This window comes from Nocardia sp. FDAARGOS_372, from assembly GCF_002554515.1.
In the GTDB taxonomy this organism is placed as follows: Bacteria; Actinomycetota; Actinomycetes; order Mycobacteriales; family Mycobacteriaceae; genus Nocardia; species Nocardia farcinica.
In genome coordinates, this window is record NZ_PDDW01000001.1 from 6,294,975 (window position 1) to 6,352,242 (window position 57,268).

Annotated in this window: 49 protein-coding genes, 2 tRNA genes and 1 pseudogene (2 of these 52 only partly in view); 29 read left to right on the top strand and 23 right to left on the bottom strand. The window is 71.9% G+C overall.

The window, feature by feature from the left end; all coding sequences use genetic code 11:
• Window positions 1-34 carry the 5' end (the start) of an NAD(P)/FAD-dependent oxidoreductase gene (locus CRM89_RS29140; RefSeq protein ID WP_098086813.1) on the bottom strand. The gene continues 1,187 nt to the left of window position 1, outside the view, so 34 of the gene's 1,221 nt are visible here — the first part of the coding sequence; its start codon is at window positions 32-34; its stop codon lies beyond the left edge, outside the window.
• Window positions 35-212: 178 nt separating this feature from the next.
• Between CRM89_RS29140 and CRM89_RS29145 the strand changes: the two genes are divergently transcribed.
• Window positions 213-854, top strand: coding sequence for a DsbA family protein (locus CRM89_RS29145; protein WP_098086814.1), 642 nt, complete (start codon window positions 213-215; stop codon window positions 852-854).
• Between the two features lie 38 nt (window positions 855-892).
• On the opposite strand, the gene CRM89_RS29150 is transcribed toward CRM89_RS29145, so the two are convergent.
• Window positions 893-1,939 (bottom strand): M48 family metallopeptidase, encoded by a 1,047-nt coding sequence (locus tag CRM89_RS29150; RefSeq protein WP_098086815.1) that lies wholly within the window; start codon window positions 1,937-1,939, stop codon window positions 893-895.
• 108 nt (window positions 1,940-2,047) lie between these two features.
• Between CRM89_RS29150 and CRM89_RS29155 the strand changes: the two genes are divergently transcribed.
• Window positions 2,048-2,521: a ribose-5-phosphate isomerase gene (locus CRM89_RS29155; RefSeq protein ID WP_011207857.1), complete on the top strand. Its 474-nt coding sequence runs from the start codon at window positions 2,048-2,050 to the stop codon at window positions 2,519-2,521.
• A 16-nt stretch (window positions 2,522-2,537) separates the two neighbouring features.
• Window positions 2,538-3,335, top strand: coding sequence for an Fpg/Nei family DNA glycosylase (locus CRM89_RS29160; protein WP_086850812.1), 798 nt, complete (start codon window positions 2,538-2,540; stop codon window positions 3,333-3,335).
• 76 nt (window positions 3,336-3,411) lie between these two features.
• On the opposite strand, the gene CRM89_RS29165 is transcribed toward CRM89_RS29160, so the two are convergent.
• Window positions 3,412-4,368, bottom strand: a complete 957-nt coding sequence (locus tag CRM89_RS29165) for a GGDEF domain-containing protein (protein ID WP_011207859.1) — start codon at window positions 4,366-4,368, stop codon at window positions 3,412-3,414.
• 504 nt (window positions 4,369-4,872) lie between these two features.
• Between CRM89_RS29165 and CRM89_RS29170 the strand changes: the two genes are divergently transcribed.
• Window positions 4,873-4,946: transfer RNA gene (locus tag CRM89_RS29170), tRNA-Gly, on the top strand.
• A gap of 44 nt (window positions 4,947-4,990) precedes the next feature.
• A tRNA-Pro gene (locus CRM89_RS29175) sits at window positions 4,991-5,067 on the top strand.
• A 335-nt stretch (window positions 5,068-5,402) separates the two neighbouring features.
• On the opposite strand, the gene CRM89_RS29180 is transcribed toward CRM89_RS29175, so the two are convergent.
• Complete coding sequence (locus CRM89_RS29180; RefSeq protein ID WP_216641990.1) at window positions 5,403-7,871, bottom strand: phosphoketolase; 2,469 nt, start codon at window positions 7,869-7,871, stop codon at window positions 5,403-5,405.
• A 234-nt stretch (window positions 7,872-8,105) separates the two neighbouring features.
• Here CRM89_RS29180 and CRM89_RS29185 point away from each other — a divergent pair, with 234 nt between their 5' ends.
• The 6 genes from CRM89_RS29185 (at window position 8,106) to CRM89_RS29210 (ending at window position 13,905) form a co-directional block, all read left to right on the top strand.
• A complete protein-coding gene (locus tag CRM89_RS29185; protein ID WP_098086816.1) occupies window positions 8,106-8,702 on the top strand; it encodes an FKBP-type peptidyl-prolyl cis-trans isomerase in 597 nt (198 codons plus the stop codon).
• A gap of 145 nt (window positions 8,703-8,847) precedes the next feature.
• Window positions 8,848-10,239 carry a trigger factor gene (tig, locus tag CRM89_RS29190; RefSeq protein ID WP_060593481.1) on the top strand — a complete coding sequence of 464 codons (1,392 nt, stop codon included), beginning with the start codon at window positions 8,848-8,850 and terminating at the stop codon, window positions 10,237-10,239.
• A 185-nt stretch (window positions 10,240-10,424) separates the two neighbouring features.
• Window positions 10,425-11,012, top strand: coding sequence for an ATP-dependent Clp protease proteolytic subunit (locus tag CRM89_RS29195; protein WP_011207863.1), 588 nt, complete (start codon window positions 10,425-10,427; stop codon window positions 11,010-11,012).
• 58 nt (window positions 11,013-11,070) lie between these two features.
• A complete protein-coding gene (locus CRM89_RS29200) occupies window positions 11,071-11,736 on the top strand; it encodes an ATP-dependent Clp protease proteolytic subunit (RefSeq protein WP_011207864.1) in 666 nt (221 codons plus the stop codon).
• Window positions 11,737-12,059: 323 nt separating this feature from the next.
• Entirely contained in the window at window positions 12,060-13,340 is a 1,281-nt protein-coding gene (gene clpX, locus CRM89_RS29205; RefSeq protein ID WP_011207865.1) for an ATP-dependent Clp protease ATP-binding subunit ClpX, read from the top strand.
• A gap of 193 nt (window positions 13,341-13,533) precedes the next feature.
• Window positions 13,534-13,905: an STAS domain-containing protein gene (locus tag CRM89_RS29210; RefSeq protein WP_228786648.1), complete on the top strand. Its 372-nt coding sequence runs from the start codon at window positions 13,534-13,536 to the stop codon at window positions 13,903-13,905.
• A gap of 72 nt (window positions 13,906-13,977) precedes the next feature.
• Here the strand turns inward: CRM89_RS29210 and CRM89_RS29215 are convergent, their stop codons facing one another.
• Window positions 13,978-14,358, bottom strand: a complete 381-nt coding sequence (locus CRM89_RS29215; RefSeq protein WP_060592834.1) for a nuclear transport factor 2 family protein — start codon at window positions 14,356-14,358, stop codon at window positions 13,978-13,980.
• Window positions 14,359-14,807: 449 nt separating this feature from the next.
• Here CRM89_RS29215 and mihF point away from each other — a divergent pair, with 449 nt between their 5' ends.
• Complete coding sequence (gene mihF, locus CRM89_RS29220) at window positions 14,808-15,122, top strand: integration host factor, actinobacterial type (RefSeq protein ID WP_011207868.1); 315 nt, start codon at window positions 14,808-14,810, stop codon at window positions 15,120-15,122.
• A 51-nt stretch (window positions 15,123-15,173) separates the two neighbouring features.
• On the opposite strand, the gene fdhD is transcribed toward mihF, so the two are convergent.
• The 3 genes from fdhD to CRM89_RS29235 form a co-directional block, all read right to left on the bottom strand.
• Window positions 15,174-16,013, bottom strand: a complete 840-nt coding sequence (fdhD, locus tag CRM89_RS29225) for a formate dehydrogenase accessory sulfurtransferase FdhD (RefSeq protein WP_060592832.1) — start codon at window positions 16,011-16,013, stop codon at window positions 15,174-15,176.
• Window positions 16,010-18,319, bottom strand: a complete 2,310-nt coding sequence (locus CRM89_RS29230) for an FdhF/YdeP family oxidoreductase (RefSeq protein WP_098086817.1) — start codon at window positions 18,317-18,319, stop codon at window positions 16,010-16,012. The genes fdhD and CRM89_RS29230 overlap by 4 nt, the downstream gene beginning before the upstream one ends.
• Before the next feature lie 79 nt (window positions 18,320-18,398).
• Complete coding sequence (locus tag CRM89_RS29235) at window positions 18,399-21,128, bottom strand: FHA domain-containing protein (RefSeq protein WP_098086818.1); 2,730 nt, start codon at window positions 21,126-21,128, stop codon at window positions 18,399-18,401.
• 418 nt (window positions 21,129-21,546) lie between these two features.
• Here CRM89_RS29235 and CRM89_RS29240 point away from each other — a divergent pair, with 418 nt between their 5' ends.
• Window positions 21,547-22,074, top strand: coding sequence for a GNAT family N-acetyltransferase (locus tag CRM89_RS29240; RefSeq protein ID WP_229434920.1), 528 nt, complete (start codon window positions 21,547-21,549; stop codon window positions 22,072-22,074).
• Between the two features lie 27 nt (window positions 22,075-22,101).
• Here the strand turns inward: CRM89_RS29240 and CRM89_RS29245 are convergent.
• Both CRM89_RS29245 and CRM89_RS29250 read right to left on the bottom strand, forming a co-directional pair.
• Window positions 22,102-23,645, bottom strand: a pseudogene (locus CRM89_RS29245) (glycerol-3-phosphate dehydrogenase/oxidase).
• Window positions 23,646-23,724: 79 nt separating this feature from the next.
• Window positions 23,725-24,384 carry a TetR/AcrR family transcriptional regulator gene (locus CRM89_RS29250; RefSeq protein WP_228821979.1) on the bottom strand — a complete coding sequence of 220 codons (660 nt, stop codon included), beginning with the start codon at window positions 24,382-24,384 and terminating at the stop codon, window positions 23,725-23,727.
• 95 nt (window positions 24,385-24,479) lie between these two features.
• Here CRM89_RS29250 and CRM89_RS29255 point away from each other — a divergent pair, with 95 nt between their 5' ends.
• A complete protein-coding gene (locus tag CRM89_RS29255) occupies window positions 24,480-26,054 on the top strand; it encodes an FAD-binding oxidoreductase (protein ID WP_098087173.1) in 1,575 nt (524 codons plus the stop codon).
• Window positions 26,054-27,010: a diacylglycerol kinase family protein gene (locus tag CRM89_RS29260; protein WP_060592826.1), complete on the top strand. Its 957-nt coding sequence runs from the start codon at window positions 26,054-26,056 to the stop codon at window positions 27,008-27,010. The genes CRM89_RS29255 and CRM89_RS29260 overlap by 1 nt, the downstream gene beginning before the upstream one ends.
• A 28-nt stretch (window positions 27,011-27,038) precedes the next feature.
• Here the strand turns inward: CRM89_RS29260 and CRM89_RS29265 are convergent, their stop codons facing one another.
• Window positions 27,039-27,761 carry an AAA family ATPase gene (locus tag CRM89_RS29265; protein WP_229434922.1) on the bottom strand — a complete coding sequence of 241 codons (723 nt, stop codon included), beginning with the start codon at window positions 27,759-27,761 and terminating at the stop codon, window positions 27,039-27,041.
• Between the two features lie 510 nt (window positions 27,762-28,271).
• On the opposite strand from CRM89_RS29265, the gene CRM89_RS29270 reads away from it, so the two are divergent.
• The 9 genes from CRM89_RS29270 (at window position 28,272) to proB (ending at window position 40,890) form a co-directional block, all read left to right on the top strand.
• Window positions 28,272-30,953 (top strand): valine--tRNA ligase, encoded by a 2,682-nt coding sequence (locus CRM89_RS29270; RefSeq protein ID WP_060592825.1) that lies wholly within the window; start codon window positions 28,272-28,274, stop codon window positions 30,951-30,953.
• Between the two features lie 107 nt (window positions 30,954-31,060).
• Window positions 31,061-32,431, top strand: coding sequence for a folylpolyglutamate synthase/dihydrofolate synthase family protein (locus CRM89_RS29275; RefSeq protein WP_060593478.1), 1,371 nt, complete (start codon window positions 31,061-31,063; stop codon window positions 32,429-32,431).
• Window positions 32,432-32,450: 19 nt separating this feature from the next.
• Window positions 32,451-32,861, top strand: a complete 411-nt coding sequence (locus CRM89_RS29280) for a DUF4233 domain-containing protein (RefSeq protein ID WP_011207880.1) — start codon at window positions 32,451-32,453, stop codon at window positions 32,859-32,861.
• Window positions 32,862-32,871: 10 nt separating this feature from the next.
• Window positions 32,872-33,291, top strand: a complete 420-nt coding sequence (gene ndk / locus CRM89_RS29285; RefSeq protein WP_060592824.1) for a nucleoside-diphosphate kinase — start codon at window positions 32,872-32,874, stop codon at window positions 33,289-33,291.
• Window positions 33,292-33,797: 506 nt separating this feature from the next.
• Window positions 33,798-37,235: a translation initiation factor IF-2 N-terminal domain-containing protein gene (locus tag CRM89_RS29290; RefSeq protein ID WP_098086820.1), complete on the top strand. Its 3,438-nt coding sequence runs from the start codon at window positions 33,798-33,800 to the stop codon at window positions 37,233-37,235.
• 281 nt (window positions 37,236-37,516) lie between these two features.
• Entirely contained in the window at window positions 37,517-37,828 is a 312-nt protein-coding gene (gene rplU, locus CRM89_RS29295) for a 50S ribosomal protein L21 (protein ID WP_011207883.1), read from the top strand.
• Window positions 37,829-37,850: 22 nt separating this feature from the next.
• A complete protein-coding gene (gene rpmA / locus CRM89_RS29300) occupies window positions 37,851-38,117 on the top strand; it encodes a 50S ribosomal protein L27 (protein ID WP_060592822.1) in 267 nt (88 codons plus the stop codon).
• 138 nt (window positions 38,118-38,255) lie between these two features.
• Window positions 38,256-39,713: a GTPase ObgE gene (gene obgE / locus CRM89_RS29305; protein ID WP_011207885.1), complete on the top strand. Its 1,458-nt coding sequence runs from the start codon at window positions 38,256-38,258 to the stop codon at window positions 39,711-39,713.
• A 76-nt stretch (window positions 39,714-39,789) separates the two neighbouring features.
• Window positions 39,790-40,890 carry a glutamate 5-kinase gene (gene proB / locus CRM89_RS29310; RefSeq protein ID WP_011207886.1) on the top strand — a complete coding sequence of 367 codons (1,101 nt, stop codon included), beginning with the start codon at window positions 39,790-39,792 and terminating at the stop codon, window positions 40,888-40,890.
• Between the two features lie 17 nt (window positions 40,891-40,907).
• Here proB and CRM89_RS29315 read toward each other — a convergent pair whose 3' ends face one another.
• The 9 genes from CRM89_RS29315 to ligD form a co-directional block, all read right to left on the bottom strand.
• Window positions 40,908-42,002, bottom strand: a complete 1,095-nt coding sequence (locus tag CRM89_RS29315) for a serine hydrolase (RefSeq protein ID WP_172964600.1) — start codon at window positions 42,000-42,002, stop codon at window positions 40,908-40,910.
• 55 nt (window positions 42,003-42,057) lie between these two features.
• On the bottom strand, window positions 42,058-42,804 hold the full coding sequence (locus tag CRM89_RS29320) for a TioE family transcriptional regulator (RefSeq protein WP_098086822.1): 747 nt from the start codon (window positions 42,802-42,804) through the stop codon (window positions 42,058-42,060).
• Window positions 42,805-42,876: 72 nt separating this feature from the next.
• Window positions 42,877-44,250: a hypothetical protein gene (locus CRM89_RS29325; RefSeq protein ID WP_098086823.1), complete on the bottom strand. Its 1,374-nt coding sequence runs from the start codon at window positions 44,248-44,250 to the stop codon at window positions 42,877-42,879.
• The gene (locus CRM89_RS29330) at window positions 44,247-44,621 is read right to left on the bottom strand and encodes a hypothetical protein (protein ID WP_011207890.1); all 375 of its coding nucleotides are present in this window, start codon (window positions 44,619-44,621) and stop codon (window positions 44,247-44,249) included. The genes CRM89_RS29325 and CRM89_RS29330 overlap by 4 nt, the downstream gene beginning before the upstream one ends.
• Window positions 44,622-44,728: 107 nt before the next feature.
• Window positions 44,729-45,439 carry an ESX secretion-associated protein EspG gene (locus CRM89_RS29335; protein WP_086850334.1) on the bottom strand — a complete coding sequence of 237 codons (711 nt, stop codon included), beginning with the start codon at window positions 45,437-45,439 and terminating at the stop codon, window positions 44,729-44,731.
• A gap of 60 nt (window positions 45,440-45,499) precedes the next feature.
• A complete protein-coding gene (locus CRM89_RS29340) occupies window positions 45,500-46,669 on the bottom strand; it encodes an acyl-CoA dehydrogenase family protein (protein WP_060592818.1) in 1,170 nt (389 codons plus the stop codon).
• A gap of 77 nt (window positions 46,670-46,746) precedes the next feature.
• Window positions 46,747-47,448, bottom strand: coding sequence for a TetR/AcrR family transcriptional regulator (locus CRM89_RS29345; protein WP_098086824.1), 702 nt, complete (start codon window positions 47,446-47,448; stop codon window positions 46,747-46,749).
• A gap of 60 nt (window positions 47,449-47,508) precedes the next feature.
• Complete coding sequence (locus CRM89_RS29350; protein ID WP_060593475.1) at window positions 47,509-48,405, bottom strand: D-isomer specific 2-hydroxyacid dehydrogenase family protein; 897 nt, start codon at window positions 48,403-48,405, stop codon at window positions 47,509-47,511.
• Between the two features lie 98 nt (window positions 48,406-48,503).
• Window positions 48,504-49,478 (bottom strand): non-homologous end-joining DNA ligase, encoded by a 975-nt coding sequence (ligD, locus tag CRM89_RS29355; protein WP_098086825.1) that lies wholly within the window; start codon window positions 49,476-49,478, stop codon window positions 48,504-48,506.
• Window positions 49,479-49,561: 83 nt separating this feature from the next.
• Here ligD and CRM89_RS29360 point away from each other — a divergent pair, with 83 nt between their 5' ends.
• Window positions 49,562-49,813: a hypothetical protein gene (locus tag CRM89_RS29360; RefSeq protein WP_106427495.1), complete on the top strand. Its 252-nt coding sequence runs from the start codon at window positions 49,562-49,564 to the stop codon at window positions 49,811-49,813.
• Window positions 49,810-50,118: a hypothetical protein gene (locus CRM89_RS29365; RefSeq protein ID WP_011207897.1), complete on the top strand. Its 309-nt coding sequence runs from the start codon at window positions 49,810-49,812 to the stop codon at window positions 50,116-50,118. Before CRM89_RS29360 ends, CRM89_RS29365 begins: the two co-directional genes overlap by 4 nt.
• Before the next feature lie 7 nt (window positions 50,119-50,125).
• Here the strand turns inward: CRM89_RS29365 and CRM89_RS29370 are convergent, their stop codons facing one another.
• The 3 genes from CRM89_RS29370 to CRM89_RS29380 all read right to left on the bottom strand — a co-directional run bounded on the left by CRM89_RS29370 (window position 50,126) and on the right by CRM89_RS29380 (window position 54,612).
• Window positions 50,126-52,249, bottom strand: coding sequence for an ATP-dependent DNA helicase RecQ (locus tag CRM89_RS29370; RefSeq protein ID WP_098086826.1), 2,124 nt, complete (start codon window positions 52,247-52,249; stop codon window positions 50,126-50,128).
• Window positions 52,250-52,357: 108 nt separating this feature from the next.
• Window positions 52,358-53,575 (bottom strand): RtcB family protein, encoded by a 1,218-nt coding sequence (locus CRM89_RS29375; protein ID WP_060592815.1) that lies wholly within the window; start codon window positions 53,573-53,575, stop codon window positions 52,358-52,360.
• Between the two features lie 173 nt (window positions 53,576-53,748).
• Entirely contained in the window at window positions 53,749-54,612 is an 864-nt protein-coding gene (locus CRM89_RS29380; RefSeq protein WP_098087174.1) for a ribokinase, read from the bottom strand.
• 55 nt (window positions 54,613-54,667) lie between these two features.
• Between CRM89_RS29380 and CRM89_RS29385 the strand changes: the two genes are divergently transcribed.
• The 3 genes in view from CRM89_RS29385 to CRM89_RS29395 are tightly spaced (at most 35 nt apart) and all read left to right on the top strand, a layout consistent with a single transcriptional unit that may run on beyond the window.
• Window positions 54,668-55,933, top strand: coding sequence for a glutamate-5-semialdehyde dehydrogenase (locus tag CRM89_RS29385; protein WP_011207901.1), 1,266 nt, complete (start codon window positions 54,668-54,670; stop codon window positions 55,931-55,933).
• 35 nt (window positions 55,934-55,968) lie between these two features.
• Window positions 55,969-56,871 (top strand): MoxR family ATPase, encoded by a 903-nt coding sequence (locus CRM89_RS29390; RefSeq protein WP_011207902.1) that lies wholly within the window; start codon window positions 55,969-55,971, stop codon window positions 56,869-56,871.
• Between the two features lies 1 nt (window position 56,872).
• Window positions 56,873-57,268, top strand: partial view of a VWA domain-containing protein gene (locus CRM89_RS29395; RefSeq protein ID WP_060592813.1) — the beginning only. It continues 1,020 nt past the right edge of the window; only the first 396 of its 1,416 coding nucleotides appear in the window; the start codon lies at window positions 56,873-56,875; the stop codon falls past the right edge of the window.

Here is a 57,268-nt window from a genome sequence, read left to right on the forward strand (position 1 = left end):
CACCCACGATCACGAAACGCCGATCCGAGGTCATCGCGAACTCCTTCGCCGCCGGCTGGGACTCGTGCTCATGAGCGTACTGTCACCAGGGCTTTCGGCGGCTCGGTTCGCCCGAGCAGCAGCCGGGAACGAAACGCGGCCCGCGATGGTTGGCACCGGATGACGCGGGCGCGCTCCGCCGCGTCCACCCACTGATCGAGAGGAATCGACTCGTGACCGAGACGGGCAAGAAAGACGTCGCCGATTTCTGGTTCGACCCGCTGTGCCCCTGGTGCTGGATCACCTCCCGCTGGATTCTCGAGGTCGAGAAGGTCCGCGACATCGAGGCGCGCTTCCACGTGATGAGCCTGGCCGTGCTCAACGAAGGCCGTGACCTGCCCGAGCAGTACGCCGAGCTGATGCGCAGCGGCTGGGGCCCGGTGCGGGTCGCCATCGCCGCCGCCCAGCAGCACGGAGACAAGGTGCTCGCCCCGCTCTACACCGCGATGGGCACCCGCATCCACGACCGGCGCGCCGACTACGAGCGCGGCAGCACCGAGGAGACGCTGCGCGCCGTGATCGCCGACGCGCTCGCCGAGACCGGCCTGCCCGCCGAGCTGGCCGCCGCCGCGGACAGCACCGACTACGACGAGGCCCTGCGCGCCTCCCACCACGCCGGCATGGACAAGGTCGGCCCCGACGTGGGCACCCCCACCATCCACGTCAACGGCGTGGCCTTCTTCGGCCCCGTGCTCTCCCGCATCCCGCGCGGCGAGGACGCGGGCAAGGTGTGGGACGGCGTGGTCGCGCTGGCCTCCTACCCGCACTTCTTCGAACTCAAGCGCACCAGGACCGAGGACCCCGCCTTCGACTGACGCGCCCGCGGGTGCCGCCCGCCCGGCGGCATCCGTTGTCAGCCAACCGGTTTCGGCGGCAGACCGGGTACCTCGCCGTAGGGCACCGGGACCGGTGGCTGGTGCCCGGGCCGCGGGCTCGGCCGCCAGAACAGTTTGCCGTGCCTGCTGCGGTCGCGCAGCGCCCACATCCGCCAGGTCAGCACCGGATGCGAGGACAGCGCGTTGACCAGCCACACGAAACCGCCCTTCTCGGTCGCGGCCCGGTCGGCCATCTCGTCGAAGCCGACCACGGTGTTGAGGTACTTGCCCGCCGCCAGTGTGCCCATCGCCGCGGGCGCGCCGGTGTGCCGGTGGCAGTAGCCGTGGTTGTCGGCGGTGTACTCCTGCGCCCGGATCAGCGCGTTGCCCAGGATCGGCAGGAACGGCACCAGGAACATGCCCAGCTGGCGCCAGTAGGAGGTGTGGCCCGCGGCGATGTGGCCGACCTCGTGCCCGATGATGAACGCGAGCGCGTCGGGTTCGCGTGCCGCACCGCCGATTTCGAACAGATCGCTGTAGACCACCACGAACCGGCGGAACCCGTGACCGGAGGCGAACGCGTTGATCTGGCCGTTGCCGAGCACCACGTACGCGTCGGGCACCGTCGTCATGCCGAACCGCGCCGCCGCCTCGGCCACCATCCGGTAGCCCTCCGGGAACTGGGTCGGCGACATCTTCACCCCGTTCACCCGCTGCGTCGCGTAGTTGATGCCGCGCCCGGCCCAGACCAGGGCGGGCGCGAAGACCAGCAGCAGCAGGTAATCGTTCAAGGTGGCGCCGGACAGGACCGCGTCGACGAACAACGCCAGCGCGATCAGGTACACCAGCGCCGTGACCACCACCACGACCACCAGCAGCGGGATCTCCCAGCTGTGCAGGGCGGGCCTGCCCCAGGGCGAGAGCCCGCGCGGCTGCTGCGCGGGCGGGACGGGCGGGCCGCCGTAGGTGTTCGGGTACGGCGAATACCCGGTGGGTGCGGACGGCACGCCCCATGCGCCGGTGGGGGCGAAGGGCTCGGCGGGCGGTCCGGCGTGCGGCTGCGGCGTCGGTTCGTGCGGGTGCATACGTCGAACTCTATTCACGACGGGCGGGCGGATCCGGGCGCCGACGTCCGCGCCCGGCCCCGATCCCCACCCGAAACCGGCCGCCGACGACCTGACACAATCCCTGCCATGCGCGTATACCTGGGTGCCGACCATGCCGGTTTCGAACTGAAGAATCACGTCAAGGCTCATCTGGAGCAGGCGGGCCACGAGGTCGTGGACTGCGGCGCGCTCGAGTACGACGCCCTCGACGACTACCCGGCCTTCTGCATCGAGGCCGCGCGCCGCACGGTCGCCGATCCGGGCAGCCTCGGCCTGGTGTTCGGCGGCAGCGGCAACGGTGAGCAGATCGCCGCCAACAAGGTGCCCGGCGCCCGCTGCGCGCTGGCCTGGAGCGTGGAGACCGCCAAGCTGGCCCGCGAACACAACAACGCGCAGCTGATCGGCATCGGCGGGCGCATGCACTCCACCGAGGAGGCGCTGGCCATCGTCGACGCCTTCCTGGCCACCCCGTGGTCGAACGAGGAGCGCCACCAGCGCCGCATCGACATCCTCGCCGAGTACGAGAAGACCGGCGTGGCCCCCGCGGTGCCCGCCTACTGAGCACCGCCGCGACGACATGCCGGAAGGGCACACCCTGCACCGGCTCGCCGAGCGGCATCAACGGGTCTTCGCCGGCGGGCCGGTGCGGGTGTCCAGCCCGCAGGGCCGCTTCGCCGAGGGCGCCGCGCTGGTCGACGGGCGCGTCCTCGCGCGCTGTGAGGCGCACGGCAAACACCTGCTCCACCATTACGAGCACGGGCCGGTCGTCCACGTGCACCTCGGCCTGTACGGCAAGTTCTACGACGCGCCCGTGCCGATGGGGCCGCCGGTCGGCGAGGTGCGGATGCGGATGGTCGGCGCCACCGAGGGCACCGATCTGCGCGGTCCGGCCGCCTGCGAGGTGCTGACCCCGCCCGAGGTCGACGCCCTGCTCGCGCGGCTCGGCCCCGACCCGCTGCGTGCCGACGCCGATCCGGATCGGGCCTGGCAGCGGATCCGTCGCTCGCGCAGGCCGATCGGGGCGCTGCTGATGGACCAGCGGGTACTCGCCGGGGTGGGCAATGTCTACCGCGCGGAAGTGCTCTTCCGGCACGGCATTTCGCCCTACCGCCCGGGCGTCGACCTCGACGCCGGGGAGTGGAAGGCGATCTGGGCCGACCTCGTGGACCTCATGCCGATCGGTGTCGAGACCGGCCGGATGCATGTGGTGCGTCCGGAACACGATCACGGCGAGCCCTCGTACGCACCGGACCGTCCGCGCACCTACGTCTACCGTCGCCCGGGCGCGGGCTGCCGGGTGTGCGGCTCACCGATTGCCCACGCGGTGCTCGACGGGCGGAATCTGTTCTGGTGCCCCACCTGTCAGCCGCGCTGACCGGCGCGCGGGACGGGGGCGCCGTGGGCCGGCGAGCCGCGTGCCACGCCCTCCGACACGCCGGTCGTCCGGCCCCTCAACCGGCGACGGCCGCGCCGATCCCCGGTTCGTCGGTGCCCGAGAAGACGAAGCGCCGCCCGCCCGCCGTCTTCGCCGAGTACATCGCGCGATCGGCGCGCCGCAGCAGATCGGTGAAATCACACGGCACCCCCGGCGGATCGAAGGCGGTGCCGACACTGGCCGAGACCGGCACGGGCCCCGCGGAGGACCACACCGGATCCCGCAGCGCCGCCACGATCCGGTGCGCGATCTCGGCCAGCGAGTCGCCGTCGCGGTTGACCGCGAGCACGAATTCGTCGCCGCCGTAGCGGCAGATCACCGTGTCGGGCGGGCAGACCTCGCGCAGCCGGTTGGCCAGCTCCACCAGCACCTCGTCGCCCACGGCGTGCCCGTAGCAGTCGTTGATCTGCTTGAACCGGTCCAGGTCGATCAACAGCAGGCCGACACAGCTGGTGGGATCGGCCGCCATCTGACGCACCCGGTCCTGGAGCAGCGTGCGGTTGGCGAGATCGGTGAGCGCGTCGTGGGTGGCCTCGTGCCGCAGCCGATGTTGCAGTGCGGCGATCTCCTGTACCCGCCGCGACACCTTCGCCGACAGGTTCTGCTCCTGCTGGGCCAGCGCCCGCTCCTGCAGCGCCTGCGCATAACTGTCGATCGCCTGGCTGGCCACGAAGGGCCAGCGGGTGGCGACCAGCGAGCCCGGCCGCCCCGAGGGGAAGCCGAGCAGCCAGCGGCTGGCCTGGGCCAGCATCCTGGTCCGCTCGAACGGCGGTTCGGCCAGCCGGGCGCCGAGCAGGCGCGCGGCGGGGACGGGGAACGGTTCGCTCCTGGCCAGGTGCAGCAGGTGTTCGACGATCTCGATGAGGACGGGCTCGAGCTGTTGCGGCGTGGTGTGCGAGCCCGGCTCGGAGCAGACCGCCCGCGCCCAGGCACGACACATCGCGGCCACCGGCGGTTCCATGTCGGTCGCCATCGCGCTCACCGGCTGCTGGTTACGTCGGTACCCAGGTGCCCTGTGCGCGCACAGGTGCCGGTCTCACCCCGTTCAGTACTGCTACGCGGTTGTGTCCACCAAGCCTGGCGCACGTTCACCGCCCCCTTTCCAGATACCCCCGTCCGGCAAAAGGATCCTAGCAAGCCGCCCGCCCCTGAAAAACGCCGTTCTACAACGAGTTTTCCTTGATGTGGGATGACGTTCGGTATGACATCGTCACAGCGGCGCGGACGTTACATCCGATGACGCATTCGCTGGAGAGTCGCCGCGGACACGCCGTGAATGTGCTGATTCACCGCGTCGGGTCGACGATTCGCGTGCGCGCCGGCCCGGTGCCGCGCGCGGGCGCGGCAGCGGCGCGCGGATTGACACCTGTTCCAGCGGTCGCGCGCCGGGGCAGGGGCGATTGGCGCAAGCCGATCGGCATTCGGTACAGTCGGTGCGCACACGACATCGTGGCGATCCCATCGGTGTCGTATGCTCGCGGGCGTAGTTCAATGGTAGAACCTCAGCCTTCCAAGCTGATGGTGCGGGTTCGATTCCCGTCGCCCGCTCCACGAACGTTTCATCCTCGTCGGCGGCCGCGGCCACCGCGAGGCCACGGGGTGTAGCGCAGCTTGGTAGCGCATCCGCTTTGGGAGCGGAGGGTCGCAGGTTCAAATCCTGTCACCCCGACCATCTTTCGATTCCGCCTGGATCGGGCGGCAGGCTCGCGTATTCTCGCCGGACGCGGCGTTCTTTCCCGGCGTTCTTCCTCGGGGTTCTTCCGGCGGCATTCGTCCTCGTGAGGGGGCCGGAAATGTGGCGAGGCGGTGAGGGCCGCTGGCGCGGTCTCACCGCCTCGTACAGCGAAGCGGCCGGCTTGGGCGTTACCGGTACCGCCTCAGGGATCCGAGGCTCGCTCGGACACGTCGAGCGTAATGGCCGAGGGGGCGGTGAGGACACCGCTGTTGTGCATCGGTTCGATAACGCAGTTTTGCGTTCGCCATTCTGCGCCTGGGTCAGCGGTGCGGTCAGCGGCTCGGCTCGGGCCAGGTCCAGTCGGCGACCACGGGGATGTCGGCGCCGTGCTCGCGAGTCCAGGCCCGGGCCCGCCAGCGCGCGTCGACCATCTCCTGCCGCAGCCCGGCCGCCGTCTCGCGCAGCCCGGGCACCCGGTCGATGACGTCCATGACCAGGTGGTAGCGGTCCAGATCGTTGAGCATCACCATGTCGAAAGGCGTTGTGGTGGTGCCCTCCTCCTTGTACCCGCGCACATGCAGGCCGTCGTGGTTGGTGCGGCGGTAGGTGAGCCGGTGGATCAGCCACGGATAGCCGTGGAAGGCGAAGATGATCGGGCTCGCGGTGGTGAACAGCGTGTCGAACTCCCGGTCCGGCAGCCCGTGCGGATGCTCCTCGGCGGGCAGCAACCGCATCAGATCCACCACGTTGATCACCCGAACCCGCAACCGCGGCAGGCGATCCCGCAGGATGGCGGCCGCCGCCAGCGTCTCCAGCGTCGGCACGTCGCCCGCGCAGGCCAGCACCACATCCGGGGTGGTGCCCGGATCGTCGTTGTGGCAGGCCCATTCCCAGATGCCGAGACCGCGCGCGCAGTGCACGGCCGCCTGCTCCACCGACAACCAGTCCTCCTGCGGCTGCTTGCCCGCCACCACCACGTTCACGTAGTGGCGCGAGCGCAGGCAGTGGTCGTAGGTGGAGAGCAGGGTGTTGGCGTCCGGCGGCAGATAGACGCGCACGATCTCGGGCTTCTTGTTGAGCACCACGTCCAGGAAGCCCGGGTCCTGGTGGGTGAAGCCGTTGTGGTCCTGGCGCCACACGTGCGAGGAGAGCAGGTAGTTCAAGCTCGCCAGCGGCCGCCGCCACGGCACCGCGGCGCTGGCGTCGAGCCACTTCGCATGCTGGTTGAACATGGCGTCGACGATGTGGATGAACGCCTCATAGCAGGTGAACACCCCGTGCCTGCCGGTGAGCAGGTAGCCCTCCAGCAGGCCCTGGCAGATGTGCTCGGAGAGCACCTCGATCACCCGGCCGGACCGGTCCAGCGCCACGTCGTACTCGCCGACCTCGGCCTGCCAATCGCGCCCGGTCACCTCGAGGATGTCCTGCAGGCGGTTGCTGGCCAGTTCGTCGGGGGCGAAGGTCAGGAAGTTGTGCGGGTTGAGCCGGGTCACCTCGCGCAGCCAGCCGCCGAGCACCCGGGTGGCCTCGTGCGTGCTGCCGCCGGGCGTCTTCACCTCGACACCGAACTCGCGCCAGTCGGGCAGCCGCAGGTCGCGCACCAGCGCCCCGCCGTTGGCGACCGGGTTCGCGCTCATCCGGCGGTCGCCCTCGGGCGCCAGGGCGAGCAGTTCGGGCACCGGCCTGCCCCGATCGTCGAACAGTTCCTCGGGACGGTAGGAGCGCAGCCACTGCTCGAGGACGGCGCGGTGGCCGTCGTCGGTGCGGGCCGCGGGCAGGGGCACCTGGTGGGCGCGGAAGGTCCCCTCGACCCGGTCGCCGTCGACCACCGGGGGACAGGTCCAGCCCTTCGGCGTGCGCAGCACGATCATCGGCCAGGCCGGGCGGCTGCCGTCGGCCCCGCCGCGGGCGGCCCGCTGGATCTGCGCGATCCGGTTCATGCAGGTGTCCATCGCCGCGGCCAGCCGCTGATGCACCACGCCCGGATCGTCGCCGGCCACCACGATCGGCTCGTGGCCGTAGCCTTCGAGCAGGTTGATCAGCTCCGGTTCCGGGATGCGGGCGAACAGCGTCGGGTTGGCGATCTTGTACTCGTTGAGCGCCAGGATCGGCAGCACCGCGCCGTCGCGACCGGGGTTGAGGAACTTGTTGCCGTGCCAGCTCGTCGCCAGCGGGCCGGTTTCGGCCTCGCCGTCGCCGATCACGCAGAACACCGTCAGGTCGGGATTGTCCAGCGCCGCACCATAGGCGTGCAGCAGCGAATACCCGAGTTCGCCGCCCTCGTGGAAGGAGCCCGGCGTCTCCGGGGCGCAGTGGCTCGGCACGCCGCCGGGGAAGGAGAACTGGGCGAACAGCGCGGCCATCCCCTCGCCGTCGCGCGGGATGTGGCTGTACAGCTCGGAGTAGGTGCCCTCCAACCACGCGCAGGCGTTCGGGCCCGGCCCGCCGTGACCGGGCCCGGCCACGAAGACCGCGTCCAGCCCGCGCTGCCGGATCACCCGATTGGCGTGCGTCCACACCAGATTCAGTCCGGGCACCGTGCCGAAGTGCCCGAGCAGCCGCGGTTTGATGTGCTCGGGCCGCAGCGGCTCGGTGAGCAACGGGTTGGCCATCAGGTAGATCTGGCCGACCGACAGGTAGTTGGCCGCGCGCCACCAGGCGTCCAGCGCGGCCAGTTCCGCGCGGTCCAGCGGCCCGGCGGCCTCGGTGAGCTCGTAGGGCACCGGCGCGACGGTCCGTCCGCCGTGCGCGCCGACGTTGTCGGCCGAGGTGTCGCCCCCGGCGCTGGCCATCTGGGTCATTCGCGGACTCTCCTCACGTGGGAAACCACCACCGCCCCGCGATCCCGGCCGAGACCGCGATCACGGTCGTGCACGTCTCGGTTGGCTGGCCTGATCGCGCCGTCGGCGTCGGCGGCGCGCACCGGCCAGCGTACCCATCGGACCGGTGCCGGGCAGTGCTCGCGACGTGGCGCGGGGCCACTCGCGGACATCTCGGGCGGGCACCGCGGGCGGCGGTGGTCTAGGGTCCGCCGCATGCAGACTCTCGCCAGGATCATCGGGATCGGCGCCGTCACCGTGGCCGCCTGCGCCCTCACCGCGTGCGGCTCCGACGACGACAGCGCCGCCGCGACCTCCGCCACCACCGCGCCCGCCGCGAGCACGCAGACCGCGACCCAGCCGAACGCGGCCCAGCCGAACGCGGCCCAGCCGAAGCACGGGCGCGAATGCACCGCCGCCGACATCGGCGTCACTGGCGGCTTCGGCGACAACCCCACCATCACCATCCCCGGCGACTGCGATCCGCCCACCCGGCTGATCGTCGAGGACCTGGTCGAGGGCAGCGGGCCCGGCGCGGCCGCGGGCCAGGAGCTGACCATGAACTACTCCCTGGTCACCTGGTCGGACAAGCAGAAGCTGGACAGCTCCTTCGATCGCGGCAAGCCCTTCCAGCTCACCCTGGGGGCGGGCCAGGTCATCCCCGGTTGGGACCAGGGCCTGGTCGGCGTGCAGGAGGGTGCGCGCAGGCTGCTGATCATCCCGCCGGATCTGGGCTACGGCGCGGGCGGCAACGGCGTCGCGCCGAACGAGACGCTGGTCTTCGTCACCGACGCGGTGCGCGTCGGGCAGTGACCCGCGCGCGCCGGAGCGCACCGGGTGGCGGGCGATTGCAGCCCGCCGCCCCCGGTCAACTACCCTGGTCGGGATGCGTCACGCGCACCCCGGCCGGGAGTCGCGCCTGGAACCCCGAACGAACAACGAACCAAGGAGCATGTCCGTGAAGAGCACCGTCGAGCAGCTGAGCCCGACCCGGGTCCGGATCAACGTCGAGGTGCCCTTCGAGGAACTGAAGCCGGACTTCGATCGCGCCTACAAGGCCCTGGCCAAGCAGGTTCGTATCCCGGGCTTCCGCCCGGGCAAGGCCCCCGCCAAGCTCCTCGAAGCCCGCCTCGGCCGCGGCGCGATCCTCGAGCAGGTCGTCAACGACGTGCTGCCCGCGCGCTACAGCGAGGCCGTGACCACCTCGGAAGTCAAGGTCATCGGCCAGCCCGACATCGAGATCACCAAGATCGAGGACGGCCAGGAGTTCGCCTTCAGCGCCGAGGTCGACGTGCGGCCCGAGATCGCGCTGCCCGACTACGCCGACCTCGAGGTCACCGTCGACGCCTTCACCATCGGTGACGAGGACATCGAGGAGCAGCTGAACTCGCTGCGCCAGCGCTTCGGCACCCTCACCGGCGTGGAGCGCCCGGTGCAGGAAGGCGATTTCGTCTCCATCGACCTGTCCGCGACCGTCGACGGCCAGGAGGTGCCCGAGGCGTCCACCACCGGCCTGTCCCACGAGGTCGGCTCGGGGCAGCTGATCGAGGGCCTGGACGAGGCGCTGATCGGCCTGTCCGCCGGTGAGTCCAAGGAGTTCACCTCGACGCTGGTCGCCGGTGAGCACGCGGGCAAGGAAGCCGTCATCACCGTCACCGTGCAGTCGGTCAAGGAGCGCGAGCTGCCCGAGGCCGACGACGAATTCGCCCAGCTGGCTTCGGAATTCGACACCCTCGAGGAGCTGAAGGCCGACCTGCGCAGCCGCGTGGAGCGGGTGAAGAAGGTGCAGCAGGCCGGCGAGATCCGCGACAAGGTGCTCGAGGCGCTGCTGGAGAAGACCGAGGTGCCGCTGCCGGAGAAGGTCGTGCAGGCCGAGATCGACGCCGTGCTGCACGACGCGGTGCACGGCTTCGACCACGACGAGGCCAAGCTGGCCGAGGCGCTCGAGGCGCAGGGCTCGAGCCGCGAGGAGTTCGACAAGGACACCAAGGAGGCGGCCGAGAAGTCGGTGAAGACCCAGCTGCTGCTGGATGCCATCGCCGAGGCCGAGGGCACCCAGGTGGGCCAGGAGGAGCTGACCGAGCGCATCCTGTTCCAGGCCCAGCGCTACGGCATGGCTCCCGAGCAGTTCATCCAGCAGGTGCAGCAGGCAGGCCAGCTGGGTGCCGTCTTCGCCGACGTGCGCCGCGGCAAGGCGCTGGCCGGGGTGGTCGGCAAGGTGAAGGTCACCGACTCCGAGGGCAACACCGTCGACACCGCCGAGATGTTCGGCGAGCCCGCCGCCGAGCCGGAGCAGGCCGACGCCGCGCAGGCCGGCGACGCCGAGAAGGCCGCGGCCGATTCGGAATGACCGAAGGTGGCGCGCGATGACGCGCCACGTTCCGCTGTGAGCGAAGAGGGGCGGTACCGGGAGTTCGGTGCCGCCCCGCTTCGTTAATGTGTGTGACGACGAACCAGTGATGGCTGTGCCGGACGGCTGCACGAGCCGGTGAGAAGAGAAGGCAGGTATCCGTGACAAAGAACCAGGCAGGGGTCATGACATCCGCGACTGCTGGTCTCAACCTCAGTGATTCGGTGTACGAGCGCCTGCTGCGTGAGCGCATCATCTTCCTCGGCACCCAGGTCGACGACGACATCGCCAACAAGCTGTGCGCGCAGATTCTGCTGCTCTCGGCCGAGGACCCGACCCGCGACATCTCGCTCTACATCAACTCCCCGGGCGGCTCGGTGACCGCGGGCATGGCCATCTACGACACCATGCAGTTCGCCGAGTGCGACATCCGCACGGTCGGCATGGGTCTGGCGGCGTCGATGGGCCAGTTCCTGCTCACCGCGGGCACCAAGGGCAAGCGCTACGCCCTGCCGCACGCGCGCATCATGATGCACCAGCCCTCGGCGGGCATCGGCGGCTCCGCGGCCGACATCGCGATCATGGCCGAGCAGTTCGCCCACACCAAGCGGGAACTCAACGAGCTGCAGGCGCTGCACACCGGCAAGTCGGTCGAGCAGGTCACCGCCGACGCCGACCGCGACCGCTGGTTCACCGCGCAGGAGGCGCTGGAGTACGGCTTCATCGATCACGTGATCAGCCACGCGAACCAGGCCAACGGCATAGGCGGATAGGCGGCGGCCGGACCGCCCCTCACAGCCGTCGATTGAACACACAGACTTTGGAGACGAAATGGCTCTGATCGACCCCCGCGCCGGGCTGTCCGGCATCGCGCCGTCCTCGCCGCAGGCGCGCTACATCCTGCCTTCGTTCATCGAGCACTCCAGCTTCGGTGTCAAGGAGTCCAACCCGTACAACAAGCTGTTCGAGGAGCGCATCATCTTCCTCGGCGTGCAGGTGGACGACGCCTCGGCCAACGACATCATGGCCCAGCTGCTGGTGCTCGAGTCGCTGGATCCCGACCGCGACATCACCATGTACATCAACTCGCCCGGCGGCTCGTTCACCTCGCTGATGGCGATCTACGACACCATGCAGTACGTGCGCGCCGACGTCGCCACCGTCTGCCTCGGCCAGGCCGCCTCGGCCGCGGCGGTGCTGCTCGCGGCGGGCACCCCGGGCAAGCGCGCCTGCCTGCCCAACGCCCGCGTGCTGATCCACCAGCCCTCCCTCGAGGGCGGCATCCAGGGTCAGGTCTCCGACCTCGAGATCCAGGCCGCCGAGATCGAGCGCATGCGCAGGCTGATGGAGACCACGCTGGCCCGCCACACCGGCAAGGATCCCGACACCATCCGCAAGGACACCGACCGGGACAAGATCCTCACCGCCGAGGACGCCAAGGAATACGGCATCATCGATACGGTGTTCGACTACCGCAAGCTCAGCGCACAGAAGTGAGCCGGGCTCGCCGTCGCCGCGCATCCGGCCGGGCGACACGCCGTGTGGCGTGCCGCCCGGCCGGTGCCGGAAACGGCCTGCGAACGGTGGAATATCGCCGCCGCCGTGAGAACTCGCACAACCCCGGCGAGAAACATGCTCGAGTTGTCGACCTCCGTCGCGCACACCGGGTACGGTCGACCTAGGGACCTTTGCTCTGGGTCGACGGCATGCTCGCCCCCGCCGGAACAGCTTCGTGGTGTTGTGATACACCCGAGCCGGGCGGATGGCCGGGCGGCCCGGACGGACGGTTGCACGCGGACAAGGAAGTAGGGACCCACGAGATGGCGCGCATCGGAGACGGCGGCGATCTGCTGAAGTGCTCGTTCTGCGGAAAGAGCCAGAAGCAGGTCAAGAAGCTCATTGCGGGACCAGGCGTGTACATCTGCGACGAGTGCATCGATCTGTGCAACGAGATCATCGAGGAGGAGCTCGCCGAATCGAGCGAGGTCAAGCTCGACGAGCTGCCCAAGCCCGCCGAGATCCGTGAGTTCCTGGAGAACTACGTGATCGGCCAGGACGCCGCCAAGCGCACGCTGGCGGTCGCGGTCTACAACCACTACAAGCGCATCCAGGCCGGCGACAAAGGTCGCGACAGCCGGGGCGAGACGGTGGAGCTGACCAAGTCCAACATCCTCATGCTCGGGCCCACCGGCTGCGGCAAGACCTACCTCGCGCAGACGCTGGCGAAGATGCTGAACGTGCCGTTCGCCATCGCCGACGCGACCGCGCTCACCGAGGCGGGCTACGTGGGCGAGGACGTGGAGAACATCCTGCTCAAGCTGATCCAGGCCGCCGACTACGACGTCAAGCGCGCCGAGACCGGCATCATCTACATCGACGAGGTCGACAAGATCGCCCGCAAGAGCGAGAACCCGTCGATCACCCGCGACGTCTCCGGCGAGGGCGTGCAGCAGGCGCTGCTGAAGATCCTGGAGGGCACCCAGGCCAGCGTGCCGCCGCAGGGCGGGCGCAAGCATCCGCACCAGGAGTTCATCCAGATCGACACCACGAACGTGCTGTTCATCGTGGCGGGCGCGTTCGCCGGTCTGGAGAAGATCATCTCCGATCGCACCGGCCACCGGGGTATCGGCTTCGGTGCCGAGGTGCGGTCCAAGGCCGAGATCGACACCACCGATCACTTCGCCGACGTGATGCCCGAGGATCTGATCAAGTTCGGCCTGATCCCCGAGTTCATCGGCCGCCTGCCGGTCGTCGCCTCGGTGACCAACCTGGACAAGGAATCGCTGGTCAAGATCCTGTCCGAACCGAAGAACGCGCTGGTCAAGCAGTACATCCGGCTCTTCGAGATGGACGGCGTGGAACTGGAGTTCACCCAGGACGCGCTCGAGGCGATCGCCGATCAGGCCATCCTGCGCGGCACCGGTGCCCGCGGCCTGCGCGCCATCATGGAAGAGGTCCTGCTGCCGGTGATGTACGACATCCCCAGCCGCGACGACGTCGCCCGGGTGGTCGTGACGGCCGACACCGTCAACGACAACGTGCTGCCCACCATCGTGCCCCGCAAGCCGCAGCGCCCCGAGCGGCGCGACAAGTCGGCCTGAGCCCGGCGCGTGCGCTACCGTTCGGTCCCGGTGAATATCGCTGGGACCGAACGAATTTCGAGGTGTAACTCGTCGCTCGATCGGGTACTCCGTGCGCGGGCCGGCCGGGGTCGGCCCGGCTGCGGGCGCGGTGCCCGAAGCGTTCAGCCGCGCCGGTTCGTCCCGGCGCCACGGCCACGGGATCCTCATGTCGATGGCAGCTACTCCCCGCGTGCGGGTGTCGGTGACCACGCCGAGTGATGCGGTGACGCTGTGTGCGGTGGCGGGGGAGGTCGACCACTTCTCCGCCGACGAGTTCCGCGCCCAGCTGCTGACCGCGCTACGCCCCGGCGTGCCCGGTCTGGTGATCGACCTGTCGCGGGTGGCGTTCTTCGGTGTCGCGGGCCTGCACGCCCTGTTCGAGGCGCGGGCGCTGGCCGAGGACGCCGACATCCGCGTGCGCGTGGTGACGGGGCCGCCGTGCGTGACCCGGCTACTGGACATCTCGCGGCGGCTGGCCCACGCGCCCGAACCGGGCTTCGAGGTGGTCCACAGCCTGGCCGACGCCCTGCTCGAGACCCGCTGACCGGCTCCGGGACGGGCCGGCTCCGAGACGCGCGACGCCGCGCGACCCGAGGGGCGCGCGGCGTCCGGGGTGTCAGGCGGGCTCGGCCCGCATGTCCTGTTCGGGGTTCCAGTACGCGCGCATGCGGACGATCCTGCCGTCCTCGTCGAACTCCATCACGTCGATCGGGGTGACCGTGAAGCGCTGGTCACCGTGGACGGTGACGACGTCGAACATGAACGCGGCGTGATTGCCCGCGATGCGGACGGTGTCGGTTCGCAGCTCCGTCGAGCGGTCGAGGGACTCGAACACCGAGTAGAACTCCCGGATCGCCTCGTGCCCGCGCCGGAGCGGCGTTCCGATCGGGTCCTCCACCGTGGCGTCCTCGGTGTAGAGGTCGACGATGCCCTGGGTGGGGCCCGAGCCGACGAGTTCGACGTAGCGCTCGATGGTGTCGCGAATCTTCTGTGTCATGGCAACCTCTGCAGAATTGAAACGTGTTTCAGTTCGGAGGCTAGCAGGGTGCCGGTGTGTGGTTGGGCAGTACGGCGCGGCGGATGTGTTCGGGAAGCGTCGTCGATTCCCTCGGTTCGCCGTTGAACCTGATCCTGCGGGGTACTGCTGACTGATCTGTCGTCCCGAACGCATGTTCTGTTACCACCCGGTCGGGGGTCTTTTCGGGCCGGAAAGGTTGCTGTTCGGTTGCGATTTCCGATGTCCGGTTTGCGGCCTGTGCCGGGATCGATGGGTCGGCGGTGTGTGAATGCCGCGGCCCCCGAAGCATTTCGGCTGTTCGGGCCGGTCGGTCCGGTGAAACTCGGGGGCCGCTCCGCCCGGTGTGTCGGCGGCCGTCTGTCGGTGCGGTGATGTTTACTCGGTGCGGTCAACCAGATGTTCGAGTGACGAGTGAAAGCGGAGGAGAAATGGCACTGCCCACGATGACCGCCGAACAACGCACCGAGGCGTTGGCCAAAGCGGCCGCGGTTCGCAAGGCGCGCTCGGAACTGATCGGGAAGGTCAAGGCCGGCAAGGTCTCCGTCGCGGACCTGCTCGCGAAGGCGGATTCCGACGATCTGGTCAAGAAGACGAAGGTGGCCGCCGTCATCAAGGCGTTGCCCGGCGTCGGACCGGTCAAGGCGGCCAAGCTGATGGACCAGGCGGAGATCCCCGAAGACCGTCGCATCGGGGGCCTGGGCGCCCGGCAGCGGGCCGCGCTGCTCGAGGCGTTGAAGGTCTGAGTCGCCCGCGCCGCCCGGCCCGGCGGGGAATGCGGGCCGGGCGCGCCCGGATCAGGCGGTCCGGGTACCGGCGGAGACGCTGCGCAGCCGGTGCGCGCCGCTGTAGACGTTCATCGTCTCGCCGCGCAGGAAGCCCACCAATGTCAGTCCGGCCTCCTCGGCCAGATCGACCGCCAGCGAGCTCGGCGCCGAGACCGCGCCCAGGATCGGGATCCCGGCCATCACCGCCTTCTGCACCAGCTCGAACGAGGCGCGGCCGCTGACGATCAACACCAGCTCGTGCGCCGGGACCCGGTTCTCCCGCAGCGCCCAGCCGATCACCTTGTCCACCGCGTTGTGCCTGCCGATGTCCTCGCGCACCGCCAACGGGGTGCCGTCGACGGTGAACAGCCCCGCCGCATGCAGCCCGCCGGTCGCCTGGAACACCGACTGCCTGGCCCGCAAGGTCGCCGGCAGGTCAGCCAGTACGTCCGCGGCGAGGGTCACGCCGTGCGCGGGCAGCGGGAACCGGGTGACCGCCCGTACCTCGTCCAGCGCGGTCTTGCCGCACAGCCCGCACGCCCCGGTGGTCAGCACGTGCCGGGTGCGCACCGGCACCGGGCGGCGCAGTTCGACGTCGAGCACATTGTAGGTGTTGCGGCCCTGCTCGTCGGTGCCCGCGCAGTAGCGGGCCGAGACCACGTCCTCGGCGGCGCCGATCATGTTCTCGCTCAGCAGGAATCCGTGGACCAGGTCGATGTCGTTGCCCGGGGTGCGCATGGTGACGGTGAGCGATTGCCCGCCGATGCGGATCTCCAGCGGTTCCTCCACCGCCAGGGTGTCCTGGCGGCGGATCTCGCCGGCGGGGGTCAGCCGCACCACCCGGCGGCGGGCGGTCACGCGCCCACTCACGCCGGTGCCTCCGCGTGCACGTGCGGTTCGAGCCGGATCGTGACGGCCTTGGAGACCGGGGTGTTGGAACGCTCGGCGACGTGGTCGAGCGGGACCAGCGGATTGGTCTCGGGGTAGTAGGCCGCCGCGTTGCCGCGGGGGGTGGAGTAGGCGACCAGGCGGAAGCCGCGCACGCGGCGCTCGACGCCGTCGGTCCATTCCGAGACCAGGTCGACCAGGTCGCCGTCGGTGAACCCGAATTCGGCGATGTCGGCGGGGTGCACCAGCACCACCTTGCGGCCGTTGTGGATACCGCGGTAGCGGTCGTCGAGACCGTAGATGGTGGTGTTGTACTGGTCGTGGCTGCGCAGGGTCTGCAGCACGAGCCTGCCCTCGGGCACCGGCACCCAGGTGAGGTCGTTGACGGCGAAGTTGGCTTTGCCGGTGCCGGTGCGGAACTCGCGCTGGTCGCGCGGTGGGTGGGGCAGCACGAAGCCGTTGCGCTGCCGGACCCGGACGTTGTAGTCGGCGCAGCCGGGCACGACCCGGGCGATCGCGTCGCGGATGGTGTCGTAGTCGTCACGGAACCGGGCCCACGGCACCGGGTGCTCGGGCCCGAACAGCGCCAGCGCCAGCTCGCACACGATCGCGACCTCGCTGCGCAGGTGCTCGCTCACCGGCCGCAACCGGCCGGTGGACAGGTGCACCATCGACATCGAGTCCTCCACCGACACCTGCTGGCGCACCCCGCCGCGGATGTCCTCGTCGGTGCGGCCCAGGGTCGGCAGGATCAACGCGGTGCGACCGTGCACGACATGGCTGCGGTTGAGCTTCGTCGACACCTGCACGGTGAGCGAGCAGCTGCGCAATGCCGCCTCGGTGACCTCGGTGTCGGGGGTGGCGGAGACGAAGTTGCCGCCCATGCCGACGAACACCTTGGCCCGGCCCGCGCGCATGGCGCGGATCGCTTCGACGGTGTCGTAGCCGTGCTTGCGCGGGCTGGTGATGGCGAACTCGCGGTCGAGGGCATCGAGGAATGACTCGGGCATCTTCTCCCAGATGCCCATCGTGCGGTCGCCCTGCACGTTGGAGTGCCCGCGCACCGGGCACAGGCCGGCGCCGGGCTTGCCGATCATGCCGCGCATCAGCAGCAGGTTGGTGGCCTCCTCGATGGTGGCGACGGCGTGCTTGTGCTGGGTCAACCCCATCGCCCAGCAGACGATCACGCGCTCGGCCTTGGCGAGCAGCCCGGCCGCGTGATGCAACTGTTCGTGGGTCAGGCCGGTCGCGGTCCGCACGGTGTCCAGATCGACCTGCCTGAGGTGCTTTTCGTAGGCGGCGAAAGCCGCGCAGTCGCGTTCGACGAACTCGCGGTCGACGACGGTGCCGGGCGCGTGGTCCTCGGCCTCGAGCAGCAGCCTGCCCAAGCCCTGGAACAACGCCATGTCGCCGCCGAGGCGGATCTGCAGGAAGTCGTCCGCCAGATCCACCCCCGTGGTCAGCCCGCGCACCGTCTGCGGGTCGCGGAAACCGAGCAGGCCGGTCTCGGGCAGCGGGTTCACCGCGACGATCCGCGCACCGTTGGCCTTCGCGCCGGCCAGCGCGCTGAGCATGCGCGGATGGTTGGTGCCCGGGTTCTGGCCCGCGACGATGATCAGGTCGGCCCGGGCGAAATCGTCGATGGTGACCGAGCCCTTGCCGATGCCGATCGACCCGATCAACGCCGTGCCGGACGACTCGTGGCACATGTTGCTGCAATCGGGCAGGTTGTTCGTGCCGAAACTACGCACCAGCAGCTGGTAGAGGAAAGCGGTCTCGTTGGCGGTGCGGCCGGAGGTGTAGAAGACGGCTTCGTCGGGGGAGTCCAGCGCGCGCAGCTCCGCGGCGATCAGGCGGTATGCCTCGTCCCAGCCGATCGGCTCGTAATGCGTGCCGCCGGGGCGCAGCACCATCGGGTGGGTGAGCCTGCCCTGCTGACCCAGCCAGTACCCGGACTTCCCGGCCAGCTCGGCGACCGGATGCGCGGCGAAGAACTCCGGGGTGACGGTCCGCAGCGTCGCCTCCTCGGCCACCGCCTTGGCGCCGTTCTCGCAGAACTCCGCGGGCCTGCGATGCCCACTCGGCTCCGGCCAGGCACACCCCGGACAGTCGAAGCCGTGCGCCTGGTTCACCCGGGTCAAGGTGCGCGCCGTACGTAGCACACCCATCTCCTCCACCGAGCGCTTGAGCGCCACGGCGACCGCGGTGACACCCGCGGCCTGCTCCTTCGGCGGCGAGACGGTCAGCGCGGACTCGTCGATGTCCTCGGTCGGCCCCTTACGATGCATGCGTTCATTGTCCTCTCCGGACGGGTGGGACTCGCGGTGATCCCACCCGATGCATCGTAAACAGACCGGCCGGTCGCACTCAGTAGCGGCGCGGGAACGCCGCCAGCGGCCGGGTGGCGGGCCGGTGCGTGAGGATCTTCTGGCCGATGCGCAGCCGCCAGCCCGGCGGCAGCTCCACCGGCGAGGAACCGACCCGGGTCCACTGGTCGCTGCCCGGACCGGCGAGGAAGGTGCCCGCCGGGGTGCCGGCATCGCGCACCAGCACCCGTCCGCCGTCGAGGGTGACGTGGGCGTGTACCCGGGAGACGTGCCGGTCCCGCGGCAGCGTGAGCGGCGCCGCCAGCCCGTTGCGCACGGCCTCGTCGCCGGACGGGTTGCGTCCGACCACGTACGCGCGGTCCAGCGGGTAGATGACGTCTTCGAAGATCAGCGCCCCGGGCGGCTCGGCCGCGCTCTGCGGACGCAGCGGAACCACCCGGCCCCACCGGTCGGGCTGCGGGGCGAACGGCGCGGGGCGGGCCGGCTCCTCGACCTCCGACCAGGCCAGCGGCATCACCTTCGTGGCGGGCTTCGGCGCGTCCTCGGGCCGGTCGGTGTCCTCGGACAGGGCGTCGAAGCCCGCGGGCGCGGTGGCGGGCAGGTCGGCGGTGCTGGGGTTGTCCGGTGCCGACGGCTCGGGACCGGGACGATCGCCGGGACCGAGGAAGACGGTGGGGCCCGGTTCGCCCGGTCCGGCCGCACCCGGGCCGCCGGGCACCGGTGGGGTCACACCCGCCGGGGTACCGGTCACGTGCTTCTCGGTCGCGGCAGGCGTCGGTCGGTCCGCCGTGGTCGCCTGCCCGGTCGTGGGTCGCTGGGCGGATCCGGTGTTCCCCGCCGCTCCGGGCAGGGCGGGCTGCGCCTGGGTGCGGGCTGCGGTGGGAGCGGGGTAGCGGGTCCGGGTCGCCTCGGACGAGGTCGGCGTGGGACGGTCCGGGACCGGCGCGGGACGGGGTCCGGCGCCCGCGGTCGAATCGGCGGTGCCGCCCGGGGTGTTCGTCCGTTCCGCCGTGCCGGGCGTACCCGCTGCCGCGGTGGGCCCGGACGACGGCGCCGAGGGGGAATCGGCCTGCGCTACGTCGGCGGGGCGCGTCCCGGAGCCGGGGGCATCCGTGGTCAGGGCGGGGGTGGGGCGGGTCGCGTGGCCCGGTCGGTCTGGATGGGTCGATCCCTGACCGAGGGGGACGGCGTGGGGTGGTCCGTCCGGTGCCGGGGCGGTCGGGGGCGTGGTTCCGGTGGTGATGTCGGGGCGGCTCGTGGCGGCAGGTCGTTCACCGAGGGCGGTGTCACGGGGTGCTGCGGCCGTGTCCGGGGCGGTCCCGAGCGTGCCACCGGTGGGGTTGTCGGACCCGGTTGCGGCGGGCGTGCGGTGATCGTCGGCGGTGTCGGCGGTTCGTCCGCCCGTGCTCGCGCTGCTTGGGCTCGGGCTGGGACTGGTGCTGCCCGCGCTGGTGGCTGTGCCCGTGCCGGTGCTGCCCGCGCTCGTGCTGCTGGTGTTCGTGCTCGTGCCGGCGCCGTTGTCGTCGGAGGTGCCGGGGCTGGTACCGGCAGCATTGCCGCCGTTGCCGTTGCCGTTGCCTGCTTCGGTGCCGTTGCCGTTGCCGTTGCCGTTGCCGTTGCCGGCGTCGGTGTCGTTGCCTGCGTCGTTGCCGTCGTTGCCGCCGTTGCCGCCGTTGCCGTCGTTGCCGTCGTTGCCGTCGTTGCCGTTGCCGGCGGCGGTGCCGTTGTCGGTGTGCGCGGCGGCGCTGGTGTCGGTAGTGGCGCGCGCGCCCGAGTCCCCGCCGGTACCGGAGAGGTTTGTTCCGGCGGTGGACGTAGCCGCGGTGCTCATGCCAGAGGCGGGCGGGGTGGTCGCTTCGGGTTCGGCGGGGGTCGTGGGGCTTGCGCCCCGTGCGGATCCGGCGGTGGCGGGGAGACGCGGTGTTGCGGTGGAGCGTCCGTCGCGGGAATCCGCGGGGGTTCCGTCCGAGGTGGCCGGGGTTTCGGCGGTGGGTGCGGGGCTGACGGGCGCGGGGGAGTTCGGTCCGGGGTCACCCGCCGCGGGAACGGCCGCGGAGCCCACGCGCTCGAAGCCGGAGACACCCGGGCGTAGTGCCGCGGCGCGCCAGTTCGCCGATGCGCCCGGTCGCCGGACCGGCAAGCCGGGCGCCCCGGCGATTCCACTCGCCCGATCACCGGTGGAGACCGCCCCGGCTGCCACGGGGCGGCCGGTGGCGGGCGAATCCGGGCGGGGGAGTGCGGGGGCGGCGCCGGGCGCGGAAGTCGCAGCGCCCGACGCCGGGGTGACCGGGTCGGTCCGGCGAACGCCGACGCGCAGTTCGAAGGCGGCACCGGGGACGATGCCCGCGCGGAGGTCGGTGTGCGGGTGCACGGCGGGCCAGGCGCCGGTGTCCCGCCCGACGAGGATGCGGCGGACGGGTTCGCGCACGATCTCGTCCACCCAGGTGAACGCGCGCGCACCGGAGAGGTCGCGGGCGCCCTCGGCGCCGTGGATCCGGGCGCGGACCGGGCCGCGGAGCAGGATGACGGTGCCGTCCTCGGTGGGGGCGACCACGCCGAACGCCGGGGGCTCGGCGCCGCCGCCGAACACGACACCGGCCAGCCGCCTGGCGATGGCCGCGCCCGGATGCGCGCCATCGGATTCGGCCTCGACGGCATCGAGAATCCGCTCGCCCGAATCGCTTTCGGCGAGGTAGACCAGCGCCGCGCCGAAGCGTGCGATCAGTCCCTCACCCGGTGCGATGCCTACCGTCGACGGGCTCTTACCCACCCGGCAACCTCCTTCTCCGCGCGCCAACGGCGTCCAGGATAGAGACTTTCGCGCACTCCGGCCGCCCGTCGGCCGAGATCGGTCATACCGGACCGGGATCAGCGTGCGAGGACCGGTCTCGCGACGAATTCTCCGACCGCACAAGCTGTTTCCGGCACCGGATGCGCGTATCCGATGGTGCCGGGACCGAACCAGGTTGTGTCACCGACCACTTCGCCTGCGTGAAGGTAAGCGAACATACCTGCGCGTTCCCGGTCGGTGGGTGGGCAACCCCGAGGGGACCGGTGGCTTTCCCCGGCGACGGCGCGTGCGGCGGTCGGGTGTCAGCCCCCTGGACAGGGGTTTCCCCGAGTCGTGGCTGTCGGCCCGCGGCCGGGCTGGTGCGGGTGGCCGCGAGCGCGAGGTTCACACTGAGTGCGTGGTGTCTATCAGAGCGGCCGTCGAGGCCGACCTTTGCGTTCTCCAGGACATCGAACGGGCGGCCGGGAAACCGTTCGCCGACGTGGGCATGACGGAAGTCGCCGAGGACGAACCACCCACTCTCGCGACCCTGCGCGAATATCTGGCGGAGGATCGGGCCTGGGTGTGCGTCGACGCGAGCGACCGCCCGATCGGCTACCTGGTGCTCGACCTCGTCGACGGCAACGCCCACATCGACCAGGTGTCGGTGCACCCCGACCACAGCGGCCACCGGCTCGGCAAGCAGCTGATCGACCATGCCGTCGCATGGGCCCGCGACCACGGGCTGCCCGCCGTCACCCTGACCACCTTCGTCGATGTGCCGTGGAACGGTCCCTACTACGCCCGGCTCGGCTTCCGCGCACTCACCCCGGAGACCGAGACGCCCGGCCTGCGCGCCCTCCGCGCCGCCGAGGCCGCGCACGGCCTGGACCGCTGGCCGCGCCAATGCATGCGCGCCGACGTCGCCACCTGGACCTTCGGCTGAGCGGCCGGAGGTGGTAGCCCCCGTCGCCTACCCCTCGAATGCCGCGGTGGCGGCCGCCAGGGCGGCGGCGCGGTCGGCGGCGACCAGGCCGATGCGGGTGCGGCGGTCCAGCAGGTCGTCGGGGGTGAGGGCGGCCTCGTGGCTGCGGGCGAAGGCGAACTCGGCGGCGGTGACGTCGAGGCCGGGGGCGACCGGCTCGCGCAGCGCGGGGTCGCGCTCGCCGAGGGCGAGGATCTGCGGCGCCTCGCTGCCGTAACGGTCGACGAGCAGCGGCGGCGCGGCGATGCGGTCGCGCGCCGCGCCGGCCACCGCGCCGACCAACGGCAGGGTGTGGGTGCGGCAGGGCCCGGCGGGGAGCCGGTATGCCCGCACCGCGGCGTCGACCACGTCCTGTGCCATCCGCCGATAGGTGGTGAGCTTGCCGCCGACGATGGTGAACACCCCCGACGGCGAGTGCAGGACGGCGTGCTCGCGCGAGATGTCGGCGGTGTTGCCGTCGCCGGTGCGCAGCAGCGGGCGCAGGCCCGCGTAGCGGCCGCGGATGTCGGCGCGGGTGAGGGGTTCGCGCAGGGCGGGGTTGACGGTGTCGAGCAGGAAGTCGACCTCGGCGTCGGTGGGCTGCGGTTCGTCGGGCACCGGTCCGGGCGCGTCCTCGTCGGTGAGTCCGAGGTAGACGCGGTTGTGCGCGGCGGGGAAGGCGAAGACGAAGCGGCCCACGCTGCCGGGCACGGGCACCGTCAGTGAGGCGGACAGGCCGGCGAAGGCCTCGGCCGCGAAGACGAGGTGGGTGCCGCGGCTGGGACGCAGGGAGATGCTCGGGTCGAGTTGATCCGCCCAGACGCCGGTCGCGTTGATCACGGCCTTCGCGGAGACGGTGAGGGTTTCGTCGGTCAGGGTGTCGCGCAGGACGGCCGAGTCACCGGTGATCGCCTCGGCCGCCACCCGGGTGAGGACCAGCGCGCCGTGCGCGGCCGCGGTCCTGGCCAGCGCGACGACCAGGCGCGCGTCGTCGACCAGCTGCCCGTCCCAGGCCTGCAGGCCGCCGCGCAGCCCGGCGCGCCGCACGGTGGGGCCAGCCGCAGGGCCTCGGCGGCGGCCACCCGGCGGGCGCGCGGCAGGGTCGAGGCGGGTGTGCCCGCGCTGCGGCGCAGTGCGTCGCCGGCGAGGAAGCCCGCGCGGATCAGCGCCTGTTGGGCGCGGCCGATCCCGGGCAGCAACGGCACCAGCTGCGGTAGCGGACGCACCAGGTGGGGGGCGACGGTGCCGAGCAGGATGCCGCGCTCGATCGCGCTCTCCCGCGCGATGCCGACCCGGCCGCCGGCCAGATACCGCAGTCCGCCGTGCACGAGTTTGGAACTCCACCGGCTCGTGCCCCACGCCAGGTCGTGCCGCTCCACCAGCACGGTCCGCAGTCCGCGCGAGGCGGCGTCGAGTGCCGCGCCCGCACCGGTCACGCCGCCGCCGACCACCAGCACGTCGACCGTGCCGAGATCGCCGAGCTGGTGCAGCTCCCGCGTCCTGCGCGCGGCGTCGAGCGCCGAATTCCCGTATCGATCTGGGTGGTTGGTCATCGCACTGCCTCTCCGGCGGCGCTACCGCGCACGCCTGCTCGCTGGGGGAGCCGCGACCGCGACCCGCCGGTGCACCCGGTCATGAATCCGCCCCGTCCGGCGCGAGGTAGCCCTCGATCGCGCGCCCGAGTTCGGCGTCGAGCCGATCGGCGGGGAGCAGTCCGGCCACGGTGCCCGCCGACTGCACGGCCGACTGGGCGATGAGCAGCAGCATCGCCGCCAGCTGCACGGGCTCGCCCGGGCGGATCGACCCGTCCGCCTGGCCCGCCCTGATACCCGCCGCGAACAGGTCGATCAGGGCGCGCTGGTTGCGGCCGAGCCTGCCGAAGACGTAGGTGAGCATCAGGTCGGTGTCGGTGCGGAAGATCTTGGCGAACAAGGGATTCTCGCGGATGCGAGCCGCGCCCGTGACCACCGAGCCGACCAGGCGCGCCCGACCGTCGCCGGCGACGGGGGTGGTGGCGTCGAGGATCTCGCGCAGTTCGCGCACCAGCAGTTCGGCGACCAGCGAGCCGGTGTCGGGCCAGCGCCGGTACACGGTCGGCCTGCTGACGCCCGCGCGGCGCGCGACCTCGGTGAGGGTGGTGCGGCGCACGCCGAACTCCGCCACGCAGGCGCGGGCGGCGTCGAAGATCGCCGCGTCGATGGGCGAGAGCTCAGTGGGCGAGAGCACAGTGGGCGAGCGATCGGGGTCGGGGTCGGGCACGGAATTCACCACCGGAAGATTACTGCTTGACATTCTATGTAAGACTGTAACGCATGGCTGAGACGCAGGACACCGGCGCGGACCGCATTCTCCCGGCGAATTCCGGCACGCCCGAGCGGGCGACGAGTATGGTGTGGGATGCCTGGGGCGATCCGGCCGGGCGTCAGCCCCTGTCGGATCAGATCCGTGGCCTGCTGAAGCAGGTGTTCGGAGTGTCGGGTGAGGCGGTGGCGCGCCGCGATGAGGGTGACGTGCCACTGCGCCCGTCGGCGTTGACACCGCACCAGCGGGACGGCTTGGCGGCGGTGGTCGGGGCCGACGGGATCAGCACCGACCACCGCGACCGGCTCCGGCATGCCGGCGGCAAGAGCACCCTCGATCTGCTGCGCCGCCGCGCCGATGAACCCCAGGACGCTCCCGACGCCGTCGTCTTCCCCGCCGACCACGACGCGGTGCTCGCGGTGCTCGCCCACTGCGCCGAGCACGGCATCGCCGTGGTGCCCTTCGGTGGCGGCACCAGCGTGGTGGGCGGCGTCGATCCGGTGCGCGGCCGTTTCCCCGTCGTCGTCGCCCTCGACCTGCGTCGCCTCGACGCGCTGCTCGACGTCGATCCGGTCAGCGGTACCGCGACCTTCGGCGCCGGTGTCACCGGGCCCCGCGCGGAAGAACTGCTTGCCGCGCACGGACTCTCGCTCGGGCACTTCCCGCAGAGTTTCGAGTTCGCCAGCATCGGCGGATTCGCCGCCACCCGCTCCTCCGGCCAGGCCTCCGCGGGCTACGGCCGCTTCGACGACATGGTCCAGCGTCTGCGGATCGCCACCCCGAGCGGGCCGCTCGAGCTCGGCCGCGCGCCCGCCTCGGCCGCCGGACCCGACCTGCGCGAACTGTTCCTCGGCTCCGAGGGCACCCTCGGTGTGATCACCGAGGTGACCGTGCGGGTGCATCCACGGCCGGACAGCGTGGTGTACCGAGCCTGGTCGTTCCCCGACTTCGCCACCGGCGCGGCCGCACTGCGCGCGGTCGTGCAGGCGGGCGCGGCGCCGACGGTGCTGCGCCTGTCCGACGAGGCGGAGACGGGCCTGAATCTGGCCCGATCCCGCGACGTCGGCGGCGAACCCGTGCAGGGCTGCCTGGCGGTGACCACCTTCGAAGGCAGCGCCGCGCACACCGCGGCGCGCAGTGCCGAGGCCGACGCGGTGCTGCGCGCGGCGGGCGGGCGCGACCTGGGCCCCGACCCCGCCGCCCAATGGGAGCACGGCCGCTTCGCCGCACCCTACCTGCGCGACAGCCTGCTCGACGTCGGCGTGCTGTGCGAAACCCTGGAGACCGCGACCACCTGGTCGAACATCGCCGCGCTCAAGACCGCGGTCACCGCCGCGCTCACCGACTCGCTCGCCGGGCAGGGCACCCCGCCGCTGGTCATGTGCCACATCTCGCACACCTACCCGACCGGCGCGTCCCTCTACTTCACCGTCGTCGCCAAGCAACTCGACGACCCCATCGCCCAATGGCAGGCCGCCAAGACCGCCGCGGGCGAGGCGATCGTGGCCACGGGTGGCACCATCACCCATCACCACGCGGTCGGCACCGACCACCGGCCCTGGCTGCCCGACGAGATCGGGGAACTCGGTGTCCGGGTGCTGGCCGCGGTGAAACGGGAACTCGACCCCGCGGGCATCCTCAATCCTGGAAAACTGATCTGATGAGCGCCCGCGAAACCCCCGCCGTCCGTTCGGTGCTCGTGGTCGCCAACCGGCTCTCCGGGCAGGGCCGGGGGCACGACACCGCCGCGGCGGCCGTCGCCCGGCTCGCGGCGCGCGGGGTGGAGGTCACCGAGGTCCGCGCCGACTCCGCGGCCGAATCGGTGCGGCTGGTGCGCGACGCGCTCGCCGATCCGCAGGCCCGCCCGGGCGCGGTGGTCTGCGTCGGTGGCGACGGCCTGGTGTGTGTGCTGCTCGACGCGCTCGCGCACGCGGGCGTGCCGTTGGGTCTGGTGCCCAGCGGCACTGGCAACGATCTCGCCCGCGCGCTCGGCGTGCCCACCGACGACACCGCCGCGGCCGTCGATCTGCTGCTGCGCGGCCGCACGGCCGTGATGGACCTCGGACAGATCACCGCGCCCGGCGCCGCGCCCATGTGGTTCGCGACCGTGGCCGGTACCGGATTCGACGCGCGAGTGACCTTGCGCGCCAACCGGATGCGCTGGCCCCGGGGCCCGCTGCGCTACACCGTGGCGGCCCTGGCGGAGATCACCGGCGGCATCGGCTTGCCCTACCGCATCGAGCTGTCGGGCATCGCGCCCGGCGCGCTGGACAACCCCGCCGCCGACGGCGCCTTCGACACCGACGCGGTCATGGTCGCCGTCGGCAACACCCGGACCTACGGCGGCGGCATGCTCATCTGCCCCGACGCCGAATCCGACGACGGGCTGCTCGACGTCACCGTGGTGGGCGCGGTGTCGCGACTGGAGATGCTGCGCTTCCTGCCCGCGCTGTCGGCAGGCAAGCGGGTCGACCACCCCGCGGTGCGTCAGTACCGGGCCGCCGAGGTCACGCTGAGCTCACCGGGCGCGCCCGCCACCGCCGACGGCGAGCCGGCGGGCACCCTGCCGATCACGGCGCGGGCGGTACCGCGGGCGCTGACGGTGCTGGTGCCCTGAGCCGAACCACCTCCGGCCGCCGACCCGCTCAGGCGGTGGCCTCGCCGGCGGCCACGGACGGTGCGGCGTCCGCGTCGAATCGCACCTCCTGGACGCGGTTGATCGCGGCCCGGTCGACGATCACCACCGACGCGGCGACCGCGGGCGCGGCATCGGCCATCGCCGCGATCAGCTCGTCCCAGCGCCGGCAGTGCAGGGTGAAGAACAGCCCGTTGCTGCGCCTGCCGCGCGCGTACTGGCCGGCCCTGGCCACCGTCGGCGGCACGTCGATCATGACGACGTGCAGGTCACGGCCCGCGGCCGCGGTCCAGCGGGCGATCAACCGCCTGCTCCAGGCGAAGGTGCCGCAATCGTGGATGATCACCGGCCCGTCCGCGGTGCGCAGCGCGCGGCGGATGGCGGTGTAGTGGGCGAGGTGCACGACCGGCCGCCACAGCGGATAGGGCAGCATGCGCAGCCGCGGTGTCAGGCGGTTGCGGGCGTGCAGCGAGTCGAGCACGACCGAGCCGGCCGGGCCGCGCGGCGGTCGCCGGTGATCGGCGGTGGAGCCGAACAGTTTTCGCAGCGCCGTGCTCTTCCCCGCCCCTGGCACGCCGGAGAACACCACGGCGGCCCGGGGTGGGTAGCGCAGCGCGCGGATCGCATGGTCGCGCAGATCGTGCACGGCCGCGGGTGTGAGCACGCCCGATCCGGCGACCGAGGTCATCGGTGCGGGGGAGTGCAGGGGTAGAGCATCGAGCGGGGGGTTCACCTCTTCCAGACTCCAGGCCACCGCCCGGTTCGGCAACAGGGAAAACCCTGATTTCCGCTGTGACTCCACCTGTGCCAACGGGTTTCGCCCGCGTTCGGGCGAGTTCTTCGTCGCGGCAAGGTCTTCCGCGGTGTGAGCGGGGTCGCAGCCGGTCGCGCCGCGGTACCGAACGGACCGGCACGCACGGGTGTTTCCCCTGGTCGTGAGCAGGGCGCGGTTGTGCTCGGCCACAGTCGGGGCCCGGGGCGGCCTGGACGGATGACCAGGGTTTTCCAGCCCGCGGAACAGAAGCTGAGAATTGCTTGTGGATTCCGGATCCGGTCCCGGGGAGGCGGTAAGCTCTGGTCATAGGCGGAGTGTTCGGTGTCCCTCATCCACCGAAGGCTCCGCCTTCTTTTCTGCCCGGGTCTCCGCCCGGTTCGGGGCGCCCCGCCGATCGCGCGGACCACACCCGCGCGGAGGGGCCGGAGGGGGCCGATCGCGTCCGGCGCGGCCCGATAGGATCACGGAGTGACCAGCACAGCCCCTGACAACTCACGTAATCGTGCCGACGCCCTCCCCAAGAGCTGGGACCCCAGCGCGGTGGAGGCCGAGATGTACGAGCGCTGGGTATCGGCGGGCTACTTCACCGCCGACCCCGCCAGCGGCAAGCCGGCCTATTCGATCGTGCTGCCCCCGCCGAACGTCACCGGCACCCTGCACATGGGCCACGCGCTCGACCACACCCTGATGGACACCCTGGCCCGCCGCAAGCGCATGCAGGGCTACGAGGTGCTGTGGCTGCCGGGCATGGACCACGCGGGCATCGCCACCCAGACCGTGGTGGAGAAGCAGCTCGCCGTGGACGGCAAGACCAAGGAGGACTTCGGCCGCGAGCTGTTCGTCGAGAAGGTCTGGGACTGGAAGCGCGAATCCGGCGGCGCCATCCAGTGGCAGATGCGCGCGCTCGGCGACGGCGTCGACTGGAGCCGCGACCGCTTCACCATGGACGAGGGCCTCTCGCGCGCCGTGCAGACCATGTTCAAGCGGCTCTACGACGCGGGCCTGATCTACCGGGCCGAGCGACTGGTGAACTGGTCGCCGGAGCTGCGCACCGCGATCTCCGACATCGAGGTCAAGCACGAGGACGTCGAAGGCGAACTCGTCTCGCTGCGGTACGGCTCGCTCGACGACGACGAACCCCATGTCGTCGTGGCCACCACCCGCGTGGAGACGATGCTCGGCGACACCGCCGTCGCGGTGCACCCGGACGATCCCCGCTACCGGGACCTCATCGGCACCACCCTCGAGCACCCGATCACCGGGCGGCAGATCCCGATCGTCGCCGACGACTACGTCGATCCCGAATTCGGTTCCGGCGCGGTGAAGATCACCCCCGCCCACGATCCCAACGACTTCGAGATCGGCCTGCGACACAACCTGCCGATGCCGACGATCATGGACGAGCGCGGCCGGATCGCGAACACCGGCACCGAATTCGACGGCATGGACCGGTTCGAGGCCAGGGTGAAGGTGCGCGAGCGGCTGGCCAGGGAGGGCCGAGTCGTCGCCGAGAAGCGGCCCTACATCCACAGCGTCGGGCATTCCGAACGCACCGGCGAGCCGATCGAGCCGCGCCTGTCGATGCAGTGGTGGGTCAAGGTCGAGGCGCTGGCCAAGGCGGCGGGCGACGCGGTGCGCAACGGCCAGGTCGTCATCCACCCGGCCAGCCAGGAACCGCGCTGGTTCGAGTGGGTCGACAACATGCACGACTGGACCATCTCGCGCCAGCTGTGGTGGGGCCACCGCATCCCGATCTGGTACGGCCCCGACGGCGAGGTCGTGTGCCTCGGCCCCGGCGAGACACCGCCCGAGGGCTGGGTGCAGGACCCCGACGTCCTCGACACCTGGTTCTCCTCGGGCCTGTGGCCGTTCTCCACGATGGGCTGGCCCGATGCCACCCCCGAGCTGACCAAGTTCTATCCGACCAGCGTGCTGGTGACCGGCTACGACATCCTCTTCTTCTGGGTCGCCCGGATGATGATGTTCGGCATGTACGTCGCCGAGGACCCGGCGCTGACCGCGGGCAAGGACCCCGGCCAGGTGCAGGTGCCGTTCAAGGACATCTTCCTGCACGGCCTGATCCGCGACCAGCACGGCAAGAAGATGTCGAAGTCGCGCGGCAACGGCATCGACCCGCTGGACTGGATCCGCTCCTACGGCGCCGACGCGCTGCGCTTCACCCTCGCCCGCGGTGCCCAGCCCGGCGGTGACCTCTCCGTCGGCGAGCCGCACGCGCTCGCCTCGCGCAGCTTCGTCACCAAGCTGTTCAACGCCACCAAGTTCGCGCTGCTCAACGGCGCCGCACCGGGCGAGCTGCCGGACCGGGGCAGCCTCACCGACGCCGACCGCTGGATCCTGGACCGGCTCGACGAGGTGCTCGCCGAGGTCGACGCCGCCTTCGACGCCTACGAATTCGGCAAGGCCTGCGAGGCGCTCTACCACTTCGCTTGGGACGAGCTGTGCGACTGGTACCTGGAACTGGCCAAGGTGCAGTTCGCCGCCGACGGCGCGCGGGCCGAATCGACCAGGACCGTGCTCGGCACCGTGCTCGACGCGGTGCTGCGCCTGCTGCACCCGGTGATCCCGTTCGTCACCGAGTCGCTGTGGCAGGCGCTGACCGGCGGCGAATCCGTGGTGGTCGCGGCCTGGCCGACCGCGAGCGGCGTCACCCCCGATGCCGACGCGGCCCGCCGCATCGCCGACGCGCAGCGCCTGATCACCGAGATCCGGCGCTTCCGCAGCGACCAGGGACTGGCCGACAAGCAGAAGGTGGCCGCCAAGCTGATCGGCGTCGACAGCGCCGAGCTCGGCGCGCTCGCGCCCGCGATCGCCGCGCTGGCCCGCCTCACCGAGGCAGGCCCCGACTTCGCGGCCACCGCCTCGGTGGAGGTGCGGCTCAGCGGCGCCACCGTCACGGTGGAACTGGACACCTCCGGGTCGGTGGACCTCGAGGCCGAGCGCAAGCGCCTGGAGAAGGATCTGGCCGCCGCCCAGAAGGAACTGGCCACCACCGAGGGCAAGCTGGGCAACGAGGCCTTCCTCGCCAAGGCGCCGGAGCAGGTGGTCGACAAGATCAGGACCCGCCGCGACGTCGCCGCCGTCGAGGTGGCGCGCATCGGGGCGCGGCTGGCCGAACTGGGCGCCCGGTGAGCGAGGACAGCGCACCGGGTGCCAACCCGGAACCGGAGCGGCAGTACCGCGACGACGGCACCGGCGCCCGGCTGGGCTCCGGGCCGTCGCCGGTCGAGCTGGCCGAGATGGCGCTGGTGGAAGCCGAACTCGACCAGCGGTGGCCGGAGACCAAGATCGAGCCCTCGCTCACCCGGATCGCCACCCTGATGGACCTGCTCGGCTCGCCGCAGCAGGCCTACCCGGCCATCCACATCGCGGGCACCAACGGCAAGACCTCGGTGACCCGGATGATCGATGCCCTGCTCACCGCGCTGCACCGGCGCACGGGCCGCATCATCAGCCCGCATCTGCAGCTGGCCACCGAGCGCATCAGCATCGACAACGCGCCGATCAGCCCGGCCAAGTACGTGGAGACCTACCGGGAGATCCAGCCCTACGTCGAGATGATCGACCAGCAGTCGGCCGCCGTGGGCGGACCGGCGATGAGCAAGTTCGAGGTGCTCACCGGCATGGCCTACGCGGCCTTCGCCGAGGCGCCGGTCGATGTCGCGGTGGTGGAGACCGGGATGGGCGGCACCTGGGACGCGACCAATGTCATCGACGGGCAGGTCGCGGTCATCACCCCCATCGGCCTGGACCACACCGAGTATCTGGGGCCCGATCTGGCGAGCATCGCCGGGGAGAAGGCGGGCATCATCAAGCGCGCGCCGGAGAGCCTGGTGCCGCGCGACACCGTCGCGGTGATCGCCCAGCAGGAGCCCGAGGCGATGGAGGTGCTGCTGCGCCGCGCCGTCGAGGTCGACGCCGCCGTCGCCCGTGAGGGCGCCGAGTTCACGGTGCTGAGCAGGCGCATCGCCGTCGGCGGGCAGCAGTTGGAGCTGCAGGGCCTCGGCGGGGTCTACGACGAGATCTTCCTGCCGTTGCACGGTGAGCACCAGGCCCGCAACGCGGTGCTGGCGCTGGCCGCGGTGGAGGCGTTCTTCGGCGCGGGCGCGCAGCGGCAACTCGACGTCGAGGCGGTCCGCGCGGGCTTCGCCGCGGTCGCCAGCCCGGGGCGGATGGAGCGGATGCGCAGCGCGCCGAGCATCTTCGTCGACGCCGCGCACAATCCGGCGGGGGCGCGCGCCCTGGCCACCACCATCAGCACCGAGTTCGACTTCCGCAAGCTCGTCGGAGTGATCGCCGTGCTCGGCGACAAGGACGCGGCCGGGATCCTGGAGGCGCTGGAGCCGGTGTTCGACGAGATCGTGGTGACCACCAACGGCTCACCGCGCGCGCTCGAGATCGACGCGCTGGCCGACCTGGCCGTGCAGCGGTTCGGCGACGAACGGGTCGTCACCGCCCAGACGTTGCCGGACGCGCTGGAAACCGCCATCGCGCTCGCCGAAGAGGTCGGTGAGAGCGGGGAGATGGTCTCCGGCGCCGGCGTGGTGGTCACCGGTTCGGTGGTCACCGCGGGGGCGGCTCGCGCGCTGTTCGGCAAGGACCCCGCGTGACGCGGCGAAAGGACACCCGATGAGTGAGGAACGCCCCGCGGACGTGCCCGCGCCGCCCGACCCGTGGAAGGGCCTGCGCGGCGTGATGGCGGGCACGCTGGTGCTCGAGTCGATCGTGGTGCTGCTCGCGCTGCCCGTGGTCGCCGACGTGGGCGGCGGCATCACCTGGTTCTCCGGCAGCTACCTGGTGATCCTGGCGCTGGCGATGATCCTCGGCGCCGGCTTGCAGGGCCGGTCCTGGGCGCTGGCGTTCAACCTCGGCCTGCAGGTGCTGGTGCTGCTCGGCGGGTTCATCCACCTCTCCATCCTCGTCATCGGGGTGGTATTCGTGCTGGTCTGGGCGTTCATCCTGATCCTGCGGCACGAGGTGAAGCGGCGGATGGACCGGGGGCTGCTGCCCAGTCAGCGGGTACGCCCCCAGGGCCGTTAGGCTGTGCGCCGTGACTGAGCAGACGTTGGTACTCATCAAGCCGGACGGCGTGTCGCGCGGCCTGGTCGGCGAGGTGCTGGCCCGGATCGAGCGCAAGGGCCTGAAGATCGCCGCCCTGGAGCTCAAGCAGGTGTCGGACGAGCTGGCGCGCGAGCATTACGCCGAGCACGCCGACAAGCCGTTCTTCGGCTCCTTGATCGAGTTCATCACCTCCGGCCCGGTCGTGGCGGCGGTGCTCGAGGGCCCGCGCGCGATCGCCGCCTTCCGTCAGCTCGCCGGCGGCACCGACCCGGTGGAGAAGGCCGCTCCCGGCAGCATCCGCGGCGACTTCGGCCTCGAGACCCAGTACAACCTGGTCCACGGCTCCGATTCGCCCGAGTCGGCCAAGCGTGAGATCGGTCTCTGGTTCCCGGAGTTCCCGGCCGCGTAGGGCCCGCATCGTCCGGTGGTGGCGGCGGGGATTTCCCCGCCGCCACCGTCGTCTCCGCGGCACGCCGGGGCACCCGGCAACTCCTGGGCATTCGCTCACCTGTGCGCCGATGGCGAGTTACCGGCGCGGTGTATGGGATACTGGCAGTGGTCCTCGTCGACACCGACTGTTCGCGCTGGTACGCGAAACGTGGGTGACGACGGTGACCGGATGACACCGCGGTTCGATGCCGATCATCGCTGCCACGGATGCTCACGCCCGGTTGCTGAGGGCGTGGGGGTTCGCGTCGGCACGCTGGATGAGCGCTCGTGCCGTGGAGTTCAGCCAACAGCCAGGCGCCGCGTGACCAGTTAGCCCGAACGACGAAGAACCAGGTGACAACCGGGCACGCGGGGCGAGACCACAGGACCTCGCGTCGACGACGTGAGGTGTTACAGACAGCGCCCCCGCGCCGGCCGCGTCACAGTCAACGGACTGGAACGCGCCCGGGGGCCCGAGGAGACTTCGTGGCCGATCAAGAGCCGCTGGAAACAACATCACAGGATGCCGATCAATTGCCGGAGCGAATCCGAGTTCACGCACTTGCCAAGCGGCTGGGAGTGACCAGCAAACGCATCCTCGCCAAACTCAGCGAGTTGGGCTCCGAGGCGCGCAGTGCGCAATCCAACGTCGATCGGGCGGTCGCCGAGACCGTGCGTGACGCCCTCGCCGCGGGCGACGCCGAGCCCGCGACCGCCACCGCGGCGCCCGCCCCGCCCCCGCAACCCGAACCCGAGCCGGAACCGGCCGCCCCCGCGCAACCGGGGCTGCTGTTCTCCGCACCCGATCCCCTGCAGACCAGCGCCCCCGCGCCGGCGGACCAGCCCGCCACCGCGCAGTTGTTCACCCATCCCGTCCGCGCCGAGGCGCCTGCCGAACCGGTGGTCTTCCAGCCGCCCGCCGAGGTGGCCGCACCGCTGTTCCTGCCGCCGGACGCCTCCGCCGCCGAGCAGCTGCGCCGCAAGCGCCGCGCCGAACGCGACGCCCGCAAGGCCGAGGCCGCGCCCGAGGACGAGGCCGACACCGCGACCACCGAGCCCGAGGCCGCCGAGGCCGACGAGCAGGACCGTGGCGAGCAGGACCGTGGCGAGCAGGGCGCCGACGCCGATCAGGGTGAGGGCGACGGCCAGCCGCGCAGGCGCAGGCGTGGTCGTCGTGGCCGCGGTCGTGGCCGCGGCGAGCAGCAGAACGACACCGACACCGACACCGACGGCGAGGACACCGACCACGCCGACTCGGACACCGAGGAGCGCGAGTCCGAGTCCGCGCAGGCCGAGGAATCCGCCGAGACCACCGACGCCGCCGCGACCGCGGACGCCGGCGAGGGCGAGGACACCGAGGAGTCCGAGGAGAACGGCGGACCCGAGGGTTCCACCCGCAGGCGGCGCCGTCGCCGCCGCCGCAAGGTCGGCGGGGACGGCGACGAGGCCCAGCCCGCCGACGACGATCCGCCGAACACCGTCGTGCACGAGCGCGAGCCGCGCAACAAGGCCCGCGGGCGCGCGAGCGTCGACGAGGTGCAGGGCATCACCGGCTCCACCCGGCTCGAGGCCAAGCGCCAGCGCCGCCGCGACGGCCGCGAGGCGGGCAGGCGGCGGCCGCCGATCCTGACCGAGTCGGAGTTCCTGGCCCGCCGCGAAGCGGTGGACCGGGTGATGGTGGTGCGCGAGAAGAACTTCCCGGACCACCCGAACATCACGCAGGTCGCGGTGCTCGAGGACAACATCCTCGTCGAGCACTTCGTCACCGACACCGGGCAGCCGTCCATGGTCGGCAACGTCTATCTCGGCAAGGTGCAGAACGTGCTGCCGAGCATGGAGGCGGCGTTCGTCGACATCGGTCGCGGCCGCAACGGCGTGCTGTACGCGGGCGAGGTGAACTGGGAGGCCGCCGGTCTCGGCGGCAAGGAACGCAAGATCGAGCAGGCGCTCAAGCCCGGCGATCAGGTGCTGGTACAGGTGTCCAAGGACCCGGTCGGGCACAAGGGCGCCCGGCTCACCACCCAGATCAGCCTGGCGGGCCGCTTCCTGGTGTACGTGCCGGGCGGCACCTCCACCGGGATCAGCCGCAAGCTGCCCGACACCGAGCGCAAGCGGCTCAAGGAGATCCTGCGCGAGATCGTCCCGCCCGACGCGGGCGTGATCATCCGCACCGCCTCCGAAGGCGTGAGCGAGGCCGAGCTGGCCCGCGACGTGGAGCGGTTGCAGAGCACCTGGCGCAGCATCCAGGAACAGGCCGACAAGGACGGCGGCGCGCCCAAGACCCTCTACGAGGAGCCCGACCTGCTGGTCAAGGTCATCCGCGACCTGTTCAACGAGGACTTCTCCCAGCTGGTCATCGAGGGCGAGCGGGCATGGACGACGGTGCAGAACTACATCCGCACCGTGGCCCCCGACCTGCTGGCGCGGGTCTCGCGGCACGAGAACAACGGCGTGGACGTCTTCGAGACCTACCGCATCGACGAGCAGCTGGCCAAGGCGCTCGACCGCAAGGTGTGGCTGCCCTCGGGCGGCACCCTGGTGATCGACCGCACCGAGGCGATGACCGTCATCGACGTCAACACCGGCAAGTTCACCGGCTCCGGTGGCAGCAATCTCGAGGAGACGGTCACCAGGAACAACCTGGAGGCGGCCGAGGAGATCGTGCGCCAGATGCGGCTGCGCGACATCGGCGGCATGATCGTCGTCGACTTCATCGACATGGTGCTCGAGTCCAACCGCGACCTGGTGCTGCGCAGGCTCACCGAGGCGCTCGGGCGCGACCGCACCCGCCACCAGGTCTCCGAGGTGACCTCGCTCGGCCTGGTGCAGATGACCCGGAAGAAGCTGGGCACCGGCCTGGTCGAGGCCTTCTCCACCACCTGTGAGCACTGCCACGGCCGCGGCATCATCGTGCACAACTACCCGGTGGAACCCGGCCAGGCCGAGGAGTCCGGCGGCCGCCGCGAGAGCGGTTCGCGCCGGCGCCGCGGGCGGGACAAGGGCGCCGCCGCGCCCGCCGCCAACGGCGCCGCGCCCACCGAGACCGTGGAGGACGCGGCCGTCAAGCGCGCCCATCCGGTCGCGCTGGCGATGGCCGCGCACCAGTCCGGCAGCGGCGAGCACGACGAGCCGGAGGCGCACCCCGAATCCGTGGGCGCCGCCGAGGAGTCGGTGGCCGATCAGGTCGCCGACGTGGCGGCCGGGCCGGACACCGACGCCGTCGCCCAGGACGAGGACATCGAGACCGTGGAGGTGCGGCCCTCGCGGTCGCGGCGCCGGGCCGGTCGAGCCCAGCGCGAGGCCGCCCGGCGGGAGGCGGCCGCCCAGCAGGCCGCGGACCGGCCGGACACCGCGCAGCCGGAGGATGCCGCCGAGCGGGCAGCCGCCGACGAGGAACGGGACGAGACCGGCGCCGCCACGCCGGAGGCGCTGGAGGAGCAGGCCGAGGCCGTGCTGACCCTGCCCACCGACGCGGGTGCGGTCGCGGTGACCGAGTCCGGCGCCGAGCCGGGGGTCGCCGAGCAGGTCCCGGTCACCGAGGAGGTCGCGGCTGCGGAGTCGGCGGTGGCCGAACTCGCCGGACAGGTCGAGCCCGGCCAGGTCGCCGACGAGGCGCCGGAGCCGGCCGCCGCCACACCCGCGCCGTCCGCCGAGTCGCAGTCGTCCGCCGACGTGCCCGCGTCCTCCGCCGAGGCCAACGGTGTCGCGCCGGAGCGGCCCGCGCGCCGCCGCCGGGTCGCGCGGTCGGCTGCCGCGCCCGCCGCGGACAGCAGCGCCGCGGTGTTCGTGGTGTCGGGCACCGAGCAGCCCGCCGCACCGGTGTTCGACGCCGACGAACCCGCACCGGTGGTGCTGCCGCGCGAGCGGCCCCGCCGCCGGGCAGTGGGCCGTCCCGCCGGGCCGCCCGCGGACGAAGCGAACTGAGCCGAGCCGGGGGAGCGGCGCGCACCGGCGCCGCTCCCGGCCGGGCGCCGGGGACCGAATTGGGTCGCACGGAACCCTTCTGGTAGCCTTGACCGGTCGCTGCCTGGCGATGCGCATCATGCTGACGCGCCCGAGATGCTTCCCGACAGAATTCCGGGACGGTATGAGCGGGAAGCAGGAGCAAGCGCCCCCGTGCAGCAACCAGCCAAGACACGTCGCGTCACGACCTGTGACGTGCACGAAGCACGATTAGACATACATCGAGTGGAGGAAGCCGACCGATGGCAACGTACGCGATCGTCAAGACCGGCGGAAAGCAGTACAAGGTCGCGGTCGGTGACCTGGTGAAGGTCGAGAAGATCGAGGGCGAGCCGGGTGCCGCCGTCGAGCTGTCGCCCGTCCTCGTGGTGGACGGCGCCGAACTGACCACCGAGGCGGAGGCTCTGGCCAAGCGCTCGGTGACCGCGGAGCTGGTCGAGCAGACCAAGGGCCCCAAGATCCGCATCCACAAGTTCAAGAACAAGACCGGCTACCACAAGCGCCAGGGTCACCGTCAGCCGCTGACGGTCCTGAAGGTCACCGGCATCAAGTAAGACATCCCGAGGAGACACAGCTATGGCACACAAGAAGGGCGCGTCCAGCTCCCGGAACGGACGCGACTCCAACGCCCAGCGACTCGGCGTCAAGCGCTTCGGCGGTCAGACCGTCAAGGCCGGCGAGATCCTGGTGCGCCAGCGTGGCACCCACTTCCACCCCGGCGTGAACGTCGGGCGCGGTGGCGACGACACCCTGTTCGCCCTCGCGGCGGGCGCGGTGCAGTTCGGCACCAAGCGTGGCCGCAAGACGGTCAACATCGTCGCCCCGGAGCCGGTTCAGGCCTGACCGCCGAGCCGATCCGGACTCGAGCCGAGCGGGTCAGGGTGCCACACCCTGACCCGCTTTTCGTGTTCTCGTCCCGGTGAATCCCGCCGCACCGAGCGGCGCCGTCACCGACCAGCCCAGAAGGAGGATGATTCGACCATGTCGAAGTTCATCGACCGTGTCGTGCTGCATGTGCGCGCCGGGAAGGGCGGTCACGGCTGCGCGTCGGTGCACCGCGAGAAGTTCAAGCCGCTCGGCGGCCCCGACGGCGGCAACGGCGGCAACGGCGGCGACGTCGTCCTCGAGGTCGACCCGAACGTGCACACCCTGCTCGACTTCCACTTCCACCCGCACGCCAAGGCGGGCAACGGCAAGCCGGGCGAGGGCGGCAACCGCGACGGCAAGATGGGCAGCGACCTGCTGCTGAAGGTGCCCGACGGCACCGTCGTGCTGGACCGCGACGGCGAGGTCCTGGTGGACCTGGTCGGCGCGGGCAACCGCTTCGTCGCCGCACGCGGCGGTCGCGGTGGTCTCGGCAACGCGGCGCTGGCCTCGAAGGCGCGCAAGGCCCCCGGCTTCGCCCTGCTGGGCGAGGACGGCGAGGAACGCGACCTCGTGCTCGAGCTCAAGTCCGTCGCCGACGTCGGGCTGGTCGGGTTCCCCTCCGCGGGCAAGTCCTCGCTCGTGTCGGTGCTCTCGGCGGCCAAGCCCAAGATCGCGGACTACCCGTTCACCACCCTGGTGCCCAACCTGGGCGTGGTGGCCAGCGGTGACACCACCTTCACCATCGCCGACGTGCCCGGCCTCATCCCCGGCGCGAGCCAGGGCCGCGGCCTCGGCCTGGACTTCCTGCGGCATCTCGAGCGCTGCGCCGTGCTCGCGCACGTGGTCGACTGCGCCACCCTGGAACCGGGCCGTGACCCGATCTCCGATGTCGACGCGCTCGAGGCCGAACTGGCCGCCTACAAGCCCGCCCTGGCCGCCGACGCCGGGCTCGGCGATCTGGCCGACCGCCCGCGCGTGGTGATCCTCAACAAGACCGACGTGCCCGACGCCGCCGAGCTGGCCGAGATGGTGACCCCGGAGTTCACCGCGCGCGGCTGGCCGGTGTTCCAGATCTCGGCGGTCTCGCGGGCCGGTCTGCGGCCGTTGACCTTCGCGCTGGCCGATCTCGTGCGCGAATACCGCGAGGCGCATCCGAAGGCCGCGCCCAAGCGTCCGGTCATCCGTCCGATCGCGGTGGACGAGTCCGGGTTCACCGTGCATCCCGACCCCGACGAGCCCGGCGGGTTCATCGTGCGCGGCGCCCGCCCCGAGCGCTGGGTGCGCCAGACCCAGTTCGACAACGACGAGGCCGTCGGCTATCTGGCCGACCGGCTGGCCCGCCTCGGTGTCGAGGAGGAACTGGTGCGGCTGGGCGCCGAGCCGGGTGCGCCGGTGACCATCGGCGATGTCACCTTCGACTGGGAGCCGCAGATCAGCGCGGGTGTCGACATGGTGCGCACCGGCCGCGGCACCGACGTGCGGCTCGAGCAGAGCGACCGGGTCAGCGCCGCCGAACGCAAGCACGCTTCCCGGGTCCGCCGCGGCCTGGTGGAGGACGACGAACAGCGGTGAGCGCCGCCGCGGCGGCGCACGGGTGTGGGGTAGGAGTTCTGTTGTGACGCAGGTGAATTCGCTCGGGGCGTCGGAGTTGAGCGCGGCCAGGCAGGCGATCGCGTCGGCGCGCAGCGTGGTCGTCAAGATCGGCTCGTCGGCGCTGACCAGTCTCGAAGGCGGATTGGACACCACCCGGCTGGACCGGCTCGCCGACGCCGTGGAGGCGCGCATGCGGGCCGGATCGGATGTCGTGGTGGTCTCCTCCGGCGCGATCGGCGCCGGGCTCGCCCCGCTCGGGTTGTCCCGCCGGCCACGAGATCTGGCGACCAAGCAGGCCGCCGCCAGCGTCGGGCAGCTCGCCCTCGCACACGCCTGGGGCACCTCCTTCGCCCGCTACGGTCGCACCGTCGGCCAGGTGCTGCTGTCGGCCGACGACTTCTCCCGCCGCGAGCACCACCGCAACGCCCAGCGCACGCTGGACCGGTTGCGCTCGCTCGGCGCGGTCGCGGTCGTCAACGAGAACGACACGGTGGCCACCGAGGAGATCCGGTTCGGCGACAACGACCGGCTGGCCGCACTGGTCGCCCACCTGGTCGGCGCCGACGCGTTGATCCTGCTCTCCGACGTCGAGGGCCTCTACGACGGCGACCCCCGCAAGGGCGCGGCCACCTTCATCCCCGAGGTGCGCAGCAGTGCCGACCTCGACGGCGTGATCGCGGGCAGCGGCGGCGTGCTCGGCACCGGCGGTATGGCCTCCAAGCTCTCGGCCGCGCGACTGGCCGCCGACGCGGGCGTCCCGGTGCTGCTGGCCGCCGCCGAACAGGCTGCGACCGCGCTGGGCAGCGGCACCGTCGGCACCGCGTTCGCCGCCCGCCCGGTGCGGTTGTCGGCGCGCAAGTTCTGGGTGCGGCACGCCGCCGACAGCCGCGGCGCGCTCGTCCTCGACGACGGCGCGGTGCAGGCGGTCGCGCAGCGGCGCCGGTCCCTGCTCGCCGCCGGGATCACCGCCGTGCGCGGGCGCTTCCACGGCGGTGACGTGGTGGATCTGCTCGCCGCCGACCAGCGGCTGGTCGCGCGCGGTGTGGTCGAATACGACAGCACCGAGTTGTCCACCATGCTCGGCCGGTCCACCACCGAACTGCCCGACACCATGCAGCGGCCGGTGATCCACGCCGACGACCTGGTCAAGGTCTGACCCGACCGGCCCGCGGGTCACGGGCACAGGGCGTGTTCGAGCAGTGCCTTGCTGTCCGGCGGTGTCCGCGGCGCCTGGGTGAACGTGATGGTCGCGGCGCGGTCGGGAGTGGCACCGGACATCGTGTGATAGCCGGGGATGCCGCCACTGTGCCCGACGTAGCGGACGCCGCACGACAGTTCGGTCGCGCCGACCCCCAGCCCGTAGCCGCGCCCCTCGTCCTCGCTCGCCCCGTCCTGCGGAGTGGTCATCTCGGCCAGCTGCGGTGCGGGGACGAGACGCCCGTCCACCAGAGCCCGCCAGAAGGTGTTGAGGTCGCGGCCGGTGGAGACCAGTGCTCCGGCCGCCCAGGGAATCGACGGTTCGATCCGGGAGACGTCGATCACCCCGTCGGGGGTGTCGAGGTAGCCGTGCGGGTGCTCGCCGCGGATCTCGCGTTCACCGGGCGCGGGCAGGTAGGTGTCGGTCAGGCCGAGCGGGGCGATGATCCGGTCGCGCAGCTCGTCGGCGTAGGAGCGTCCGGTCACCCGCTCGATCAACAGGCCGAGGACGATGTAGTTGGTGTTGGTGTAGGCGTACCGGGTGCCCGGCGCGAACTGCGCCGGGTGCGCCAGCGCGGTCGACACCGCCTCGGCCGGGGCCAGCGTCCGGTTCTCGGCGGCGGCGATCAGCTCGTCGGCGCCCGGTCGTCCGGCGAACTCGGGGAGCCCGCTGCGGTGCTGGAGGAGCTGTCGCACGGTGATCACCCGCCCGTCCACACCGTCGCCGGTGAGCAGGCCGGGGAGGTAGGTATCGATGGCGGCATCCAGGTCGACCTTCCCCTCCGCGACCAGCTGCATCACGATCGCGGCGGTGAAAGTCTTGGTGACACTGCCGATGCGGACCCGGCCGTGCTCGGGCATCGCGGCCCCCGTCGACCGGTCGGCGACACCACTGGTGATCACCAGCGATGTCGTCCGGTCGTCGACGGTGGCCACCGCGCCCGCCACACCCGCGGCGGTCACCGCGTCGAGGTCGCGCTGTAGCGCGGACGCCCGCTGTACCGTCGAGCAACCCACCAGCAGCAACGTGCTCCCGACGCAGAGCCCGACCAGCATCCTTCGAGTTCGCATGGGTCGAAGCTATTGGCCGCCAAGCAGTTCCGGCCATCGGGAACGTCCCGGATCTTCACCCTGAGCCGACGGTCGCGGTATCGGTGCCCGAATCCGACCGCAGCCGTAGGTATTCCCCGACCTTCGCGGCCGCGTCCAGCATCGCCGCGCCCTGGGCGAGCAGCCTGCCGTGCCACTGCGCCAGCGCGTCGGCGAGCTCGTCGGTGCCGCCCGCCGTGCGGACCTGAGCGACGACGAGGGCGATCCGCTCGAGCGGATAGCCGCCGCGGCGCAGCAGGTGTGCCAGCCGGGCATCCCGCACGTCGGAAGGACCGTAGCGCCGGAAGCCGGTGCCGCGCTCGCGGTCCGGGGACAGGATGCCCGCCTCCTCCCAGTTGCGCAGCGTCGCCGGGGTCACCCGCAGGAGATGGGCGAGCTCACCGATGGTGCGCGCGGCGGCGCCGGGTTCCGGCCGTGGTGGTTCCGCCCCGGTGTCGGTCAGATGCTCGACGGCGTGGCGGACGCTGTCGAGGGTGCGCCGGTCCTCGACCAGCCGCACATGGCCCTCGTCGATGAGCCGCAGGGCGCGGTCGAGATCACCGGCGTTGAGCGCGTTCATGATCCGCCCGGCCGTCGCGTGACCGTAGCCGGTGACGAGCGCCAGGAAGGCGCTCAACGCGGCGCCGTGGACTTCGGTGAACATCCGGTACCCCGACGGTGTGCGCCCCGCGGCCGGGAGGAACCCCTCGGCCTCGTAGTTGCGCACGGCCTGCGTGGACAGCCCGTGCCGCCGGGCGAGATCGGCGGGGCGCAGGTACTTCACCCCGTCGAGGCTAATGGCGGCGGAATCCCCGGGTCGCCGGGGACCGATTCGCCGCCGGGGCGTCACCGCCGGTCAGGTGCGGGTGGGAATGACGCCGGGTTGGTCGGTGCCCGACTGGTGGGCGGCGCCCTGCTCGCCCTCGGGAATCGGACCGGTGACGCCGGGCTGCCCACCGGGGTCGGGCAGCGGGGCCCGCGGATCCGGCGCCGGCGGCGGGACCTCCTGCGGTGGTGCCGGTTCGGGTGCCGGTGCTGGTGCGGGTTCGGGTGCTGGTGTGGGCTCCGGTGCGGGTGCGGGTGCGGGTGCGGGTTCGGGTGCTGGTGTGGGCTCCGGTTCGGGTGCCGGTGTGGGCTCCGGCGCGGGTGCCGGCGCTGGCGCCGGTTCGGGCTCCGGTGCGGGTTCCGGCGCTGGTTCGGGTGCAGGTGGTGTCTCTGGTGCCGGGGGCGGCGAGGGGACCTCGGCTCGAGGTGGCACGGGGGTCTCGGCCGACGGTGGCGCATCCGGCGTCGAGGGCGCGGGCTCCGGCGCCGGGCCGGGTGATTCGGGGGCGGGGTCCGGCGTCGGAGCCTCGGTGGCCGGCGGGCTCGGGTCCGGCGGGACGGGCGGTGCGGGATCGGCGCTCGGCGGTGCGGGCGCCTCCGGCGTCGGGGTTGCGCCGTCGGGCGCGGGCACTTCCTCGGTGGGCGACGGGGCGGGCGTGCCGGACTCGGGCGACGGGGTGCCGGTTCCGTCCGGCGCGGGGGCCGGCGAACCCGCCTCCGGCGATGCCGTCTCGGGGGGAATCGATCCCTCCGGCACGAGCGGCGGTTCCGCACCGTCGGGCTCCGGTGCCGCCCCGGGCGACGAGTAGTCTCCCCCGGGCGTCGAACCGGGTTGCGGCAGTGCGTCTCCCGCGTCGGGCACGGTCATCGTCCCCGGCGGAACGGGCAGTGCGGGCACCCCCGTGCCCGCGGCGGAATAGGCGGGCTTGTAGACCATGTTCATCGCGAGCACGGCCTCTTGCCGCAGGGCCTCCTGCATCATCTGGGCATCGATGACCTTGGCCGCCTCGAGCAGTCGCGCGATCGCGCCGACCGGCCCGGAGTCGCCGGGCGGCACCACGGCCAGCTTCACCGTCTCGGCCGCCGCCGCGACGGCGCCGAGCCGGGCGCCCACCTCGCCCATCACCGCGCTCAGCTCCTCCACCGAGGCGGCGAAACTGCGGGTGCTGGCATAGGCGGCCTCGGCGGCGGCGCCTTCCCATTCCATCGAGTTCATCACCCGGTCGGCCGCCGCGCGGGTCAACGGCATGGCCGAGGCCAGGGTGGCCGCCGCCTCGAGCCAGACACCCGAGGCGCGCAGGATCTCGCCGGCGTCGATCTCCCGGGTCTTGGCGTGGATCTCCTCGTGCGACATCGACTCGAAATGTTCCATCGAGCTGATGTAGGTCGGGTCGGTGCCGCTCATCGGGGCAACCTCGTCTCCACCGCGCGCAGGGCCGCGGCGTGGGCGGCGTCGGCCTCCTCGTAGAGCCCCGCGCTGATCAGGTAGGCCTCCTTCATCCGGTAGGCCGCTTCGATGTAGTGGTCCAGCAGGGCGGCGGCGTCGCGTGCCTTGTGCCCGAACCCGGCCTGCAACTGCCGCGCCGACTCGAACCCACCGAAACCCTGCACGTGCGCGACGGATTCGAGCCGCTCCCGCAGGTGCAGCAGCCGATCCGCCTGCTGTTCGTACAGTTGCGCGCAGCGCCGGGCCGCCTCCGGATCGAACCGGACGGTGCCGGTACGCGCCTGCTCCGTGAACCGCGCGATATCGGCCCGGCTCGTCTCGATCGTCATGCGCACCCCCTGAGATCGTCGCCTCCGACCGGAACGCCCACCGGCCGGATCCGATTCAGCCTAACCGGTGCCGCCGACAGCGTCTCCCGCTCGCCGCGGCCGGTCCGTCAACCGGCCTGCGCCGGAACCCGTTTCTGCAGCTGGGCGGCCAACTGCTCGGCCGAGGCCGGTACCACCCGCACGGTGTCGTCCGCCTTGACCAGGTAGCGGCCGTCGTCGGCCACGTCGAACCAGGTGTAGTGGATCGGCGCGGGCGGCTGGGGGCGGTCGAGTCGCGGCTCGATGCGGATGTGCCCCTCGCCCGTGTGCGGAGCCAGCAGCAGCCGGCGGATGCGGGCGACCGCCGGCGCCGGGCGCACCGCCTCGGTGTCGTAGACCTCGGCGGTCGGTGCGGCCCGCGCGGGCTCGCGGCCCGGCGGCGCCTTCGGCAGCAGACTCGCGATGCGCGCCCCCAACTTTCCCGCGTGCCCGATCGACACCCGGACCGACCCGGCCGCACCCGGCGCGGCGGGCGGATCCTGCCGCACCAACACCGCGCGATCGAACACCGTGCAACCGAGCAACCGCAGTTCCTCGCCCTGGTGCGCACCGGTGCCGACGGCCACCACCCGCGTGTGCGGGTGGGCCAGAATCCGAAGGCAGGCGGTCAGATCCGGGTCCGCGCCCGGCGGGAAGCGCTCGGCGATCCGGCCGCGCAACACCTCGGCCTCCTGCTCGGTGCGCGGCGACTCGAGCAACCGCAGCGGATAGGGCGGCCGGTCGACATCGGTCTCACGCCACACATGGACGAACTCGTCCGGCGTGAAAATCCAGTGCACCGGGACGATTATGCCGCTTCCCGTCCGCCGCGCGGCGCGGCCCCCGCTCGCGCATGCGGTTCACCGGTGCAGCGGCAACCCCAGCACGTGCTCGGCGAGGTGGTTGAGCGCGAACTCGTTGCTGACCGGTCCGGAGCGGGCCAGCCGCGCGTCCAGATACAGGTCGATCCAGCCGGATCGCTCGTCCCAGGCTTCGGCGCCGAGCACCTGGGTGGTGTGGTCGGCGGCGTCGAAGGCCAGGTCGGCGGCCAGTAGTTTGGCGGCGGCGGCCTCGGCCGCGCTGTCGGGGTGATCGGCATCGATCCGGGCCGCGCAGCGGTGCACCAGCAATTGGACGGCGGCGGTCCGCGCGTGCAACCGGGCCAAGGGGTGGGCCAGCGCCTGGTTTGCGCCGATGGGCGCCGAGCCGACCACCGTCCTGGTTTTCGCGTGCCGCACGGCCCGCTCGATGCTGTGCCGGGCCGAACCCGTGCAGATGGCGGCGGTGAGCACCCGCTCGACATGGGTGAACGGCCACAGCGTCAGCAGCCCCGCACCGGCGCGCCCGACCACGTCCGCGGCCGGGACGGCGACCTCGTGGAAGTCGAGCTCGAATTGCCGCACGCCTTCCCGGAATCCCATCGGCACCTCGGTGACGGTGACGCCGGGAGCCCGGGGATCGACCAGGACCGTGGTGAATCCCTCCGTCGCCCGGCCGAACACCAGGACGCGCTCGGCCAGATCGACACCGGAACTGACCCGCTTGCGGCCGGAGACCACGAAACCGTCGCTGTCGGCACGGATTTCGGTGCGGACGCGGAAGAGGTTGTGCCCGGACTCGGGTTCCGTGGCCGCCATCGCCAGTTGCGCGGTGCCCGCGGCGATCCGCGGCAACCACACGTCGCGGGCGGGCGCCGGGCCGAGACGCTCCATCGCGCAGGCGATCGCGGTGGTGAGCGCGGGCATCCACAGCACGATGCCGTGCTCGGCGAACGCCTCCAGGACCAGCGCGGCGCCGAGTACGCCGGCGCCCCGGCCACCCACCTCCGGGGAGAGCGCTGCTCCGGCCAGTCCGTTCGCGCGGAACGCCCGCCACAGCTCCGGGTGCATCTCGCCGTGCTCGAGGGTGTGCCTCCGGACGGCGACCGCTCGGGGCGCGAATTCGGCCGCCACCTGCCGCGCCTGTTCCCGCAGCGTCCGGTGCTCCGCCGTCGGCTCGAACGGCGGTGCTGTCATCTCGGCGTGGGTCATCGCCTGCTCCTGCTCCGGCCGCTTCGTTCGACGGCCACCGGGGCAGAGTAACACTCCGGAGTTTTGCTCGGTAGGGGTCAGTGGTCCGGACGGGTCAACGTCGTCGTCGCCTCGCCCTCGGCCACCACCGCCCCGTCGGCGTCGACGAGTTGCAGCCGGAGCCGGCCCGCGACCGGCCGCGACGCCGGCGCCGACCCACGGGCCGGGTCGCCCGACAGGCCGGCGACCGCCGCCTCGGTGAGCGCGGCGTGGAAGGCGAGCAGCGATCCGGGCAACTGGCCTGCCAGCCATTGCTGGGCCAGGGCGTGGGCGGGCCCGGTCACCACGGCGACCACCACCGTCATCGGCAGATCCCGTGCCTCTCCCCGGGACACGAACGGGGCCAGCCATTCCCGCCACGCCGCGCCGATCTCCGCGTTCATCGCCCGCAGGCGCTCACCCGGCTCGCTCGCCCAGTCGAGCCTGCCCTGCGCGTAGACGAAGCGCGCCCGCACCGGATCGGCCTCGACCCAGGACAGGTGGCGCTCGAGCACCCCGCCCACCCCGTCGGCCAAGGTCGCGGGGCGGCGCGCCAGCACCCGTCGGTACTCCTCGTGCACCGAACCCATCGCGTCGACGTACAGCGCCCCGGCAATCGCTTCCTTGCTCGGAAAATGATGGAACAGCGCGCCGTTGGACACCCCGCTGCGTTCCCGGATGCGGGCGATGGTGGTGCGCTCGTACCCGTCCTCGGCGAAGCACGCCAGGGCCGCCGTCAGGACTCGGTCACGGATGCTCATGCCGGGACAGAGTACCGCTCCGTCGCGGGAGTGCGTGGGTCGTGGCCGTGCGAGCGACCGTCAGTAGCCCCGGTCGGTGTCGATGGGGGCCAGCAGGGGAGTGCCCGCGACGAAGCGCGTCACGTTCTCGGCCACGTGATCGGCGAACGCGGCGAAGCGCAGTTGCGGTGGGTTGGAATCGTGGGGGGTGATCATCGCGTTGGGCAGGGACCACAGCGGATGGCCGTCGGGCAGCGGCTCGGGGTCGGTCACGTCGAGGGCCGCGCCGGCGATGGTGCCGTCGGTCAGGGCGGTGACCAGGGCATCGGTGTCGACGAGGGAGCCGCGGGCGACGTTGACCAGCCACGAGGAGGGCCGCAGCCGGGCCAGCACGTCGGCGTCGATCAGATGCCGGGTGTCGGCGGTGGCGGGGGCGGCCACCACCACGTGATCGGTGCGCGGCCAGACCTTCGCCAGGTGCTCGGCGGGAACGGTCTCGATCGTGTCGGGGATGCCGGGGCCGGTCACGGGGCGGCCGGAGCGGTTGACCGCGATGATGTGCGCGCCGAGCGGCACCAGCATCGGGATGAGCGCGCGGCCGATACCGCCCGCGCCGACGATCGTGACGGTCTTGCCGCGCAGCGTGCCGACGTGCGGGAAGAAGTCCTGCTGCCGCCAGCTGGTGGCGCGCAGATGCTCGGGCAGGTAGCGCACGCCGGCCAACAGCAGCGCCAGCGTGTGCTCGGCGACGCTGGCGGCGAACGCGCCTGCCGCGGAGGTGAACCGGACGCCGGGGTGCCGGTCGAAGACGCCGAGGGCGAACCAGTCCTCCACGCCGGCGGCGGGCAACTGCACCCACTCGACGGTCTCGGGCAGCCGCTGCGGGAACTCCGCGGCCGAGCCCACCCAGATCAGGGCGCGGGCCGCGTCGAGGTCGACGAGTTTCGCCCCGCCGTCGCTGATCGCCTTCTCCAGCATCGCCGGGGTGTGCCCGGTGGGGCCGATCGCGATCGGCACGACTGTCTGATTCACGGTGCGAACCTCCTCGCCGGTTTCCGACACCCGACCTCTGCGGACTATTCCCGATCCGTCGGCGGGTCCGCCTCGATCCGGTCCCGGTCGGCCCACTCGAGCAGTTCGTCGATCAGGAACACGGCATCGTCGATCCCGGCGTGCAGGTCGCCGAGGTCGGCGTAGCGCGCCGGGACGGTCTTCATGGTGAAGTCGCGCGGATCCACGTCGGGGATCTCCGACCAGCGTACGGGGGTCGACACCGTCGCCTGCGGCACCCCGCGCACCGAGTAGGCGGCGGCGATGGTGTGATCGCGGGCGTTCTGGTTGTAATCGACGAACAACAACTTCGGGTCGCGGTCGCGCCGCCACCAGGTGGTGGTCACGTCGTCCGGCGCGCGGCGCTCCACCTCCTTGGCGAATGCCAGGGCGGCGCGGCGCAATTCGGTGAAGCTCCACTGCGGTGCGATGCGCACGTAGACGTGCAGGCCCTTGCCGCCGGAGGTCTTCGGCCAGCCCACCGCGCCCAGCTCGCCGAGTACCTCCTGCACCACCCCCGCCACTCGCTGGACGCGCGACCAAGGGCAATCCGGCATCGGGTCGAGATCGATGCGCCACTCGTCCGGGCGTTCGGTGTCGGCGCTGCGGGAGTTCCACGGGTGGAACTCCACGGTCGACATCTGCACGGCCCAGATCACCTCGGCGAGTTCGCGCACGCACAGCTCGTCGGCGTGGCGGCCGTAGCGGGGGAAGTAGACCCGAACCGTGGAGACCCAGTCCGGCGCCCCGGCCGGCAGGCGCTTCTGGTGCACCTTGTCCCCGGCCAATCCCTTCGGGAACCGGTGCAGCATGCAGGGACGTTCCCGCAGTGCGCTGACGATTCCGTCGCCGACGCTCAGGTAGTACTGCACCAAGTCGAGCTTGGTCGCCCCGGTTTCCGGAAAGTAGACCCGGTCCGGGTTCGTCACGCGCACCCGGCGGGGGCCGACATCCAACTCGACGGCCGGGCTCGACGACTTGCTGGCCACCCTTGTGACCATAGCCGTCCGGCCCGGTGGCGGCGCGGCATCGACGCGCCGCGCGCGGTTCCATCGGACGCCACCGCTCTGGTATGCATAGCGTCATGAGCGAGGCGGCGCGCGTCACGGTGACCCTGGATTCGCGAATCGCCGCCTGGGCACGGGAAGCCGCCGCGCGCCACCATCGAAGTCTCGACGCGTTCGTGGCGGCCGCCGTCCGCACCGCCGTCGTGCGCGAGAGCCTCACCGACCTGCCGGTCGACGAGGACGCCGAACGTGCCGCCGCCCACGACGAACTCGACCTGCTCGACTCGGCTGCCGCCGATGCCAGGCGCCGCTCCCGCGGAGACGCATGAGGCGCGGCGAGATCTGGAGCTACACACCGACACTGCGTGACGGCACGCCCTTCCCGAGGCGCAGCACGGTTGTGCTGGTCTCCGACCCCGCTGTCATCGCCTCCCCGTACCGCTGGGTCCACGTGGTGCCGGTGGTGGCCGAGGATCCCGGGCACGTCCTCGGCGTCTACACCGATCACGGCTGGGTCGACGCCATGCGCCTGCATCGCGCCTACCGCCCGTGGCTGAGCGCGCCGGTGGGCAGGCTCACCCCGGCCGAGACCGAATCGCTGGACGCCAGCCTGCGCGCCACCCTCAGCCTGTAGCGCGGCCTCACGTCACGCTCGCCAGCGCGAACGGCAGGACCGCGGCGGCGCCCGCCGTGCGCAGGGCGTGCGCCGCGACGGTGAACGTCCAGCCGGTGTCGGTGAGTGCGTCCACCAGCAGGATCGGGCCGTCGACGCCGGTGAGGTCGGGAATCAGCCAGGAGTCGTGGAGCCCGGCCACCCGGTGCGCCGAATTCGCGGCCGAGACCGGCGGCCGGTCCGGCCGGGTGGCGAGGGTGCCGAGATCGCGGAGCCTGCCGACCTCGGCCAGCCGGGCGGCCAGGCTCGCGGTGAGCACCGGGTGCCTGGCGGATTCCAGTGCCAGTACCGAGGTGGGCCGCGCCGCCCAATCCCATTCCCGCAGGACGGCGATGCAGGCATCGAACACGGTGTCGGGCACCGGACCGTCGGGCCCGTCGAGCAGCGCGCGCAGCCTCTGCCCCCACCCGAGATCGGTCAGCCGCCCGACGACGCGTCCCGTCTCGGCGCCGGCGGTGATCTTGCCGGACAAGGGAACTCCGAGTTTCGCCATGCCGGTCGGCCACTGCTTGCGTGGGGCCAGGTCGATGCCGGGACGGTCGAGCCGGGCGCGGGTGGCGGCGACGGCCTCGGCGTCCACCGACCGGTCGGGGCGCGCGCCGGTGCAGTTGTCGCAGCGCCCGCAGCCGGGTGCGTCCGCGCCGAGGCTGGGGTCGTCGAGTTGCCGGCGCAGGAAGTTCATCCGGCAGTCGGTGGTGCGCTGGTAGTCCAGCATGGCCTGTTGCTCCACCTCGCGGGCGGCGGCCAGCCGTTCGTAGCGCTCGGTGTCGTATTCCCAGGGTTGGCCGGTGCCCACCCAGCCGCCGCGGACCCGCCGCACGGCGCCGTCCACGTCGAGCACCTTGAGCACCATGTCCAGTCGTGACCGGTTCAGCTCGACCATCGGCTCCAACGCCGCCGTGGACAGCGGCCGGTCGGCATCGAGGGCGTCGAGCACCCCGCGCACGATGTGCTCGCGGGGGAACGCCACCGAGGCGAAATAGGCCCAGATCCGGGTGTCCTCCGGTCCGGGCAGGAGCACGACCTCGGCCCGCTCGGTGCCGCGACCGGCACGGCCCACCTGCTGGTAGTACGCGATGGGGGAGGAGGGCGCGCCGACGTGCACGACGAAACCCAGGTCCGGCTTGTCGAACCCCATGCCCAGCGCCGACGTCGCCACCAGGGCCTTGACCTCGTTGCGCAGCAACGCGTTCTCCAGCGCCTCGCGCTCGGCCGGATCGGTCTGCCCGGTGTAGGCGGCGACCTGGTGCCCGTGCGTGGTCAGCACGTCGGCCAGATCGTGGGCGGCGGCCACGGTGAGGGTGTAGATGATGCCCGAGCCGGGCAGTTCGCGCAGCCGCGCGGCGAGCCACGCGGTGCGTTCGACCGCGTCGTCGAACGCCACCACCGACAGGTGCAGCGACTCGCGGTCGAGGCTGCCGCGCAGCACCAGGGTGTCGGTGCCGATCTGGGTGGCGACGTCGGTGACCACCCGGTCGTTGGCGGTGGCGGTGGTGGCCAGGACCGGCACGTCGGAGCCGAGATCGGCGATCAGGGTGCGGATGCGGCGGTAGTCGGGGCGGAAGTCGTGGCCCCAGTCCGAGACGCAGTGCGCCTCGTCGACGACGACCAGTCCCGCGTCGGCCGCGAGCTTCGGCAGCACCTGATCGCGGAAGTCGGGGTTGTTCAGCCGCTCCGGGCTGACCAGCAGCACATCGATCTCGCCCGCGGCCACCCGGTCGTGGATCTCGTCCCACTCGGTGACGTTGCCGGAGTTGATCGTCGCGGCCACGACCCCCGCCCGCTCGGCGGCCGCCACCTGGTTGCGCATCAGTGCCAGCAGCGGGGACACGATCACCGTCGGCCCGCGCCCGGCCCGGCGCAGCAGTTTGGCGGCGATGAAATACACCGCCGACTTGCCCCAGCCGGTGCGCTGCACCACCAGCGCGCGCTGCTGGCGCACCACCAGCGCCTCGATGGCGGTCCACTGGTCCTCGCGAAGCCGCGCATGGCCGCCCGCCAGCTCACGCAGCAGTTCCTCGGCCCGCTCCCGCAGGTCGGGGGCGGTGAGGTCGATCGCAGCAGGTCCGCTCGCGGTAGTCACGCGTCCCATCGTGCCGCACCCCGCCGACAGCGACGATGCCTCGGCCGGGCAGGTAGTGAACACCCCGTCGTTCACATCCGGCCGGGCCGCGGCTTTGACACCGCGGCCCCACCGGGGTCAGCCTTTGACGCAGAGCACCTGACGCAGGGTCGCCACCACATCGACCAGATCGCGCTGCGCCTCGATCACCTCGTCGATGTTCTTGTACGCGGCCGGGATCTCGTCGAGGACACCGGCGTCCTTGCGGGATTCCACGCCCTCGGTCTGGGCCACCAGATCGGCGACACTGAACTGGCGCTTCGCGGCGTTGCGGCTCATCCGCCGCCCCGCACCGTGCGAGGCCGACTGGAAGGAGGCCGGATTGCCCTTACCGCGCACCACGTAGGAGCGCGTGCCCATCGAGCCGGGGATCAGCGCCAGATCGCCCGCGCCCGCGCGAACCGCGCCCTTGCGGGTGACCAGCATCGGCATCCCGTCGACGATCTCCTCGGCCACGTAGTTGTGGTGGCACGAGATCGGCTCGTCGAAGCGGACCTCCCTGGCCGGGAACTCCTCCCGTACCGCCTGGCACACCAGCGCCAGCATCACCGCCCGGTTGCGGGCGGCGTACTCCTGGGCCCAGGTCAGGTCGTGCCGGTAGGCCGCCATCTCCGGGGTGCCCGCCAGGAACACCGCCAGATCGCGGTCGACCAGGTGCTGGTTGTGCGGCAGCCGCCGCGCCACCTCCATGTGCCGCTCGGCCAGTTCCTTGCCGATGTTGCGGCTGCCCGAGTGCAGCAGGATCCACACCTGGTCGTCCTGGTCCAGGCAGACCTCGATGAAGTGGTTGCCGCCGCCCAGGGTCCCCATCTGCTTGTGGGCCTTGGCTTCGCGCCCGGCCACCCGCTCGTCGAGCGCGCCGAACTCCGCCCAGAACCGCTCCCAGCCGGTGCGCAGGGTCGCCGTGGTCACCCCGGACGGGCGCGCGGCGAGCTTGCGCACCTGGACCGCGTCCTTGTGCGCGGCGAAGCCGACCGGCACGGCCGCCTCGATCCGCGACCGCAGCGAGCGCAGGTCGTCGGGCAGGTCCGCGGCGGTGAGGTCGGTGCGCACGCTCTCCATGCCGCAGCCGATGTCGACGCCGACCGCCGCCGGTGCCACCGCGTCGCGCATGGCGATCACCGAGCCGACGGTCGCGCCCTTGCCGAGATGCACGTCCGGCATGACACGGACGCCGTGCACCCAGTCGAGCCGGGCGATGTTGCGCAGTTGCTGCAACGCGGCCGCCTCGATCTCGTCCTCGTGGGCCCACATCAACGTCCGTGCCCGGGCACCGGACAACTCGACGGGAAACATGTCGCGATTCCTTCCGATTCCACCGGCGAACAGGTGCCGGTGCTGTCCACGGTAGGCAGCGAACGTCCCGGGAGCACCCGATTTTCCGGTCGCGCGACGGCGGGCGGCGCCGACTGCCGCGTCGTGAGCGCGGCCTCGTCCCGGTCGGGTGGTGCGCGGTCGAGCGCTGCGGCTCAGCGGGCCAGCAGGTCCTCGATCGCGGCCCGCTCGGGGATCGACGCGCTCGCGCCGAGGCGCGTTGTCGCCAGCGCCCCGGCCGCACACGCCCAGCGCAGCGCCGCGGCGGGCCCGTGCCGCCAGGCCACCGCCAGCGCACCGGTGAACGCGTCACCGGCGCCGGTGGTGTCGACGACCTCGACGGGCACGCCGGGCACGGCCAGTTCCGCCCCGTCCGGGCCGCGATACCGGGCGCCCGCACCGCCGAGGGTGACCACCACGTGCGGCACCCGATCCAGTACCGCGCCGAGCTGCCGCTCCTCACCCCGGTTGACCACCGCGACATCGACGTCCGCCCACAGCTGTGGCGGAAGATCCTGTGCGGGTGACGGATTCAGCAGGACGGTGGTCCCGTTCGCCCGCGCGTGCCGCAGCCCGGCGGCCACCGTCGGCACCGGGATCTCCAGTTGACACACCAGCACGTCCGCCGCCGCGATCATCGCCCGGTCGGTCTCGCGCAACGCCGTCATCGCGGCATTGGCGCCGCCCACGACGATGATGCTGTTCTCCCCGGACTCGTCCACGACGATCGACGCCACCCCGCTGGGCCCGGGCACCGTGCGCAGGCCCGCGGTGCCGACGCCGGCCGCCTCGAGCGCGCCGCGCAACTGCGGGGCGAACACGTCGGTGCCCACCGCGCCCAGGAACTCCACCCGGCCGCCGGACCGACGCGCCGCGACGGCCTGGTTCGCCCCCTTCCCGCCAGGGACGGTGTCGAACCCGCTGCCCAGCACGGTTTCCCCCGGCGCAGGCCTGCGGGCGGTGGTGGTCACCAGATCCATGTTGATGCTGCCGAGCACGGCGATCACGGGCGTGGTCACCGTCAGACCGTAGCGCGGAAGAACCCGCGCGCACGCGGTGCGTAGGCTGTAACCCATGACGGTGGAGACAACGGCTGAATTCGATGTGCGCGAGGCGGTGCACGAGGCCGCGCGACGGGCCAGGGTGGCCTCCCGCGCGCTCGCGCAGCTGACCACCGCGCAGAAGAACGACGCGCTGCACGCCGCCGCCGACACCCTGCTCGCCGCCGCCGACACGGTGCTGGCCGCCAACGCCGAGGACATCGCCGCCGCCGAGGCCGCGGGTACCGAGGCGTCGCTGCTCGACCGCCTGCGGCTGACCAAGGCCCGCATCGACGGCATCGCCTCGGGGCTGCGTCAGGTGGCCGGGCTGCCGGATCCGGTCGGTGGCGTGGTGCGCGGTTCGACCCTGCCCAACGGGCTCGAGATCCGCCAGGTGCGGGTGCCGCTCGGCGTGGTCGGCATGGTCTACGAGGCCCGGCCCAACGTCACGGTCGATGCCTTCGGCCTGGCGTTGAAGTCCGGGAACGCGGCGTTGCTGCGCGGTTCCTCCTCGGCGGCGAAGTCCAACGCGGCCCTGGTGGAGATCCTGCGCGAGGCGCTGCGCGCCCAGCAGATCCCCGCCGACGCGGTGCAACTGCTGCCCAGCCACGACCGCTCCAGCGTCACCCACCTGATCCAGGCGCGCGGCCTGGTCGACGTGGTGATCCCGCGCGGCGGCGCCGGCCTGATCAACGCCGTGGTGCGCGACGCGATCGTGCCGACCATCGAGACCGGCACCGGCAACTGCCACGTCTACGTGCACGCCGCGGCCGATCTGGACATGGCCGAGCAGATCCTGATCAACGCCAAGACCCGCAGGCCGAGCGTGTGCAACGCGGCCGAGACGGTGCTCATCGACCGGGCCGTCGCCGACACCGCGGTGCCCCGCCTCACCGCCGCCCTGCGCGAGCACGGCGTCACCATCCACGGCGACCTGCCGGGCCTGGTGCCCGCCACCGACACCGACTGGGGCGAGGAGTACCTCACCCTCGACATCGCGCTGAAGGTGGTCGACAACCTGGACGCGGCGGTCGAGCACATCAACACCTGGGGCACCGGCCACACCGAGGCCATCGTCACCGGTGATCTGGCCGCCGCCCGGGAGTTCACCAGCCGGGTCGACGCCGCCGCGGTCATGGTGAACGCCTCCACCGCCTTCACCGACGGCGAGCAGTTCGGTTTCGGCGCCGAGATCGGCATCTCCACCCAGAAGCTGCACGCCCGCGGCCCGATGGCGCTGCCGGAACTGACCTCGACCAAGTGGATCGTGTGGGGCGAGGGCCAGATCCGGCCCGTGTGACGCCGTAGCAGTTCGCCGAGCGCGCGGGGGAGTCCGTGCGCCCGGGAGGAAGGAAACAACCCGTGGCCGACCCAACCCAGGAGCCGATCTTCAGCTCGGTCGACGACGTGATCGAGCGGCTCGCCACCACCGGCTACCTGGCCGACAAGTCCACCGCCACCTCGGTGTTCCTGGCCGACCGGCTCGGCAAGCCGCTGTTGATCGAGGGCCCGGCCGGTGTGGGCAAGACCGAACTGGCCCGCGCCGTCGCGCAGACCGCGGGCGCGGAACTGGTGCGCCTGCAGTGCTACGAGGGTGTCGACGAGGCCCGTGCCCTCTACGAGTGGAACCACGCCAAGCAGATCCTGCGCATCCAGGCCGCCAGCGAGAACGACTGGGCCGAAACGAAAGCCGACGTCTTCACCGAGGAGTTCCTGCTCTCGCGGCCGCTGCTCACCGCCATCCGCCGCACCGATCCGACCGTGCTGCTGATCGACGAGACCGACAAGGCCGACGTCGAGATCGAAGGGTTGCTGTTGGAGGTGCTCAGCGACTTCGCGGTCACCGTCCCGGAGCTGGGCACGATCACCGCGAGCCGCAAGCCGTTCGTGGTGCTGACCTCCAACGCGACCAGGGAGCTGTCGGAGGCCCTCAAGCGCCGTTGCCTCTACCTGCACCTGGACTTCCCCGACGAGGACCTGGAGCGCCGTATCCTGGCCAGCCGGGTGCCGGAGCTGTCCGCGGCGGTGGCGGCCCAGCTGGTGCGCATCGTCCACGTGCTGCGCGGCATGCAGCTCAAGAAGCTGCCCTCGGTCGCGGAATCGATCGACTGGGGCCGCACGCTGCTCGCACTGGGCATGAAGGATCTCGACGACACGACCGTGCGCGCGACGCTGGGCGTGGTGCTCAAACACCGCAGCGATCACGAGCGCGCGCTGTCCGAGCTGAAACTGGCCTGAGATGAACCCCGAGGCGCCGGTGTCGTTGCGGTCCGAGCACGGCCTGCCGGGACACCTCGTCGGCTTCGTGGAGGCGTTGCGGGCGCGCGGCATCCCGGTCGGTCCCTCGGAGACGGTGGACGCCGGGCGGGTGGTGACCGTGCTCGATCTGCTCGACCGCGAGGTGCTGCGGGAGGGCCTGGCCTGTGCGCTGCTGCGCCGCACCACCCATCGCGCCACCTTCGACGGCCTGTTCGACCTGTGGTTCCCGGTCGCGGTGGGGGAGCGGGCCGAGGACGAGGCCGACCTCGAGCTCCCGCGCAAGCCTTCCGGCGAGGTCGACATCCCGGCCCTGCGCCAGTTGCTGGCCGATCTGCTGGTGCGGGAGGACTCCGACCGCCAGCTCGAGCAGGTCGCC

Coding starts and splice junctions, on each gene's coding strand:
- CRM89_RS29150 (WP_098086815.1), bottom strand. CDS start 1,939: ATGCACCCGCACGAACCGACGCCGCAGCCGCACGCCGGACCGCCCGCC.
- CRM89_RS29155 (WP_011207857.1), top strand. CDS start 2,048: ATGCGCGTATACCTGGGTGCCGACCATGCCGGTTTCGAACTGAAGAAT.
- CRM89_RS29160 (WP_086850812.1), top strand. CDS start 2,538: ATGCCGGAAGGGCACACCCTGCACCGGCTCGCCGAGCGGCATCAACGG.
- CRM89_RS29165 (WP_011207859.1), bottom strand. CDS start 4,368: ATGGCGACCGACATGGAACCGCCGGTGGCCGCGATGTGTCGTGCCTGG.
- CRM89_RS29180 (WP_216641990.1), bottom strand. CDS start 7,871: ATGACCCAGATGGCCAGCGCCGGGGGCGACACCTCGGCCGACAACGTC.
- CRM89_RS29185 (WP_098086816.1), top strand. CDS start 8,106: ATGCAGACTCTCGCCAGGATCATCGGGATCGGCGCCGTCACCGTGGCC.
- CRM89_RS29195 (WP_011207863.1), top strand. CDS start 10,425: ATGACATCCGCGACTGCTGGTCTCAACCTCAGTGATTCGGTGTACGAG.
- CRM89_RS29200 (WP_011207864.1), top strand. CDS start 11,071: ATGGCTCTGATCGACCCCCGCGCCGGGCTGTCCGGCATCGCGCCGTCC.
- clpX (WP_011207865.1), top strand. CDS start 12,060: ATGGCGCGCATCGGAGACGGCGGCGATCTGCTGAAGTGCTCGTTCTGC.
- CRM89_RS29210 (WP_228786648.1), top strand. CDS start 13,534: ATGGCAGCTACTCCCCGCGTGCGGGTGTCGGTGACCACGCCGAGTGAT.
- CRM89_RS29215 (WP_060592834.1), bottom strand. CDS start 14,358: ATGACACAGAAGATTCGCGACACCATCGAGCGCTACGTCGAACTCGTC.
- mihF (WP_011207868.1), top strand. CDS start 14,808: ATGGCACTGCCCACGATGACCGCCGAACAACGCACCGAGGCGTTGGCC.
- CRM89_RS29230 (WP_098086817.1), bottom strand. CDS start 18,319: ATGCATCGTAAGGGGCCGACCGAGGACATCGACGAGTCCGCGCTGACC.
- CRM89_RS29250 (WP_228821979.1), bottom strand. CDS start 24,384: ATGTCAAGCAGTAATCTTCCGGTGGTGAATTCCGTGCCCGACCCCGAC.
- CRM89_RS29255 (WP_098087173.1), top strand. CDS start 24,480: ATGGTGTGGGATGCCTGGGGCGATCCGGCCGGGCGTCAGCCCCTGTCG.
- CRM89_RS29260 (WP_060592826.1), top strand. CDS start 26,054: ATGAGCGCCCGCGAAACCCCCGCCGTCCGTTCGGTGCTCGTGGTCGCC.
- CRM89_RS29275 (WP_060593478.1), top strand. CDS start 31,061: ATGGCGCTGGTGGAAGCCGAACTCGACCAGCGGTGGCCGGAGACCAAG.
- CRM89_RS29280 (WP_011207880.1), top strand. CDS start 32,451: ATGAGTGAGGAACGCCCCGCGGACGTGCCCGCGCCGCCCGACCCGTGG.
- rplU (WP_011207883.1), top strand. CDS start 37,517: ATGGCAACGTACGCGATCGTCAAGACCGGCGGAAAGCAGTACAAGGTC.
- rpmA (WP_060592822.1), top strand. CDS start 37,851: ATGGCACACAAGAAGGGCGCGTCCAGCTCCCGGAACGGACGCGACTCC.
- obgE (WP_011207885.1), top strand. CDS start 38,256: ATGTCGAAGTTCATCGACCGTGTCGTGCTGCATGTGCGCGCCGGGAAG.
- CRM89_RS29315 (WP_172964600.1), bottom strand. CDS start 42,002: ATGCGAACTCGAAGGATGCTGGTCGGGCTCTGCGTCGGGAGCACGTTG.
- CRM89_RS29325 (WP_098086823.1), bottom strand. CDS start 44,250: ATGAGCGGCACCGACCCGACCTACATCAGCTCGATGGAACATTTCGAG.
- CRM89_RS29330 (WP_011207890.1), bottom strand. CDS start 44,621: ATGACGATCGAGACGAGCCGGGCCGATATCGCGCGGTTCACGGAGCAG.
- CRM89_RS29340 (WP_060592818.1), bottom strand. CDS start 46,669: ATGACCCACGCCGAGATGACAGCACCGCCGTTCGAGCCGACGGCGGAG.
- CRM89_RS29345 (WP_098086824.1), bottom strand. CDS start 47,448: ATGAGCATCCGTGACCGAGTCCTGACGGCGGCCCTGGCGTGCTTCGCC.
- CRM89_RS29350 (WP_060593475.1), bottom strand. CDS start 48,405: ATGCTGGAGAAGGCGATCAGCGACGGCGGGGCGAAACTCGTCGACCTC.
- ligD (WP_098086825.1), bottom strand. CDS start 49,478: ATGGTCACAAGGGTGGCCAGCAAGTCGTCGAGCCCGGCCGTCGAGTTG.
- CRM89_RS29360 (WP_106427495.1), top strand. CDS start 49,562: ATGAGCGAGGCGGCGCGCGTCACGGTGACCCTGGATTCGCGAATCGCC.
- CRM89_RS29365 (WP_011207897.1), top strand. CDS start 49,810: ATGAGGCGCGGCGAGATCTGGAGCTACACACCGACACTGCGTGACGGC.
- CRM89_RS29370 (WP_098086826.1), bottom strand. CDS start 52,249: ATGGGACGCGTGACTACCGCGAGCGGACCTGCTGCGATCGACCTCACC.
- CRM89_RS29375 (WP_060592815.1), bottom strand. CDS start 53,575: ATGTTTCCCGTCGAGTTGTCCGGTGCCCGGGCACGGACGTTGATGTGG.
- CRM89_RS29385 (WP_011207901.1), top strand. CDS start 54,668: ATGACGGTGGAGACAACGGCTGAATTCGATGTGCGCGAGGCGGTGCAC.